This is a genomic window from Inquilinus limosus (assembly GCF_051487185.1).
In the GTDB taxonomy this organism is placed as follows: Bacteria; Pseudomonadota; Alphaproteobacteria; order DSM-16000; family Inquilinaceae; genus Inquilinus; species Inquilinus limosus_F.
The window spans coordinates 1-55,798 of record NZ_JAHVDK010000021.1; the positions used below are offsets into that span (position 1 = coordinate 1).

Below are 55,798 nucleotides of genomic sequence, written 5' to 3' on the forward strand. Positions count from 1 at the left end.
GCCGAGCTGACCGAGCGGCTGGAACGGCCGGAGGTGGTGGAGCTGGTGGAAGCCAGCCGGGCGGAGGTCGCGGTGGCGGCGCTGTGCCGGCGCTGGGGCTATCCGGTGCAGGCGGAGCGCTGGCTGGAGATGGCCGACGAGGCGATGGAAGCGCTCGGCTTCCTGCCGTCGGACGACGATCCGCCCGCGGATCCGCCCGAATCCCGCCCGTCCGGCGCCGGCCGCCGCAAGCCCAAGCCGCCGGACACCGGGTAAGGGCGCGGTTCGCCGATGAGGTCCCCTTGAGTCCCGGAGAACCGAGCGTTTTGCCTCTCCCGCCCTGCGGGAGAGGTCGGAGGCGCTTGCGCCTCCGGGTGAGGGGGCGAGGCCGGGACCAGCCCTCACCCGGTCTCGGTGCGCGAGCCCGACCTCTCCTCCCCGGACTTGATCCGGGGACCCGCGGGAGAGGTAACGTGAAGATGCTCGCCGGCGTGTTCCCCCAACGCCCCGCCGGGTCACACGTCCAGGTTCGTCACCTTCAGCGCGTTCTCCTGGATGAAGTCGCGGCGCGGCTCGACCACGTCGCCCATCAGGGTCGAGAACACGTCCTCGGCGTCGTCGGCGTGCTTGACCTCGACCCGCAGCAGCACCCGGGCGTTCGGGTCCAGCGTGGTCTCCCACAGCTGGTCCGGGTTCATCTCGCCCAGGCCCTTGTAGCGCTGCACCGCCAGGCCCTTGCGGCCCTGCTCCAGCACCCGGTCGATCAGGTCCATCGGGCCGGCGATCGGCCATTCCTGGGCGGCGCCCTTCGGGTTCATCCAGGTCAGCACGCCCGGCCGGCGGTACAGCGCCTGCAGGTCGCCGGCCATGCGGTCCAGCCGGTGCGCCTCGACCGAGCGGATGATGTCGGCGTCGATCAGGCGGCTCTCGGTCACGCCGCGCAGGGTGCGGCGGAACACCAGCCCGCCGGGCTGGTTGCCCTGCGGCGGCAGCGCCTCGCCCTGCCAGCCGCGCTCGAACTCCGCCGCCAGGGCGTTGAGGCGCTGCGAGACGTAGCTCGCGGCCTCGGCCGCCTGGGTCGGGTTGTGCACCACCTGCGCCGACAGCGCGCCGGCGATCGCCACCTGCTCCACCACCACCCGGTCGCCGACCTTGCGGATCAGCGGCGCCAGCTGGTGCTTCGCGTCCAGCGCCTGCTCGACCCGCGCCCGCAGGTCGAGGCCACCGATCTGGGCCCCGTCGAAGGGGGTGAACACCAGGTCGCGCAGGCCGATGTCGATCAGATGGGCCTCGAGCGCGGCATCGTCCTTCAGATACACCGCCTCCTTGCCGCGGGCGGCGCGGTACAGCGGCGGCTGGGCGATGTAGAGATAGCCGCGCTCGATCAACTCCGGCATCTGCCGGTAGAAGAAGGTCAGCAGCAGGGTGCGGATATGGCTGCCGTCCACATCCGCGTCGGTCATGATGATGATGCGGTGGTAGCGCGCCTTGTCGGCGTCGAACTCGTCGCGGATGCCGGTGCCCAGCGCCGTGATCAGCGTGCCGATCTCGGCCGAGGACAGCATCTTGTCCAGCCGCGCCCGCTCCACGTTCAGGATCTTGCCGCGCAGCGGCAGGATCGCCTGGAACTTGCGGTCGCGGCCCTGCTTGGCCGAGCCGCCGGCGCTGTCGCCCTCGACGATGAACAGCTCGGAGTCCGCCGGGTCGCGGTTCTGGCAGTCGGCCAGCTTGCCGGGCAGGGAGGCGAGGTCGAGCGCGCCCTTGCGCCGGGTCAGCTCGCGCGCCTTGCGCGCCGCCTCGCGGGCCGAGGCGGCCTCGACCGCCTTCTGGATCACCCGCTTGGCGTCGTTCGGATGCTCCTCGAACCAGGTGGCCAGCATCTCGTTGACCACCGCCTCGACCACCGGCCGGACCTCGGAGGAGACCAGCTTGTCCTTGGTCTGGCTGGAGAATTTCGGGTCCGGCACCTTCACCGACAGGACGCAGGTCAGCCCCTCGCGGGCGTCGTCGCCGGTCAGCGCCACCTTCTCCTTCTTCAGGATGCCGCTCTCGGTGGCGTAGGCGTTCACCTGCCGCGTCAGCGCACCGCGGAACCCGGCCAGATGGGTGCCGCCGTCACGCTGCGGGATGTTGTTGGTGAAGCACAGCATGGTCTCGTGGTAGCTGTCGTTCCACTGCATCGCCACTTCGACCGTGATGCCGTCGCGCTCCGCCGTGATCGTGATCGGCGCGCCGTGCAGCGTCTGCTTGGCCTTGTCGAGATAGCTGACGAAGGCCTTCAGCCCGCCCTCGTAATGCATCTCGACGACCTTCGGCTCCGGCCCGCGCGCGTCGGTCAGCGTCAGCTTGACGCCGGAGTTGAGGAAGGCCAGCTCGCGCAGCCGGTGCTCCAGCGTGCCGAAATCGAACTCGGTCTTGGAGAAGGTCTGCTTCGACGGCAGGAAGGTGATGTGCGTGCCGCGCTGGCCGTTCTGCGGCCCGACCGCGGCCAGCGGCGCCTCGCTCTCGCCGTCGCGGAAGCGCATGAACCATTCCTGGCCGTCGCGGAAGATGCGCAGCTCCAGCGTCTCCGACAGCGCGTTGACCACCGAGACGCCGACGCCGTGCAGGCCGCCCGAGACCTTGTAGGAGTTCTGGTTGAACTTGCCGCCGGCATGCAGCTGGGTCATCACCACCTCGGCGGCGCTGATGCCCTCCTCCTCATGGATCGCGACCGGGATGCCGCGGCCGTTGTCGGTCACCGAGACCGAGCCGTCGGCGTTCAGCGCCACCGTGACGGTGTCGCAATAGCCGGCCAGCGCCTCGTCGATGGCGTTGTCGACGACCTCGTACACCATGTGGTGCAGGCCGGACCCGTCATCGGTGTCGCCGATATACATGCCCGGCCGCTTGCGCACGGCCTCCAGGCCGCGCAGCACGGTGATGGAGCCGGCATCATAGGCGGCTTCTTCATTCGGGATCGCAGAGTCCGACATACTTCTTCATCCGTTTCGTTCCGTCACCCGGGCGTCGTCGACGCCGAAGTGACGTGCCCGGTCGCCGAGCGGCGCGAACAGCGCCGGATCGGTGCCGGTCATCCAGGCCTGGGCGCCGAGCGCCAGGATCTCCTCATACAGCGCGGCCCGGCGGGTGCCGTCGAGATGCGCCGCCACCTCGTCGAGGAGGAGGAGGGGTGGGGCGCCGCGTTCCCCGGCAAGCAGGCGGGCATTGGCGAGGACGATGCCGATCAGGAGCGCCTTCTGCTCGCCGGTCGAGCACTGCGCCGCCGGCATCGCCTTGGACCGGTGATGGACGGACAGGTCGCTGCGGTGCGGTCCTTCCGTCGCGGCGCCGGCCGCGGCGTCGATGCGGCGATTATCGCACAGAAGGCGACGAAATTCCTCCTCCGCATCCACGGCCGGCCGATCCTCAAGCCACGCCTCGATCCGGCCGTCCACGGCCAGGTCGGCGCGGGGGAACGGCCCCTCCGCCATCAGCGACTCGGCGCCGCGCAGCCGCGCCACCAGCTCGCGCCGGGCGGCGGCGACGGCGGTGCCGGATGTGGCCATCGTGTCCTCCAGCGCCGCCAGCCAGGCCGGGTCGGCGCGGGCTTCCTTCAGCAGCCGGTTGCGCTCGCGCATCGCCCGCTCATAGGCGCCGAGCTGCCCGGCATGATCGGGGTGGAAGCCGAACACCAGCCGGTCGAGGAAGCGCCGGCGCTGGCTCGCGGCATCGCCGAACAGCCGGTCCATCTGCGGCGTCAGCCAGACCATCGGCGCCCGGGCGCCGAGCGCGGTCTGGCTCGGCGCCGCACGGCCGTCGATCTGAACGGCGCGGCGGCCCTCGCCGGGCTCCAGCTGCGTGCCCAACTGGATCTCGCCGGTCGGGGTCAGCAGCCGCGCCGCCACCGCCCAGCCGGTGCCTTCGGGGGCTTGGCGTCGCGTCACCTCGGGCAGTGGCGCCCGGCGCAGGCCGCGCCCGGGCGACAGGAAGGACACCGCCTCCAGCAGGTTGGTCTTGCCGGCTCCGTTCGGCCCGGTCAGCACCACCGGGCGCGGATCCAGCTCGATCCGCAGCTGGGCGTAGCAGCGGAACTCGGTCAGCGTCAGGCGCGTCACCGCGATCCGGGCGGCCCCCGCTCCCGAGGTGCGCCCGGAGGAGGCGGCCGCCTGCTCCGGCATGGGGTCCTGGGACATGTGGCTCAAGGCATCCGAAGCGGATGCTTCGCCCCCCTGGTCATGCAGAAGGGCATGGCCGGCACGATCGGTTCAACCGTCACACCCGCATCGGCATCAGCACGTAGAGCGCGCTGGAATCGGCGGTGTCGCGGACGATGGTCGGCGACCCGGCATCCGCCATGGCGAAGCGGGCGCCGTCGCCCTCGATCTGCTGCGTGATATCAAGGAGATAGCGGCTGTTGAAGCCGATTTCCAGCCGCGGCGCCTCGTAGCTGACCTCGATCTCCTCGGTGGCGCTGCCCTGCTCGGCCGAATTGGCCGACAGCGTCAGCGAGCCGTTCTCGAGCGTCAGCTTCACCGCCCGGCTCTTCTCGGTCGAGATGGTGGAGACGCGGTCGACGGCCTTGGCGAACTCCTTGGCGTCGACCTCGAGGATCTTGTCGTTGCCGCTCGGGATCACCCGTTCGTATTCCGGGAAGGTGCCGTCGATCAGCTTCGAGGTCAGCACCACGCCGTCGCCCGCGCTTCCCGGCAGGGTGAAGCGGGTCTTGGTTTCGGACAGCTGCACCTCGACCGTCTCGCCGGTCTCGTCCAGGAGCTTGCGCAGCTCCATCACCGTCTTGCGCGGCACGATCACGCCGGGGATGCCGTCGGCGCCGTCCGGCAGCGGCATCTCGACCCGGGCCAGGCGGTGGCCGTCGGTGGCGACGGCGCGCAGCACCGGCACGGTTTCGGCCTTGGCGGCATGCAGATAGATGCCGTTCAGGTAGTACCGCGTCTCCTCGGTCGAGATCGCGAACTTGGTCCGGTCGATCATCACCCGCAGGTCGCCGGCGGCGATGGTGAAGCGGTGGCTCAGGTCGCCGCCCGCCATGCTCGGGAAATCCTCGACCGGCAGGCAGCCGAGCCGGAAGTTCGACCGGCCGGCGCGCAGCGTCAGCGAGCCGCCGTCGGGATTGGTCTCGATCTCGACCTGGCTGCCGTCCGGCAGCTTGCGGACGATGTCGTAGAGGGTGTGGGCCGGGGCCGTGGTGCCGCCCGGGGCCTGGATCTCCGCCGGCACGGATTCGACGATCTCGAGATCCATGTCGGTGGCGGTCAGGCGCAGCGTGCCGCCATCGGCGCGCAGCAGGATGTTGGACAGGATCGGGATGGTGTTGCGCCGCTCCACGACGCTCTGCACATGGCTCAGGCCCTTCAGAAGGGCGGCACGCTCGATGATCAGCTTCATCCCGATTCCACTTCGACGATGCCGGCCGCCGGGAAAGTTCATCGGGGCGGGCAGGGGCCCGGCCGACGCGGCGGGCGCGCACTATAACCGAAAGGCGGCGGCGGTGGCGAGTGCCGCGCATAGTCTGTCCAGCGCGGTTTTCCCGGTCTTTGCGAGGGGACGAGACGGGCGCGGCAACCTGAGGCGGCGCTGCAAGCCGCCCCGACCCGCACCGCTGCCTTAACAACGCCCTCTAATGATTTGATAATGCTGAGTCTATCAGACCTGCAGCATGCGCCGCAGCAGCTCGACATCCTCGGCGAAGGAGCGGTCCTCGCTGCACAGCTCCTCGACCTTGCGCACGGCGTGCATCACGGTGGTGTGGTCACGGCCGCCGAACTTCCGACCGATCTCCGGCAGCGAGCGCGGGGTCAGCTGCTTCGACAGGTACATCGCCACCTGGCGCGGCCGGGCCACGGTGCGGGCGCGGCGGGCCGAATGCATGTCGGCGACCTTGATGTTGTAGTGCTCGGCCACCCGCTTCTGGATCTCGTCGATCGTCACCCGGCGGTCGGAGGCGCGCAGCAGGTCGTGCAGCAGCTCCTGGGTCGATTCCAGCGTGATCGGCCGGTGCACCAGCTCGGCATGGGCGGTGATGCGGTTCAGCGCCCCCTCCAGCTCACGCACATTGGAGGTGATCTTGTGGGCCAGGAACTCCATCACCTTGGCCGGGATCTCGACCCGCGCCGTCTCCGCCTTGGCCTGCAGGATGCCCAGCCGCAGCTCGTAGGTGGTGGGGTGGATGTCGGCGACCAGGCCCCAACCGAGGCGGGAGCGCAGCCGCTCCTCCATCCCCTCGAGGTCGGAGGGCGACTTGTCGGCCGAGATCACGACCTGGCGATTCTGGTCCACCAGGGCGTTGAAGGTGTGGAAGAACTCCTCCTGGGTGGAGTCCTTGCCGGAGATGAACTGCACGTCGTCGATCATCAGCACGTCGACCGACCGGAACATCTCCTTGAACGTCATCGTGTCCTTGAAGCGCAGGGCACGGATGAACTGGTACATGAACTTCTCGGCGGACATGTAGAGCACGCGCCGCTCCGGGTGCTTCTGCCGGATGTGCCAGGCGATGGCGTGCATCAGATGGGTCTTGCCGAGGCCCACCCCGCCATAGAGGAACAGCGGGTTGAAGGTGACGCTGTTGGCCTCGGCCACCCGGCGGGCGGCGGCATGGGCCAACTCGTTCGGCTTGCCGACAACGAAATTGTCGAAGGTGAAGCGCTGGTCGAGAACGGCGCCGAACTCGGCCACCGACTCGGCTGGGCGCTCCGGTGCCGGCGACTCGGCGCGCGAGGCCGGCGCGGTCGCGGCCGGTGCGGCTGCGGCGGCCGGCTTCGCGGCCAGCCGGTCCGGCACCACGATCACGTCGACGCTGTGGATGTCCGGATTCTCGGAATGCCAGAGATTGCGGATGCGGTCGGCGTAATGCGCCGCCACCCAGTCGCGCATGAACCGGGTGGGGGCGGCGATGCGGACCTCGCCGCCGTCGAGATCGACCACGACCACCGGGCGCAGCCAGCTCTTGAAGGCGCCCTCGCCGACTTCCTCGCGCAACCGGCCGCAGACCCGGGCCCATTGCTGCTCGATCGATGCGATGACTCCCCCCATCGACGACATGCTGCTTCCGACCCCTCCGGCTTCGGCGTCCGCGTTGCCCCGTCCGCCCACGATTCGAATTCTACCCACTACCGTCGGCAACGGCACTGGTTGCCCGGTGCGCGGCTGCCATGCTTGCAGAATTCAAACTGTAACAATCATAATATCATGCCCAGCGCGCAGGAACAATTCCTCGCGTTACTTGCGCAGCCGGGAAGTATGTCAGTAAAAATTGAACGAGTATTGCTCAGGGACGCTCACGGACTTCTGCCAATCTTCATGATGAAGGCTGGTAGCCGGGCAAGTTGTATCCTGAGGCCGTCTTCACCTGCAGACGCGCAAGTGAACGTAGATCATAGGCAGGGGAGGCATTGGCTGGCAACGGAACAAAACCGGACCCTGCGAAAACGCAAAAAACGGTCCGGGCGGCGGTCACCTGTGCTCCGCTCGAGCCTCTCTCCGGCAAACAAAAAACCGTTCCGCGACCGCCGCCGCGGAACGGCTGTTCGGTGATCCGGGCTTAGAGGGCCTTGATGCGGCCGGACAGGCGCGACAGCTTGCGCGCGACCGTGTTCTTGTGCAGCACGCCCTTGGTGACTCCGCGCTGCAGCTCCGGCTGCGCCGCCTTGAACGCCTCGGCCGCGGCGGTCTTGTCGCCGGACTCGATCGCCACCTCGACCTTCTTGACGAAGGTGCGGATGCGGCTGACGCGGTTGCGGTTCACGAGCGTGCGGCGCTCGGTCTGGCGGATGCGCTTCTCGGCGGACTTGTGGTTGGCCATTGTCGGTCCCGGTTCGGCCCAACGCGGGCCCAGAAAAAACGAGCGCGCTTCATAGTCCCTTCGGGTCCGGGCGTCAAGCCGAGTCTGGTCCCCGCGCGCCCCGATCGGGGCGCATCCGGGTAGGGGATTGGCAAGTCGATGTGCGTGTTCTATATTTGTTCTCATGCCGATCAAGCCGCCCGACATCGACGAGCTGGAGGACCGGCCGCGCAAGGGGCGCGGGGCGGTCAGCAACCGGACCGGCCGCTTCGAGGCGGCGACCCGGCACCGGGTCGACGACGGCTGGGCGGGGACGGCGGAGGAGGACGAGCCGCCGCTGCGCACGCAGCTCCATGTCGACACCGCTCGCACCATCATCACCCGCAACGACTCGCCGGACATCATGTTCGACCGGTCGATCAACCCCTATCGCGGGTGCGAGCACGGCTGCATCTACTGCTTCGCGCGGCCGACCCATGCCTGGCTCGGCCTGTCGCCCGGCCTCGATTTCGAGACCCAGCTCTTCTACAAGCCGGACGCGCCGGAGCTGCTGGAGGCGGAGCTGCGGCGCCCCGGCTACGTCCCGGCGGTGATGGCGATGGGCACCAACACCGATCCCTACCAGCCGGTCGAGCGCGAGCTGAAGCTGACCCGCCGGGTGATCGAGGTGCTGTCGCGCTTCAACCACCCGCTCGGCATCGTCACCAAATCGGCGCTGATCACGCGCGACATCGACCTGCTGGCGCCGATGGCGGCGAAGGGGCTGGCGGCGGTCTGCATCTCACTCTCGACCCTCGACCGCGAGCTGGCGCGGACGCTGGAGCCACGGGCGGCGACGCCGCCACGGCGGCTGGAGACGATGCGGCAGCTGACCCAGGCCGGCATCCCGGTGATCGTGCTGACCTCGCCGATGATCCCGGGCCTCAACGACCATATGCTGGAGCAGGTGCTGGAGGCGGCGGCCAAGGCCGGAGCGACGGCGGCGGGCTGGACCCTGCTGCGGCTGCCGCTGGAGATCGCCGGCCTGTTCCAGGAATGGCTCGAGGCGCATGCGCCGGACCGGGCCAAGCGGGTGATGTCGCTGATCCGCCAGACCCGCGGCGGTAAACTCTATAAGTCGGGCTTCGGCGAACGGATGAGGGGCGAGGGGCCGGTGGCCGATCTGATCCGCGCCCGCTTCAACCACGCCGTCCGCAGGCTCGGCCTCGACCGCAAGCGCTGGGTCCTCGACACCAGCCAGTTCTCCCCGCCACCGCGGCCGGGCGACCAGTTGAGGCTGTTCTAAAGGCCTGCCTGGCCTTCCTCGATCCTCCGGTCTTGGCTCTTCGCCCCATCGGCGCTATGCCCTGGGGGCAGGAGGGGCGGCATGCCGGATTGGAGCCTTGAGATCGAATGCGGCGCCCCGGTGCGGAGGGTCGCCGGGCTGGACGAGGTCGGCCGCGGCCCGCTGGCCGGCCCGGTCCTGGCCGCGGCCGTGGTGCTGACCCGGCCGCTCGACCCCAAGCTCGCATCGCTGATCGACGACAGCAAGGTGCTGACACCGCAGCGGCGCGAGGCGCTGGTGCCGCGCATCAAGGCGGTGGCCCAGGTCGGGATCGGCTGGGCCACGGTCGAGGAGATCGACCGAATCAACATCCTGCAGGCCAGCCTGTTGGCGATGCGACGGGCGGTCGAGGCGCTGCCGGAACGGCCGGAGATGGCCCTCGTTGACGGCAACAAGCTGCCCGACGGGCTGCCCTGCGACGGGCGGGCGGTGGTCGGCGGCGACGCCCTGTCGCTGTCGATCGCGGCCGCCTCGATCCTCGCAAAAGTTGTGCGCGACCACGAGATGTTGCGTCTCTCCGCCCACCATCCCGGCTATGGGTGGGAACGCAACGTCGGCTACGCCACCCCGGAGCATCTCGCGGCGATCGCCCGCCTCGGGGTTTGCGAGCATCATCGGCGGTCGTTTGCCCCGGTGTCGCAGCGACTCGCCATAACCGGCTGATTCAAGCGGGGTATTGACGGCGACTCCGCGGCGAATCATCGTCGCCGCATGAGCGAATCACCCACCATCACCGAGCGCCTGCCGCCGGGCTGCCGAATCGTCCTCGACGACTGCATCTCGGCGATGCGGTCGTTGCCCGCCGGCTCGGTGGACTGCGTGTTCGCCGACCCGCCCTACAATTTGCAGTTGGGGGGAGAGCTGCGCCGGCCGGACGAGAGCCGGGTCGACGGCGTTGATGCGGAATGGGACAAGTTCAGCGACCTCGCCACCTATGACCGGTTCACGCGGGACTGGCTGGCGGCGGCGCGCCATGCGCTGAAGGAGGACGGGACGCTGTGGGTGATCGGCACCTACCACAACATCTTCCGGGTCGGCGCCATCCTGCAGGATCTCGGCTTCTGGATCCTGAACGACATCGTCTGGCGCAAGTCGAACCCGATGCCGAACTTCCGCGGCACCCGCTTCACCAACGCGCATGAGACGCTGATCTGGGCCGCCAAGTCGCCGGACAGCCGCTACACCTTCAACTACGACGCCATGAAGGCGCTGAACGAGGAACTGCAGATGCGCAGCGACTGGACGCTGCCGATCTGCAGCGGTGGCGAGCGGCTGAAGATCGACGGCCGCAAGGCGCATCCGACGCAGAAGCCCGAGGCGCTGCTGTGGCGCGTCCTCCTGTCCTCGACCCGGGCGGGGGAGACGATCCTCGACCCGTTCTTCGGCAGCGGCACCACCGGTGCCGTGGCCAAGCGCCTCGGCCGGAAATTCATCGGCGTCGAGCGCGAGGAGGTCTATGCCCGCGTCGCCGCCCAGCGCATCGCCGCGATCGAGGCGCCGGCCGACCCGGCCCTGCTCGACACCCTGTCGAAGCGGCAGGCGCCGCGCGTGCCCTTCGGCTGGGTGGTGGAACGCGGCATGCTGCGGCCGGGCGACCGGCTGTTCGACACCCAGCGCCGCTACGTCGCCAAGGTGCGGGCCGACGGCACCCTGATCGCCAGCAACGGCCAGGGCGACCATGCCGGGTCGATCCACCGGGTCGGCGCGGCGCTGCAGGGCGCGCCGTCCTGCAACGGCTGGACCTTCTGGCACTACGAGGCGCAGCGCGACCGGCTGGCGCCGATCGACCTGCTGCGCCAGAAGATCAGGGCCGAGATGGCGGTGCACTGAATCGTAGGTTGGGTTCGCCCCGGGCGAACCCAACCTGGCCCCGATTGCGCGATGTTGGGTTCGCTTCCGCGAACCCAACCTACATTTGATCCGCCAACCGGTTGTATTTCCTCAGAATCTCCTGCAGCCGGTCATGCGGGATCGCATGCAGCGTGTTGCCGTCGCGGCCGGTCATGATCTCGGCCGCGACCAGGGCGTTGACGATCGCCTCCTCGGTCGCCTGGGCCGTGGCCTCGATCAGCCCGTCCATGGCGTCGTTCGGCAGGACGTCGACCGACCGTGTCTCCTTGCGGCTGAAGGCGCCGGGATTGGCGGTGGAGAAGGCCAGGAAGATGTCGCCGCTGCCATTGGCGCCATAGCCGCCGGTGCGGGCGATGCCGATCGGCGCCCGCCGCGCCAGCCGCTTCAGCTGGTGCGGCAGCAGCGGTGCATCGGTCGCGATCACGACGATGATCGATCCCGTGTCGCGGTCCCAGGCCAGGTCGGGCAGCAGGTCCGGGATCTCCCGACCGACCGGGACGCCGGCGATCGTCAGGTTTCGGCGGCGGCCGAAATTGCCCTGCACCAGCACGCCGACGACATGGCCGCCGTCTTCAGGTGAGAGCTGACGCGAGGCCGTGCCGGTACCGCCCTTGAATCCGAACAGGGACATGCCGGTGCCGCCGCCGACATTGCCCTCCGCCACCGGGCCAAGCCGGGCGCCGTTCAGGGCCTCAACCGTATGCTGCGCCGTGACGTGGAAGCCATTGATGTCGTTCAGGATGCCGTCCCAGGTCTCGGCCACCACCGGCAGGCACCAATAGAGGTCGTGCGACAGTGGCGCGACCAGCCCGTGGCGGCCCTGCCAGCCGATCACCGCGTCACGCACGATGCCGACGCTGTGGCTGTTGGTGATCATCACCGGCCCTTCGAGAAAGCCCGATTCCTCGATCCAGAGGGTTCCGGTCATCTCGCCATTGCCGTTCAGGGCGGCGGTACCGGCGAAGACCGGGTCGAAGACTCGCCCGCGCGGCAGGATGGCTGTGACGCCGGTGCGCGCCGGCCCGCGCCCGACCTCCAGCTTGCCGTCGCCTGCGATGACGGTGGCGGCGCCGACCTCGACCCCGGCGACATCTGTGATGGCATTGAGCGGCCCGGGCTCGCCATCGAAGGGGATGCCCAGGTCGCGGGCTCTTGGCTTCTGAGTCATCGGCGGCTCCTCGGCTGCGTCGCCCTCCGGGCTAGCGCGGCGGCGGCGCACTGTCCATGCCGGTCAGCCTGGCCGCTGCCGGGCGAGCCGCTTCGGCGCCACCTCCCGCCAGGCCTCCGCCACCAGCGACTCGATCTGCTCGTCGTCGACCTGCGGCAGCGCGACGAAGGTCCAGACCAGCCGGCCCCAGCGTGCCGGCGAGAAGGCCTCGGGGCGGGCCGCGAACAGCATCTCCTGGTGGTCGTGCGGCAGCTTCAGCACCGCCCGCCGCTCCGCCGGGCGCAGCACGGCGAAGATCCTGCCGCCGACCCGGAAGGACGGGCGGTCCCAATGCGCCTCCTCCGTCACCTCCGGCAGGGCCAGCGCGGCGCGCCGGACCGTCTCCTCATCCGCCATCTCGGGCCTCCCTCCCGTCCCTCCACAAGGATGCGCGCGTGCGCCCTGGTTTGCCTGGAGATATTTTGCGGCTATGCTCCCGGCCTCACAACGCAGGAGAGGCCCTGATGGATCGCAGGACGGAACGGCACTTCACCCGCCCCGTCACGCTGCATCCGTCGAGCCGCCATGCCTCTCCTCGCCGCCGAGTCGCTGTCCCACCACACCCCTGACCACCGCCCGCTCTTCGAGGATCTGACGCTCGCCTTCGGGGCGGAGCGGACCGGCTTGGTCGGCCGCAACGGCGTCGGGAAATCCACGCTGCTGCGCCTGCTGCTGGGCGAGATCCCGCCGCAATCCGGCCGCATCCGTCGGCGGGGCCGCATCGGTCATCTGCCGCAGACCATCCGGGTGGTGCCGGGCATGACCGCCGCCGATGCCCTCGGCATCGCCCCGGCCCTGGCCCGACTCGACCGCCTGCTGGCGGGGCAGGGCAGCGAGGAGGATCTGGCCGCCGCCGACTGGACGGTGGAGGAGCGGGCCGCCGCGGCGCTGCCCCGGCTCGGCCTGCCGGCCGCTCTCAACCTGCGCCGGCCGCTCGGTACCCTGAGCGGCGGCGAGGCGACCCGGCTGGTCCTCGCCGGGCTGCTGGTCGACCCGCCGGAGATGCTGGTGCTGGACGAACCGACCAACAATCTCGACGCCGACGGCCGCGACGCGATCTGCGCGCTGCTGGAGGAGTGGCGCGGCGGGGCGTTGGTGGTCAGCCACGACCGCGAGGTGCTGCGCCGGATGGACCGGATCGTCGAGCTGTCCAGCCTGGGCGCGCGAAGCTATGGCGGCAACTGGGACGACTATCGGGCCCGGCGCGAGGCCGAAGCCGAGGCGGTGCAGCGCAACCTGGCCCATGCCGAGCAGGAGGTGGTGCGGCTGGCGCGGGACCGGCAGGCAGTGCTGGAGCGCAAGGCCCGCAGCGACGCCCGCGGCCGGAGATCCCGCGCCGGCGGCGGCCAGTCCAAGCTCCTGCTCGATGCCGCCAAGGAGCGGGCCGGCCAGACCCAGGCGCGCCAGAGCGGCCTGCAGGAGCGCCGGCAGGAGTCCGCCGAGGCGGCGCTGGCCGAGGCGCGCGCCGCGGTCGAGCGGGTGGAGAGGCTGGCGGTCTCGCTGCCTTCCACGGGGCTCGCCGCCGGCACCCTTGTCCTCGCCTTCGAGCAGGTCTCCTGGACGCCGCCGGGCGCGGCCTGGCCGGTGCTGCGAGACCTGTCCTTCACCCTGGTCGGGCCGGAGCGGGTGGCGGTCACCGGGCCGAACGGCGCCGGCAAGTCGACGCTGCTGCGCCTGGCGGCCGGCGAGTTGGAGCCGCACAAAGGGAAGATCCGGCGCTTCGGCGGCGGCATCGCCATGCTCGACCAGCGGGCCGGTGGACTGCGGCCGGAGCGTACGATCCTGGAGAATTTCCGGGCGATGCATCCGGACGCGACCGACAATGCCTGCCGGGCGGCGCTGGCGCGCTTCCTGTTCCGGGCCGATGCCGCGCTGCACATGGTCGGCAGCCTCAGCGGCGGCGAGACGCTGCGGGCGGCCCTGGCCTGCGTGCTGGGCGGGCCGCGGCCGCCCAGGCTCCTGATCCTGGACGAGCCGACCAACCATCTCGACCTCGACTCGATCGCGGCGATCGAGCGTGCTGTGGCCGCCTATGACGGCGCGCTGCTGGTCGCCAGCCACGACCCCGACTTCCTTGCCGCCGTCGGCATCGGCCGGTTCATCGAGTTGTCGTCGGCCAAATGAAAAGCGGGCCCGAAGGCCCGCTTCCCCCGCACGCACTGAAGAGGGAGGACGTCAGTCCAGCCCTTCGAACAGCGCGGTCGACAGGTAGCGCTCGGCGATCGAGGGGACGATCACAACGATCTTCTTGCCCTCGTTCTCCGGCCGGGCGCCGACCTCGAGCGCCGCGGCCAGGGCGGCGCCGGAAGAGATGCCGGCCGGCAGCCCCTCCAGCTTCGCGACCTGGCGGGCGACCTGGAAGGCCCGCTCGTTTGAGATCCGCACGACCTCGTCGATGACCTTGGTGTTCAGCACCGCCGGGACGAAGCCGGCGCCGATGCCCTGGATCTTGTGCGGGCCCGGGTTGCCGCCGGACAGCACCGGGCTGTCCTCCGGCTCCACCGCGATCGCCTTGAAGCTGGGCTTGCGCGGCTTGATCACCTCGGAGACGCCGGTGATGGTGCCGCCGGTGCCGACGCCGGAGATCAGGATGTCGACGCCGCCCTGGGTGTCGTTCCAGATCTCCTCGGCCGTGGTGCGGCGATGGATCTCCGGGTTGGCCGGGTTCTCGAATTGCTGCGGAATGATCGCGTTCGGGATGCTGTTGACCAGCTCCTCGGCCTTGGCGATGGCGCCCTTCATGCCCTTCGGACCCTCGGTCAGGTGCAGCTCGGCGCCCAAGAGCTTCAGCATCTTGCGCCGCTCGACCGACATCGTCTCGGGCATGGTCAGGATCAGGCGATAGCCCTTGGCCGCGGCGACGAAGGCGAGCGCAATGCCGGTGTTGCCCGAGGTCGGCTCGATCAGGGTGCTGACGCCCGGCTTGATCCTGCCCGACGCCTCCAGCGCTTCGATCATCGCCAGGCCGATGCGGTCCTTCACGCTCGACAGCGGGTTGAAAAACTCCAGCTTCGCCAGGATGTCGGCCCGGGCATCATGGGCCTCGGCCAGCTTCTTCACCCGAACCAGCGGGGTCGCCCCGATGGTGTCGAGGATCGAATCGTAGATCTTGCCTCGGAACTCGGTCTTCCCGGCGGCGGAAGAGGACATATTACTCTCCAGGGGCGTTAAATAGACTGATCAACATTTATACGCGCCGATTCTGGGGAAGGCCAGCCGCTCGGACCGGCTCAGATCGAGAAGTCCACGGGGGCGGCCCGTTCGCGCGGGATGCCCCTGTCGCGCGCCTGGTTCGCCAGATCCTCGATGGTCAGGGAATCAAGCTTGCGCACCGCCTCCTCCTGCAGCTCGTGCCACAGCGGCCGTACGATCTCCTGGCCCAGGCGGGAGCCCGGCGGCAGCGATTCCTCGTCGTCGGTCGCGGTCTCCAGCGCCCGGATGGCGCGCACGATCTCGCCGACGGTGATGCGCCGACGCTCGCGCGCCAGGCGATAGCCGCCGCGCGGCCCGCGCACCCCGGTCAGGATGTCGACCCGGACCAGCTGCTGCAGCACCTGCTCCAGGTACCGGCGCGGGATCCCCTGGCGCTTGGTGATCTCGGCGCTCTGCACCGGCGTGTCGACCGCGTTGTAGGCGATATCGAGAACCGCCTCGATCGCGAACAGCATCTTCTTCGGCAGTCGGAACATCCGTCAGGCTCCCGTTCCGGTGGACCCGTAGCCGCCCGTGCCGCGGGCGGTGGTGTCGAGGCTCGGCCGTTCCTCCCAGGCGACGCTCGCGTGGCGGGCCACGACCATCTGGGCGATCCGCATGCCCCGGGTGATGGCGACGGGCTCGTCGCCATGGTTGATCAGCACCACGCCGATCTCGCCGCGATAGTCCGAATCGATCGTGCCCGGCGCGTTGACGATGGTGATGCCGTGCTTGAGGGCGAGGCCGGAGCGCGGGCGCACCTGCGCCTCCCAGCCGCGCGGCAGGGCGATGGCGATGCCGGTCGGGATCAGCACCCGGCGCCCGGGCGCCACCGTCACCGGCTCCGCCACCGCGGCCAGCAGGTCCAGCCCGGCCGAATCGGCCGTGGCTGCGGCGGGCAGGGGCAGGCCCAAGCCATGCGGCAGGCGGGTGACGGCGATGGAGACGGCTTCGGTCATCGGATCGGGGTCAGCCTTTCTCGAAATGGCGGGCGATCGCGCCGGCCAGGCGGGTGCCGATATCGGCCTTGCTCAGCCGCGGCCAAGTCTCGGCGCCTTCGGCGGTGATCAGATGCAGGATGTTCGAATCGCCGCCGAAGGCCTGGGTCCCCGGCGACACGTCGTTGGCCAGGATCCAGTCGCAGCCCTTGCGGGTGCGCTTGGCCTGGGCGTGCGCCACCACGTCCTGGGTCTCGGCGGCGAAGCCGATTACCAGCGCCGGCCGGTCGGGCCCCGGGGCGCTCAGCGTCGCCAGGATGTCCGGGTTCTCGGCCAGGGTCAAAGCCGGAGGTCCACCGGCGCCCTTCTTGATCTTCTGCCCGGAGGGCGCGGCGACCCGCCAGTCGGCCACCGCCGCGGCGCAGACCGCGACATCGGCCGGCAGGGCGGCGCTGCAGGCGGCCATCATCTCCTCCGCCGTCTCGATCGGTACCACGGTGACGCCGGGCGGTGGCGGCTCGTGGGTCGGGCCGGTCACCAGCGTCACCCGCGCCCCGGCCTGATGCAGCGCCGCGGCGATGGCGTGGCCCTGCTTGCCGGAGGAGCGGTTGGCGATGTAGCGCACCGGGTCGATCGGCTCATGGGTCGGGCCGCTGGTGACGATGGCGTGGCGGCCCTTCAGCGGCCCGCCGGTGCCGGAGCGGTCGACCTCGGCGAAATAGGCCTCGACGGCGGCGACGATCTCCAGCGGCTCCGCCATCCGGCCGAAGCCGTATTCGCCGCAGGCCATCTCGCCCTGGCTCGGCCCGATTGTGCGCACCCCGCGCCGCTGCAGCAGCGCCAGGTTGTCCCGCGTCGCCGGGTGGTCCCACATGCGGACATTCATCGCCGGCGCCACCAGCACCGGCTTGTCGGTGGCGAGGAGAGCGGTGGTGGCCAGGTCGTCAGCCAGCCCGGCCGCCATCCGCGCCAGGATATTGGCGGTGGCCGGGGCCACCACCAGCAGGTCGGCGTCGCGCGACAGCCGGATGTGGCCCATCTCCGATTCGTCGGTCAGCGAGAACAGCTCACCATAGACCTTGTCCTCGGTCAGGGCGGCGACGGCGAGGGGGGTGACGAATTCGGTCGCGGATCTCGTCAGAATGCAGCGCACCCGGGCGCCGCGCTCGCGCAGCCGCCGGATCAGGTCCAGCGACTTGTAGGCGGCAATGCCGCCGGCGATGACCAGCAGGATGCGGCGGTCGCGCAGCGTCAGCGTCACGACAGGTCCCCAGGGACGGCGGAGGGCGAACTACATCGCATGAATGTTCTTTAGGGCCCTCAGCCGGATTCGGCAAGCACTACGATCGCCGGTTGCGACGAAATGCGCGACAGGGGCCGTGAAATCGGCTTTCTCAATGCGTCATCGCGAGGAGCGAAGCGACGTGGCGATCCAGGGGGCAGTGCCGCTGGATTGCCACGCCCCTTCGGGGCTCGCAATGACGGGTTTAGCCTTTCCCGCCGTGCACGGGGTATCGGCCGATCAGATCTCGCAATACTCGTCGGCAGGCGTGCCGAACCGAGCCTCGTGTTCGTTCCAAAACGCCATCAAGACCTTGGTCTCCTCCTCGATCCGCCGACGCTCCGTTTCGTGAGGCCTGTCGTTCGAAGCGCTTTCTCGTTCGCGGTCAGGCATGCCGACTCCGTCGTTTCCGGACGACTCAAATCCGCCAGCCGGTATGGATCGCCGCGATGCCGCCGGACAGGTTGGTCCAGCGCACCCGTTCCAGCCCCGCCGCCTCGATCCGCTCGGCCAGGCTCGGCTGGTCGGGGAAGCGACGGATGCTCTCGACCAGGTAGCGGTAGCTGTCCTCGTCCTTGGCTACCACCCGGCCCATCGCCGGGATCACGGCGCGGGAATAGAGGTCGTAGGCGCGGTCCAGGCCAGGCAGCACGACCTTGCTGAACTCCAGGCAGAAGAAGCGGCCGCCCGGTTTCAGCACCCGCCGCGCCTCACGCAGCGCGTCGTCGATCCGGGTCACGTTCCTGAGGCCGAAGGAGATGGTGTAGACGTCGACCGACCGGTCGGCGACCGGCAGTGATTCGGCGTTGCCGACCATGTGCAGGATCGGGCCGACCCAGCCGCGGTCGATCGCCCGGTCGCGGCCGACCGCGACCATGCCCTCGGTCAGGTCGCAGATGATCGCCCGGGCGGTCGGGCCGGCGCGGTCGAGGAAGCGGAAGGCGATGTCGCCGGTGCCGCCGGCCACGTCCAGCAGGACCTCGCCGGGGCGGGGCCGGATCGCCGCGATGAGCTGGGCCTTCCACAGCCGGTGGACGCCGCCGCTCATCAGGTCGTTCATCAGGTCGTAGCGGCGGGCGACGCTGGTGAAGACGCCGTGGACGCGCTCGGTCTTCTCCGTCGGATCGACTTCGGTGTCGCCGAACCAGCGGGACTCGGGATTGCGTTGGGCGTCGCTCATGGCCGGGACCATAGCGTCCGGCGCCGGGTCGTGCCAGTGTGCCGGCCATGCCCGAGCTACCCGAAGTCGAAACCGTCCGCCGCGGCCTGGTGCCCGTCCTGGAAGGCCAGCGCCTGGCCCGCGTCGAACAGCGCCGCCCCGACCTGCGTTTCCCCTTGCCCGACCGCATGGCCGAGCGGCTGATCGGCCGCCGAATCACGCGGCTCGACCGCCGCGCCAAATACCTGCTGCTGCATCTCGACGACGGCATGGTGCTGCTGATCCATCTCGGCATGTCCGGCCGGATGATGGTCAGCCGGGGGCGGCCGGGCATCGTCAGCCCGCACGACCATGTGGTGTTCGAGACCGAATCCGGATCGGTCGTCACCTTCAACGACACCCGCCGCTTCGGCATGATGGACCTGGTCAGCCAGAACGCGCTGCATGCCCACAAGGCGCTGGAGGCGCTGGGGCCGGAGCCGCTGTCGGAGGAGTTCGACGCCGCCTATCTGGACCAGGCGCTGGCCCGCAAGATCACGCCGATCAAGGCGGCCCTCCTGGACCAGCGCGTCGTCGCCGGGCTCGGCAACATCTATGTCTGCGAGGCACTATGGGCCGCGCATATCTCGCCGCGCCGGGTCGCCGCCTCGGTGGCCGGCGTGCGGGCGGCGCGGCTGGTGCCGGAGATCAAGGCGGTGCTGCTCCGCGCCATCGAGGCCGGCGGGTCTAGCTTGCGCGACCACATCCAGGTCAATGGCGAGCTCGGCTATTTCCAGCATTCCTGGTCGGTCTACGATCGGGAGGGGGAACCGTGCCGGACCGAAGGCTGCCGGGGCACGATCCGGCGCATCGTTCAGTCCGGCCGCAGCACCTTCTTCTGCCCGGTCTGCCAGCGCTGACCGGGCGTTCGATCAATCGAAGACCCGATGCGGAGGAGCGTTTCATGACCGCGAGCTACGAGACCATCCTGGTCGAGACCCGGGGCCGGGTCGGCCTGATCACCCTGAACCGGCCGCAGGCGCTGAACGCCCTGAATGACGCGGTCTTCAGGGACCTCGGACAGGCCCTCGCGGCCTTCGACGCTGATGACGCCGTCGGCGCCATCGTCCTGACCGGCTCGGAGAAGGCCTTCGCCGCCGGCGCCGACATCAAGGAGATGGCGTCGAAGGACTTCATCGCCGCCTACCGGGGCAACCTGATCGAGAACTGGACCTGCATCACCCGGGTGCGCAAGCCGATCATCGCCGCGGTCGCCGGCTACGCCCTCGGCGGCGGCTGCGAGATCGCGATGATGTGCGACTTCATCATCGCCGCGGACACGGCGCGGTTCGGCCAGCCCGAGATCAAGCTGGGCACCATCCCGGGTTCCGGCGGCACCCAGCGCCTGACCAAGCTGATCGGCCGGTCGAAGGCGATGGACCTGGTGCTGACCGGCCGAATGATGGACGCGGCGGAGGCGGAGCGCTCGGGCCTCGTCGCCCGCGTGGTGCCGGCCGCCGATCTTCTGGCCGAGGCGCTGAAGGCGGCGGAGACCATCGCCGGCTACTCGCTGCCGGTGACGATGATGGCGAAGGAGGCGGTGCACCGTGCCGACGAAACGCCGCTGGCCGAAGGCATCCTGTTCGAGCGGCGGCTGTTCCACGCCACCTTCGCCACCGAGGACCGCAAGGAAGGCATGGCCGCCTTCGTCGAGAAGCGGCCGCCGGCGTTCAAGAACCGCTGAGCCGGACGAAAAAACGGCGGGCCTGGAGCCCGCCGTTTCAGAGGTGCCGGGCGGTGACGGTCAGCGCCGGCCGGGCCCGATCGCCCAGGCGCCAGGGCCGAAGGCGGTGACCATCAGGAGCCCGCCGGCGATGGCGAGATTCTTTATCGCATGGATCTGGTTCGCCATCGCCTCGGCATCCGTCATGGTCCAGAAATGGTGGACGAAGGGGATGGTCAGCAAGGTGAAGCCGGCCAGAACGAAGGCGGCGACGCGCGAGAACAAGCCGAGGATCAGGAGGATGCCGCCGGCCAACTCGACCACGAGGGTCAGGGCCGTGACGATCTGAGGGGCCGGCAGGGTGCTGGCCGTCGCGGTATATTGGACGGCGCCCTCGAAGCCGATCACCTTCTCCCAGCCGGAGGCGACGAACAGCACGGCCAGGAAGATCCGTGCAAAGAAGGCGAAGAAGGAAGAAAAGGCCGACATTTCACCATCCGGGGCGAGTGAATCGATGTGTCACTATGACACCACCCACCTCGCCCGGATGGGGAAATCTTCATTGGCAGTATGCTCACGCCTCAGGTCTTCACCTCGAAGCCGGCGCCGGTCGCGAACTTCCACAGGTTTCGGTAGCCCAGCCGGGCATAGGTGAGGGGATGCGCCTTGGCCGGGTCCTGCTCGGCCTCGACCACCATCCAGCCGCTGTAGCTCTTGGGCAGCGCGTCGAAGATCCGCGGGAAGTCTATCATGCCGTCGCCCGGCACGGTGAAGAGGCCGCCGATCACGCCGTCGAGGAAGCTCCAATCCTCGTCGCGCACCTTCTGCAGCACGTCGCGGCGCACATCCTTGGCGTGGACGTGGTTGATCCGGCTGGCATAGCGCTTGGCCAGCGCCGCGGGATCGCCGCCCGCCACCGTCATGTGCCCGGAATCGAGCAGCAGGCCGACCGACAGCCCGGTGTGCTGCATCAGGAGGTCGACCTCGGCCTCGCTCTGCACCAGCGTGCCCATGTGGTGGTGATAGGCCAGCCGCACGCCGCGCTTCGCCATGTGGTCGCCGATCGCGGTCAGCTTGCGGCCGAACTCCGGCCAGGAATCCTCCGGCAGGGTCGGGCGCTGCGACAGCGGCGTGCCGCGGTCGCCATGCACCGCGCCCGAGGTGTCGCAGAACACCATGACCTTGCAGCCGAGCGCGGCGAGGAGGGCCAGGTGCGGCTCCATCGCCTCGATTTCCTGATCGACCGTTCGGTCAATCAGGTTGGCGCTGTACCAGCCGGAGATCAGCCTGAGGCCGTGCGCCTCCAGGATCGGCCGCAGCACCTCGGCCTGGCGCGGGAACTTGTTGCCCAGCTCGATGCCGGTGAAGCCGGCCTCGCGCGCCTCGAACAGGCAGGTCTCGAGCGGCGTCTCGCCGCCCAGCTCCGGCAGGTCGTCGTTGCTCCAGGCGATCGGGTTGGTGCCGAGGGTGACGGTCATCGCGGCGGTCTCGTGGGCTCGGGTGGCGGGTGGTTGTGGATCAGGCATCACGCCCGGTGACGGGGTGCCCGGCCAGCTGCTCCTCGTAACCGGCGCGGGCCCGGCGCACCTGGTCGCGGTCGGAGACCTCGGGCACGGCCACGTCCCACCAGGCGCCGCCGGCCTCTGTCGTCGTCACCGGGTCGGTGTCGATGACAATGACGCTGGTCTGGTCGGTCGCCTTGGCGCGCAGCAGCGCCGCTTCCAGCTCGGCGATGCCGGCCACCTTCTCCGACGCCGCGCCCATGCTGGCGGCGTGGGCGGCGAAGTCGATCGGCTGCGCGCCCTCGATGTCGCGGAACAGGTTGTTGAAGGAGGCGCCGCCGGTTGCGTTCTGCAGCCGGTTGATGCAGCCGAAGCCGCGGTTGTCGAGCACGACGACGGTCAGCTTGACGCCCTGCTGCACCGCGGTCGCGATCTCGGAGTTCATCATCATGTAGCTGCCGTCGCCGACCAGGACGTAGACCTCGCGATCCGGCCGGGCCAGCTTGACCCCGAGGCCGCCGGCAATCTCGTAGCCCATGCAGGAATAGCCGTATTCCAGGTGGTAGCCGCCCGGCGCATCGGTGCGCCACAGCTTGTGCAGCTCGCCCGGCAGGCCGCCGGCGGCGCAGACCACGATGGCGCCGCGCCCGGCCGCGCGGTTGACCGCGCCCAGCACCTGGGCGTCGGAGGGCAGGGGCGCGTTGCTGGCCGCGGTGGCGCGGTCGACCGCGCCGTTCCACTCCGCGATCAGGCTGCGGGTCCGGTCGGACTGGGCCTTCGGCGCGGTCCAGGACCCCAGCGCCTGTGACAGCGCGTCAAGGCCCCGGCGGGCGTCGGCGACCAGCGGCAGGGCGCCGTGCTTGCCGGCGTCGAAGACGGCGGCGTTGAGCTGGATCAGCGTCCGCCCCGGCGCCCGGAACAGGGCGCGGGAGCCGGTGGTGAAATCCTGCAACCTTGTGCCGACCGCCAGCACCACATCGGCGTCCGCAGCCAGCGCATTGGCGGCGCTCGAGCCGGTGACGCCGATCGAGCCGGTATTGTTCGGGTGATTCCAGGCCAGGCTGCCCTTGCCGGCCTGGGTCTCGGCGACCGGCAGGCCGTGGCGCTCGGCGAAGCCGGCCAGGGCCTTCGCCGCGTCGGAATAGAGCACGCCGCCGCCGGCGATCACCAGCGGCCGCTCGGCCTTCTGCAGCGCCGCGACGGCGCGGGCCAGCTCGGCCTCGTCCGGGCCGGGGCGGCGGATGCGGTGCACCTGCTCCGCGAAGAACCAGGCCGGGTAGTCATAGGCCTCGGCCTGCACGTCCTGGCACAGGGCCAGCGTCACCGGCCCGCAATCGGCCGGGTCGGTCAGCACGGAGAGGGCGCGGGGCAGGGCGGTCAGGATCTGCTCCGGCCGGGTGATCCGGTCGAAATAGCGCGACACCGGGCGGAAGCAGTCATTGGCGCTGGCCGTGCCGTCGCCGAAATCCTCGATCTGCTGCAGCACCGGGTCGGGCCGGCGGGTGGCGTAGACGTCGCCTGGCAGCAGCAGCACCGGCAGCCGGTCGACATGGGCCAGCGCGGCGGCGGTCACCAGGTTGGTGGCGCCGGGGCCGATCGAGGTGGTGCAGGCCATCATGCGGCGGCGGAACTTCGCCTTGGCATAGGCGATCGCGGCCAGGGCCATCGCCTGCTCGTTATGGGCGCGCAGCGTCGGCAGCTCCTCGCGGTGGGCGTAGAGGGCCTCGCCCATGCCGGCGACGTTGCCGTGGCCGAAGATCGCCCAGACGCCGGCGAACAGGCGCTCGCGGCTTCCGTCCTCCTCCTCGATCCATTGCGCGGCGAGGTGGCGCACCAGGGCCTGCGCCACGGTCAAACGCACGGTTCCCATCCCTATCGCTCCTTCAAGCCGCGGCTTGAGCCGCGGCGCGGGCATTCTGCCAGGCGGTGATCAGGCTGCCATAGCTGGCGGCCATCCGTCTCACCGCTTCGTCGTCATCGATACGGCCGGCGATCCAGTCCTCGGCCGCACGGCCGAAGATGGTGCGGCCGACCGCGAAGCCGCGGCACCAGGGCTGGCGCGCGGCCGTGGCGAAGGCCTCGGTCAGCTCCTCCTCCGGCGCCTCCAGGCCCAGCAGCAGCACGCCGCGGCAATGCGGGTCGCGCCGCGCGATCACCTCCTGGATCGCCGCCCAGGCGGCCTCGGAGGGCGGCGGCTGCAGCTTCCACCAGTCCGGATGGATGCCGATGCCGTAGAGATGGTCCAGCGCCCGGGCCACGGTGCGGTCGTCGGCCGGCATGGACTTCGGCGGGATCACCTCGACCAGCAGCTCATGCCGGGTCGCGCGGCTGGCGTCGAACAGGGCCAGCAGCTGCCGGTCCTGCTCGTCCCGGATCTCCGGCGGGTCGTCCGGGTGGTACTGCACCAGGCACTTCACCACATGCTCCAGCGGCCACTCGCGCAGGGTGACGCCGACATCGGGCCCGCCCTCAAAGCGCAGGGGGCGTGACCCCGGCAGCTCGATCGGCCGTCCGATCCAGGCGCCGCTGCCGGCGGCGGCGAACAGCGCCTCGCTGCCCAGCCGGCCGTCGATCAGCACGCCGAAGCCAGGCCCGCCATGGGCCTGCTTCGCTGCCTGCCAGGCCAGCAGCTTGAAGGCGCCGATCTTCTCCGCATCGGCGCCGTGGCGCGCCGCCATCTCCTCGAACTGGGAGCGGTGGTCGAAGGCCAGGGCATGGACCTCGGGCCAGTCGCGGATCCGGGTCGTCGCCCAATGCACCTGGTTCAGCGCCGGGTCCTCGCGCAGCCGGTGATGAGCGCTGCCCCGTGCCAGGAACTGCGACAGCTCGGTCCAGCTGGGGTAGGAGGGGGCGCAGCCGTGCCGCGACACGGCGAAGGCGCCACAGGCATTGGCGTAGCGGCAGGCGGCCTCGACCGGCTCGTCGCGCAGCCAGCCGCGCAGGAAGCCGGCCATGAAGCCGTCGCCGGCGCCGAGCACGTTGTAGACCTCGACCGGGAAGCCCGGGCCCTTCACCCCCTGCTCGATGTCGTCCGGGATCGCGCCCGGGAAGACGACGCAGCCCATCGGCCCGCGCTTGACCACGAGGGTGGCGGCGCTGAGCTCGCGGATCCGGCGCAGCGCCGCCAGCGTGTCGGTGGCGCCGCCGGCGATATGGATCTCCTCCTCGGTGCCGACGATCAGGTCGCACTCCGGCAGGATCGCCTGCAGATGGGTGCTGACGGCTGAGCTCTCGACGAAGCGCTCCTCGCCGAGGCCATGGCCGGTCAGGTTCCACAGGACCGGGCGGTAATCGATGTCCAGCACCACCCTGCGGCCATGGGCATGGGCCAACCGCATCGCCTTCCGGCTCATCGCCGCGACCGAGGGGGTGGAGAAATGGGTGCCGGTCACGACCACGGCGCGGGCCGAGGCGATAAAGGCCTCGTCGACGTCGTCTTCGGATAGCGCCATGTCGGCGCAGTTCTCGCGGTAGAAGATCAGCGGGAAGGTGTGGCGGTCCCGGATGCCGAGGATGACGAGGGCGGTCAGCCGCTGCGGATCGGTGATGACGTGGCTGGTGTCCACCCCTTCCGCCGCCAGCTGCTCGCGGATGAAGCGGCCCATATGCTCGTCCCCGACCCGGGTGAGCAGGGCGGAGCGCAGGCCCAGCCGGGCCGCGCCGACCGAGATGTTGGTCGGGCAGCCGCCGACATATTTGGCGAAGGAGGCCATGTCCTCCAGCCGGCCGCCGACCTGCTCGCCATAGAGGTCGACCGAGGAGCGGCCGATGCAGATCACATCCAGGACGGGATCAGCCATGGCGCGACACTCCCTCCGGGCGCCAGAACTCGGCCTTCGCATCCATGGTCCAGCGGTGCTCCTCGGTGAAGTCCGGCACGGTGTAGGGGTTGCCCGGCAGGTGGCGGATCACCCATGCGTAATACATGCCGTAGCCGGGCGCGGCGCATTGCGCGTGGTCGAAGCCGTCGAAGATCTTGATGGTGTCGTATGCCCGCACCTTCAGCACGGTCTCGCCCAGCTCGGCATGGCCGTAGCCGCGCGGATCTGTGAAGCGGTAGTGGTAGATCTCCGGCTGGGGGTGGTGGTGCGGCGGATAGCTCGACCAGCGGCCGGGGAAGGTGACGACCTCGCCCAGCACCAGCTCGGCATTCGGGTCGCTGTTGCGCAGGTCGAAGATGGTGCGGACGTAACGGTAGCAGGCGTCGTCGACCTGGCCCTTACCGCGATGCTCGTTCGGCACGTCCTCGGGCAGGAACACGCGCGAGGGGAAAGGCTTGGTGTTCTTCGTCTCGTAGACCGTGAACTCGGCCTCGTCCTCGGCCGCGAGCCGCACCCGGGCGCCGGCCGCGACATGCACGGCGCTGGCCGACTCGTCGAACAGCGAGCGGCGGGAGAAGCGCACCGACCGATTGTCGATCGTCACCTCGGCGGTGCCGGACATCAGCAGCCAGGCGGTCTCGTTCGTCGTCTCGACCTCGTGGCTTTCGCCCGGCGCCAGCTTCAGCACGGCGACCGCGATGCCGGTGTCGTCCTCGGGCTCATCGAAGCGGGTGATCTGCGTCAGCCCCGGGCCGAAGCCGCCGCGGTGGCCGGTCAGATGGCGGGTCATGGCTGGTCCTCCCCAAGGCGTGATTGCATCAAATAGAACAAATATTCCATTTGACTGCAACCTCGGAATTCTGATTTTTCTGTCGCGACCGGCCGCCGCCGGGCCGATGATTCCGGCGCGACGAAAGGGCCACAGCCGGGCCCCGCGGCCCGGCGCACCGCGAAAGGGAGAAGCATGCTCAAGATCTGCCAGTTCGGCGCCGGACGGATCGGGAAGATCCATGCCGACAACATCGCCCGCAACGCGCGCACCCAGCTCGTCACTGTGGTCGACGTCCACCGCGAATCCGCCGAGGCGCTGGCGAAGCAGCACGGTGCTGCGGTCGGCGATGGCCTGGCGGCGCTGGACGGTGCGGACGCGGTGGTGATCGCGAGCTCGACCGACACCCATGCCGACCTGATCGAGGCCGCGGCCAAGGCCGGCAAGGCGATCTTCTGCGAGAAGCCGATCGACCTCGACAGCGCCCGGGTCGAGGGCTGCCTCGACATCGTCGCCCAGGCCGGGGTGCCGCTGGCGCTCGGCTTCAACCGGCGCTTCGACCCCAGCTTCGAGGCGGTCCATGCCGGCATCGCCGAAGGCCGCATCGGCAAGGTCGAGCTGGTGGCGATCACCAGCCGCGACCCCGGGCCGCCGCCGGCCAGCTACATCCGCGTCTCCGGCGGGCTGTTCCGGGACATGATGATCCACGATTTCGACATGGCTCGCTGGCTTCTGGGCGAGGAGCCGGTGGAGCTCTACGCTACGGCGAGCAACCTGGTCGACCCGGCGATCGGCGCCGAGGGCGACGTCGACACCGCAGTGGTGACGCTGAAGACCGCCGGCGGCGCCATCGCCCAGATCTCGAACAGCCGCCGCGCTGCCTATGGCTACGACCAGCGGGTCGAGGCCTTCGGCTCGCTCGGCATGCTGCGGGCCGAGAACCGCACCGCGACCACGATGGAATATGCCGGCGCCGAGGGGGTGGTGCGGGACAAGCCGCTGCATTTCTTCCTGGAGCGTTACGCCGAGGCCTATCGCCGTGAGCTCGACGACTTCATCGACGCCGTGCTCGGGGCCCGGGCGCCCCGGGCCGGCGGCGAGGACGGCCGGCGCGCCCTGCTGCTCGCCGACGCCGCCTGGGAATCGGTGAAGACCGGCGCCCCGGTGCGGCTGCCACAATAAACTCATCCCGCTGAACGAGTCTTCTGGCCTGCGAAAGATTCTCTCTCGCTGCGGTGCGACGCCTATGGTCAAGGCGCGCGGCCTGGGGTTATAGTTCCTGCGGGTGTCTTCTGTAGGCTCGGCTGAGGGGTAGAGAGACGATCGTCACCCGCGGGTGGTCTTCACGCGCGGTCTGGTTGTCTCGGGTAACGAATGGTCGTCTCGACAAAAACGTTCAGACCGTCCAGCGCCGGCGTACCGCCGGTCGCGAGCGGACAGATCCTGGTTTCCGCTCGCGGAAGCCGCACCCTTGGTCCTGGTGCAGCACTTTCTCTTGGAGTTTCAGTTCAATGATGAACCGACGTCATCCGCCGCGCGTCGGAGGCGGCGAATATCGCCGTGACGTGACGGCTGTGGTCAAGTGGTTCAACCCGACGAAGGGCTTCGGCTTCGTCCAGGTGACGGACGGTTCGCCGGACGCGTTCCTGCACGCCTCGGTCGTGGAACAGTCCGGACATCGCGAGATGTATGAGGGCACGAAGATCGTCTGCGACATCGCGGAAGGTCAGAAGGGCCCGCAGGTCGCGGTGATCCATCGTGTCGAGGAGCTCGGCACCCCGCCGGCCGGCGGCGGCTTTCGCCCGAGCCGCTTCGGCGGCGGCGACCGCGGCGGCTTCGGCGGCGGCGGCGGCTTCGGTGGCGGCGGCTTCAGCGGCCCGGCGACCGAGGTCGAAGGCACGGTGAAGTTCTTCAACGCCGAGAAGGGCTTCGGCTTCGTCACCCCGGACGATGGCGGCAAGGACGTCTACGTCGCCTCGCGCGCCCTGCAAAAGGCCGGCCTGCCGGGCCTGAACAGCGAGCAGCGGGTCCGCCTGACGGTCCGCATGGGCCAGAAGGGCCCAATGGCGGAAGCCGTCCAGCTCCTGTGATGTCGGACGCGGCCCGGGGGCGACCCCGGGCCGTCACCTTGCGTGGCCGAGCCCCGCTCCGCCCCACCCGATCACGTGCCCGAGGATAAGCCAGGGCCGCGCGCGAAGTTCACGCGCGAATTGCCGGCGGTGCGACGCCGGGCGCTGATCGAAGCCACCGCCCGATGCCTGGCCGAACGCGGCCATGCCGCCACCTCGGTGCGCGAGGTCTGCGCCCGCGCCGGCGTCTCTCCCGGGCTGGTGCGCCATTATTTCGGCGGCATCGACACCCTGATCGCCGAGACCTATCGATTCATCGGCAGCCATGTCGCAGAGACCCTGGCTGTCGCGCTGGCCGCAGCGGAAGCGACGCCCGAAGCGCGGCTGCGCGCCTTCATCGATGCCAGCTTCCGGCCGCCGGTGCTGGACCCCGACTTGCTGTCGATCTGGCTGTCCTTCTGGGCGCTGGTGCGCCGCGACGAGGCGATCCGGCAGATCCACCGCGACGTCTACGCCGCGTATCGCCGGCGGCTCGAAGGGCTGATCGCCGCTGCGGCCGAAGCCCGGTCGCGCCGGATCGACGCGCCGCTTGCGGCGCTGGCCTTCACCGCCATGCTCGACGGGCTGTGGCTCGAGCTCTGCCTCGATCCGACCGTGTTCACGCCGGAAGACGCCGTGCGCATAGCCAATGGCTGGGTCGACGGCCTCCTGTCCGGTAACGGCATGGGGCTGACGGCGGGTGCTTAGACAATTGGCTGGGCCGCCTTCCCCCTCACCCTCCCGTCGCTGACGCGACGGGCCCCCTCTCCCCGAGGCGAGGGGAATATGAGCCGTCGCCTCTACACCTCTCCTTGGGGAGAGGTCGAAATCGCGTCAGCGATTTCGGGTGAGGGGGCGGCCCTGGCCTCGCCACCCGCTCCAGTACCGACAGAAGGCATCCCGTCGCCCTCGCCGCGGAACAGCGCCCGGTTCTCCCGCATCAGGCGGACGATGCGCTCGATCACGGCGCGCACCGCGGGGTGGCGGCGCTCATCCTGGTGCAGCACCAGCCATTGCTGGTGGCGCAGCTCCTCGACCTCCTGCAGCCGCTCCAGCTCGGGATCGGCGTCGCCGACGAAGCAGGGCAGCACCGCCCGGCCGACGCCGCGGCGCAGCAGGTCCAGGATCAGCCGCGGATCGTTGCCGCGGGCGACGATCGCAGCGGCGTGCCGCTCCGCCACCCAGCGGGCCGAGGGTGTGACGGCGCCGTCCCCGGTCACGCCGATCCAGCGCTCCTCCGGCGCGGCGCCGCGCCGGCTGTAGACGGCGAAGGCGACGTCGCCGGTCCGCCGCCCGGCCAGCCAGGGCTCCTCGGGCCGCCGGTTGCGCACGCCGATATCGGCCTGGCCGCGGGCGATGTCGAGCCGGGCGTTGGCGGCGACGAAGTCGATTGTCCACGGCTCGCCGGGCGACCACAGCGCGTCGATGTGCCGGGCCAGGAACCAGGAGGTCCAGGTCCCGGCCGAGATCCGCACGGTGCGGCGGGGCGACAGGCCGTCGCGCCAGCGCTCGATACCGGTGGCGGCGGCCTCCATCTCCTCGGCCTGGACCAGGAACTGGCGCCCCGCCTCGGTCAGGCGATAGCCCAGCCGCTCGCGCAGGAACAGGCGCTGGCCCAGGCTTCGCTCCAGCGCCGTCATCCGGCGCCCCAGCGTGGCCGGGCTCGACCCCGCCTGGCGGGCCGCGGCACTCAGCCCCTCGCCGCGGGCCACGGCCAGGAACAGGCGGATGTCTTCCCAGTCGATCGGCCTTTTCATGCCTGAAACGGTCTTTTCAGTGCTGCGTGTTTCGGGGCCGGATCCTAACGGATAGCTTGCCTTCGACGGATCCATTTTCTTTTCGATCATGAAAAGGATAGCGCCATGAACGATCAAGCCGGGCTTCCTTCCGCCACCCTGATCCGCCTATGGGACGGGCGCGAGGTGCCTCGCCTTGGCCTGGGCTGCTGGGCGATCGGCGGCCCGTTCTTCGCCGGCGACACGCCGCTCGGCTACGGCACGGTCGACGATGCGGAGTCGATCGCCGCGATCCGCTGCGCCGTCGATCTCGGCATCCGCTTCTTCGACACCGCCGACGTCTACGGCGCCGGCCATTCCGAGGCGGTGCTGGGCCGGGCCCTGGAGGGCCGGGACGACGTCGTGATCGCGACCAAGCTGGGCAACCGCTTCGACCCGGCGACGAAGCAGCTCACCGGCAGCATCGCGGATGGCGACCTGCGGCGCGAGGCCCGCAGCGCTGTGGAGGGGTCGCTGCGCCGGCTGCGCCGCGACCGCATCGATCTGCTGCAGCTCCACCTCAACAATCTGCCGATCGACCGGGCCGGCGAGGTGTTCGAGGTGCTGGACGATCTGCGCGCAGCCGGCACCATCGGCGCCTATGGCTGGAGCACTGATTTCCCGGAGCGGGCGGCCGCTTATGCCGGGCGCGAGGGCTTCGTTGCCGTCCAGCACGGGATGAACCTGTTCTTCGACGCGCCGACCATGGGCGGCGTGATCGAAGAGCACGGGCTGATCTCGATCAACCGCTCGCCGCTGGCCATGGGGCTGCTGACCGGCAAGTTCGCGCCCGGGCAGGCGCTGCCGGCGGACGATGTCCGGGCCAACACCTTCGGCTGGATGGATTATTTCAAGGACGGCCGCGTCGTGCCGGGCTTCGCCGATCGGCTGGAGCGGATCCGGCACCTGCTGACCGCCGACGGCCGCACCCTGGCCCAGGGCGCGCTCGCCTGGCTGTGGGCGAAGTCGCCGCGCACCCTGCCGATCCCCGGCTTCCGGTCGGTGACGCAGGTGCGGGAGAATGTCGGCGCGCTGGAGAAGGGGCCGCTGCCGGCCGAGGCGATGGCCGAGATCGAGCGGCTGATCGACCGCCCGCCGGAGGGCGCGGCGCGGGAGCGGTGAGGGGTTCATACCCACGGCGGAAAAGTCCAACCCGTCATTGCGAGGAGGCGAGGCCGACGAAGCAATCCATCGGCCCACACGAGCTGTACCCTGGATTTTTTCGCTGCGCTCGCAACGGTGGGTTGGAAATTCCGGAAAGCCTCGCTTGTCGGAGAGGTCGGGACGCCGTCAGTGGTTCCAGGTGACGTCGAGACCGATCATCACCCGCCAGCGCTGTAAGCCGGCCTCGCTTCGGCTAAGGCCTCGTCCCGCGTCATCGTAGGCAGGCGGTCGCGCGGCACGGACGAAGGCGAACGCCATGCCGCTTCTCCAAGATCTCGGAAGCGCTGGATCGCCTGTTCGACCACCTCGCGGTCGACACGTTTTGCATCGATCACGATATCCAAGCCGATGCCATAGGCATAACTGTCGTCGGTCCTGAACTCCTCATAGATCACCGGCGGCTCGTTGCGGATGATGTCCGCGGCGAGCCGGTCGGCATATTCCCGCTCTGTCAGGCCGCCCAGCTGATCGAACCGAGGCGGCTCCTTCATATGGTAAGCCTTCACTTTGCCGGTCGGAGACCATTCGCAGGGCTCGAACATTCCCTTGATAGCGAAGGAGCGCTCCGGCAACAGCTCGCGGGTCCGCTCGAACGCCAGATTCTCGACCTCGTCCCAGAAAACCGCGCTGGCTGTCAGGATCGTCGCATTCCAGAAGGTAAATTTGTCCAACCCCGGAAACACGAAATCGAGCCACTGATTGTACGCATCCGGCCGGCCGGGTTCATTGAGTACCTGACCACTGGTGAAAAGGCCGCCGTAGTCGGCCCGTGTCCGGGCGATCTCACTGCGAAGCTGGGTCACCGCTTCCCGCCGACGGTGGCGTGGGAGCGTCAGAAACGGGCGATGTTTCCTTCTTCGAAATCGTCTCGTTCCTGACATTCCTCCCCTCCCGTTGCCTCGTGAGCAGGCCTGCGGACGTTCGTGCCGGCGGCTGGGTATCCAATATGAGCATTTTCGAGGTTATGCGCACGCCGGGAAGGTGAAGGTGTTGCCGCATGAGCGGAGCCGGGGCCGGAGAGCCCAGCCCTCCGGGACGGAACCGATCGACCCGCCATCCCCATTGTTGCTGGATGAAGCCGGCGATCCGGGCCGGCCGCCGCTATTCGCGATCCGTGGCCCTGGGCAAGGGCAGCAAGGCGGAGCGTTCACGTCTTCTGGCTTGTGGAGAACGAGGATGGAATCGAGACCCGCCGATCCTGGACGCCGGCTCGTCGTCGGAAACCTCCTGGGCGGCAGGGGTGGCCCATGAACCGGCCGGGCCCGGCGCCATGGTTCGGCAGCGCCCTGCCGGGCTGGCGGCCGCGCTGTCGGTCGGGGCGGTGTTGGCCGCCGCCATCCTTGCGGATCGGTGGCGATCGCTGAGGCGGACGCCCGCCGTGACCGAGGAGGCCCGGCGTGCCGGGATCGAAGGCCGGGTCACCGCCGCCGGGCCGTACCGGATGTTCTCGCGCGTGACGACGTCTCCGCCGGCGGCGAGTGGATGCCTGCCCGTCATCCTGGTCCACGGCCTCGTCATCTCGAGCCGCTATATGGAGCCGCTGGCCCAGGCACTCGCCCCTGCCTTTCCGGTGCTGGCGCCCGACCTCCCCGGCTCCGGAGAGAGCGACAAGCCGCCCCGTCCCCTCGATCTCGCCGGTCTGGCGGACGCCCTGCACAGCTGGCTTGACGCCTCCGGCATCGCGCGCGCGGCCTTTATCGGCAACTCCTTCGGCTGCCAGGTCCTGGCGGTGCTGGCGGTCCGCCACGCCGAGGTCGTCGACCGCCTGGTGCTGCAGGCCCCGACCACCGATCCTGAAGCCCGCAGCCTGCCGGTCCAGATCTGGCGCGCCCTGGTCAACGGCCGGCGCGAGCCCGGAGGGATCCGGCGCGTCGCCCGGATCGACTACGCCAAGGCCGGGCTGCCGCGCGCCTTCGCCTCGATGCGCATCCTGATCCGGGACCGGATCGAGGACCGGCTGCCGCTGATCACGGCTCCCACCCTGGTCGTCCGCGGCTCGCGCGATCCGGTCGTGCCCCAGGCCTGGGCCGAACGGGCCGCCGCGCTGCTGCCGAATGGTCGGCTGGTGGTCGTCGAAGGTGGTACCCACACGATGAACTACGCCTATCCGGACGAGATGGCCCGGGCGATCCTGCCGTTCCTGCTGGCCGAGCGCGCGGCCCTGTTGCACGGGCGGTCGGGATGAGCGGCGCCCCTCCCGGCATTGCCCGCTTCGACTCCGCCGCGGCCATGGCCCAGGCGATCGCGGCCTTCCTGCACGGGCGCGACGTGGCCAGCCTCAGCGGATCGCCGCTGCTCGACCGGACGATGCCTGCCGTGAACCTGCTGCCCCGGCGGGCCCGCGAGCTGGCCTATTCGATCGGTGGCATGACAGAGGCGGTCGGCGCCGGCCGCATCGGCCGCCTCTCCTTCGACGCGATCTCGGAATGGCTCGCCGGGTTGTTCCCTCGGCGGGACTATCCCGCCGCCTTCATCGGCTCCTCGAACGGTGCCTTGGCGCATCTCGCTGCGGCGCTGGGCGCACCGTGGCTGCCGCAGACATTCCTGTGCCCCGTGCGCTGCCCGTGGAGCGACCCCGACGATGTGCGGACCGCATTCGCCCGAGGGCGCCGCCTCACCGAGGCGTTCCTGAAGGCGTTGCCGACCATGACGGTGCACCACATGCACGATCCGAATCAGGACAGGCTGATGCTGAAGACGATGGGCTACTTCCGGCTGAAGCATCGGGCGCTGCCCGCCGCCTATCGCGATTTCCTGGTCCGGCGCCTGCCGCCCGGGGCGACGCTCTATGTCGACGAATGCACCCGCGCCTGGCCGGTCACCCGGACCAGCGAACGCTCAGTGTTCCAGTTCGGGGCGGTGGGCGGCATGGAGGCGGAGGAGTATGTCCGCGGCGGCGACCGGGTACGCGCCTATCTCGCGCGCTATCGGGTGCGACGCACCGGCTGGGACCCGCCCGAGCCGAACGATGTCGCGCCGGAGGCGGAATGGGGCTTCGACCCGGGCCTGCTGGCCGAGCTCTCGTCCCTGGCGGCGACGCGCGGCTGGCGCCTGGTGCTGCTGCGCTTCGAGGACCCGGAGGCACTCAGCCTGCTGACGGCGGCGATTCATCGCGCCTGGTACCGTGATCTCGGCTACGAGCCGACGCGCCTGATCGTGGAAAGCTTCGTCCTGCTCGACCCCTATCGCGTGCTGCGGCTCCGGGCGCTGCCGCTGTGGCTCCTGTTCTGCGTCGAACGGTCCGCCCGCGTGCTCCAGCGGTTCCTGGACGAGGGGCCGCCCTTCGACGAGATCGGCCTGATGCTGTTCTCGCACGGCACCGAGGGGGTGGGCGTGGTCGGCATCGAGGAGTGGCGTCGGCTTCTCGGCCGCGCCCGCCGGGGCCGCTTCCTTGGTGTCGACGAGGCGCGCTACCCGCGCGACTTCGCCACTTTCATCCGCTTCCACGAGGCGCTCGCCGAACTGGGAACACCGTTCGACCTGCCGCCGCCGCTCCCGCCGGAGCGGTTCGAGGCGCTGACGCGGCGGCGGGGCCCGGCGCTGGGCATCGAGATCGCCGGGCCGGCCGGAGGCAGCGCATCCCCCGCGGCCGCATGTGGTCCGCCGTCATAGCCGTGGTGGCCGTCGCGGCCGCGATCTACGGTCTGGCCGTCCTGCTGCTCTACGGTCTGCAGGGGCGGCTGGTCTTCCCGGTGGACCTGCTGCGGATCGAGCCGGCCGAGGTGGGCCTCGGCGAAATGGAGGTCGTCACCGCCCGGACCCGCGACGGGCTCGACCTCGTCAGCTGGTACCGGGCGCCGCGCGATCCGGGCAAGCCGACGCTGCTGCTGTTCCACGGCAATGGCGAGAGCCTGTCGCACCGGGCGCATGTCGCCCGCGACCTGCTCGATGCCGGCTATGGCGTCTACCAGGTGGAGTACCGGGGCTATGGCGGCAATCCCGGGCGTCCGTCGGAACGGGGCCTCTATGAGGACGGGCGCGCCGCCCTCGATTTCCTGCAGGGACGGGCCACGGCCGTCGTCGTCCATGGCTATTCGCTCGGAACCGGCGTGGCCGTGCAGATGGCGGTCGAAGGTCGTGTCGAGGCGCTGATCCTGGAGGCGCCCTACACCAGCATCGCCGCGATCGCGGCGCGGCGGTTCCCGTTCCTGCCGGTCCGCCGCCTGGTCCGCAACCGCTTCGAGAATCTGAGGAAGATCGGAACCGTGGCGGTCCCCATCGTGATCTATGCGGGCCAGGACGACCTGGTCATCCCCTGCGAGCACGCGCGGATGCTGTTCGATACCGCCCGGGATCCCAAGCGCATCCTGGTGGTCGACGGGGCCGGGCATGTAGACGCCTGGGCCGGCGGCGGCGGCGCCTTCGTGCTGGACTTCCTGGCGCAGCTCGGGTCGGCCATCTCCCGGCGCGGATCGTGAGCGGCGTCGATCAGCCGGCCTTCCGGCCTTCCTCCGCCGCCCGCTGCAGATCCTCGTCGGACAGTAGCTGCCGGTCCGGATCGGCCGTCGATCCCAACGGCGGTGGGAAGCGCAGCCGCTCCATATAGGGCGTCGGCTTCTTGCGGCGGTAATCCGCGAACTCCTTGGCGTAGTAGGCCCGCGCCTCGTCCACGCTCTTCGCGCCGGTGACGATGTCGTGCATCAGGTTGATCGCCAGGAAATTCGCCTGCTCGTCATGGCAGCGGGCGGAGACCTCGCCGGCCGTCCGCTCGACCACGACGCTGCCGTCGAAGGCGGCCAGGTCCGACACCTTGTCGGCTGGCACCCGATAGTCGATCACCGATTCTACGGAATCGAGATGCGGTGCCGGAAAGTTGTGCTCGAAGAAGGTCCTGGTGGCGACGATGCGCTTCCAGGGGCCCGGCCGGTGCCAGATGAGCTGCGTGTCGCTCGCCTCGTCCGGTTCCCCATATTGCTGGATGACCAGCCGCGCCGCCTCCCGCGACTCGTTCGGCCACTGCTTGATGCGTTCGGATCCGGGGCCCGACGCCATGTTCGCCTCCCGGTGATGGTTCTCGGCCGCGGCGCGCCGGACGGGACGGCCCGGCGGCCCGCCGATTGCTGCGTCGGCAACGGGTTGGCGCCGCGGCGAGTTCCACCCGCCGGCGCGGCAGAGGGCTTCCGCTCGGGTGCCGAGACGTGACGGATTGACCGCCTCTCCGAAGCTGTTATACGGTCGTATAACAAGGCGGCCGGAAGGCCGCGGGAGGCCAGCCATGATCGAACCGATGCACCGGCGCGCCGAGGCGCCGCCGACCGAGGCGCGGCTGCCGGAGGACGATGTCAGCCTGCCGGCCTGGATCTATCACGATCCCGAATTCTTCACGGTCGAGCGGGAGGCCGTCTTCCGCTCCTCCTGGCAGGTGGTCTGTCACCTCAACGACATCCCGCAGCCGGGCGATTTCCACACCTTCGACTTCCTGGGCGAGAGCATCGTGGTGCTGCGCGGCCGCGATGGCGTTGTCCGGGCCTTCCACAATGTCTGCCGGCACCGCGCCGCGCGCCTGCTGGACGGGCCGAAGGGCCAGTGTGGCAGCCGCATCGTCTGCCCCTACCACGCCTGGACCTACGAGCATGACGGCCGGCTGGTCGGCATGCCGCAGCGCGCCAGCTACGGCGATCTCGACCTCTCCGGCCACGGGCTGGTGCCGGTCGAGCACGAGCTGTTCTGCGGCTTCGTCTTCATCCGCCTCGCCCCCGGCACGCCGAGCGTGGCCGAGATGATGGGCGCTTACGCCGAGGAGATGGCCGCCTACCGGATCGAGGAGATGGTGCCGCTCGGCCGGGTGACGCTGCGGCCGCGTTCGGTGAACTGGAAGAACGTCGCCGACAACTATTCCGACGGGCTGCACATCACCGTTGCCCATCCCGGCCTGACCCGGTTGTTCGGCCGCGGCTACGGCGTCGAGGCCAGGCCCTGGGTCGACAAGATGTGGGGCCATCTGCAGGAGCGGCCCTCGGCCGTGCTGTCGGAGCGGGCGTACCAGCACTTCCTGCCGCCGGTGGCGCATCTGCCGCCGGAGCGGCAGCGGCTGTGGACCTATTTCAAGCTCTGGCCCAATGTCGCCTTCGACATCTATCCGGACCAGATCGACTTCATGCAGTTCGTCCCGGTCTCGCCGACCGAGACGATGATCCGGGAGATCGCCTATGTCCATCCGGACCACCGGCCCGAGATGCGGGCCGCGCGCTATCTCAACTGGCGGATCAACCGCCGGGTCAGCCTCGAGGACAAGGCGCTGATCGAGCGGGTGCAGGCCGGCATGGGCTCGTCCAGCTACACCGTCGGGCCGCTCGGCCAGACCGAGGTGTGCCTGCGCAGCTTCGCCCGCGCCATGCGCCGGCTGATCCCGGAAAGCCGGCTCGACCGGCCGCCGCCCGCGGGCTGGAGCCTGCGCCGCGCGGCGCCGGAGACGCCGGCCTTCGCGGCGGAGTGAGATACCCCTTGCCGTCGGAACGGCGGCAAGGGCTCAAATAGGCCCGCACAGCGGGACGGAAACAGGGCCGGGCGAGGCTTCATGGCGAATTCACAGGTGTTCGACGTCGCGGTGATCGGCGGGGGCCACAACGGCCTGGTCTGCGCCGCCTATCTGGCCGCCTCGGGGCTGAAGGTGGTGGTGCTGGAGCGTCGCAAGGTCGTCGGCGGCGCCGCGGTGACCGAGGAATTCCATCCCGGCTTCCGCAACTCCGTCGCCTCCTACACGGTCAGCCTGCTGAACCCGAAGGTGATCCGCGACCTCGACCTGCCGGGGCACGGGCTGAAGGTGATCGAGCGGCGGCTGGCCAATTTCCTGCCGGTCGATGACCACCGCTATCTGATCGCCGCCCCGGGCGGCCGGACCAAGCAGGAGATCGCCAAGTTCTCGGCCCGCGACGCCGAGCGCTACGACGCCTACAGCGACCGGCTCGACGCCATCGCCGACGTGCTGCGCGACATCGTGCTGCGCACCCCGCCGAATGTGATCGACGGCGGCTGGTCGGCGGCGCTGCCGCAGCTGGTCCGGGCTGGATCGCTCGGCAACCGCCTGCGCCGGCTCGACATGGTGATGCGGCGCGACCTCTTGGACCTGTTCACCAAATCCGCTGCCGATTTCCTCGACGGCTGGTTCGAGACGCCGGCGGTCAAGGCGCTGTTCGGCTTCGACAGCATCGTCGGCAACTACGCCAGCCCGTACCATCCCGGCACCGCCTATGTGCTGCTGCACCATGTCTTCGGCGAGGTGAACGGCAAGAAGGGCGTCTGGGGCCACGCCTTCGGCGGCATGGGCGCGATCACCCAGGCCATGGCGAAATCGGCGGCGGCGCGCGGCGCGGTGATCCGTACCGATGCCGCGGTGCGCGAGGTGATCGTCGAGAACGGCCGCGCCGCCGGGGTGGTGACCGAGGCGGGCGAGACCATCCGCGCCGGCTGCGTCGTCTCCAACCTCAACCCGAAGCTGCTGTTCGGCAGGCTGGTCGACCCGGCGGTCCTGCCGCAGGACTTCCGCGAGCGGATGGTTCGGTTCAAATGCGGCTCCGCCACCTTCCGCATGAACGTGGCGCTGTCGGATCTGCCGGACTTCACCTGCCTGCCCGGCAAGGACCTGGCCGACCACCACACCAGCGGCATCATCATCGGCCCCAGCCTTGACTACATGGACCGGGCCTATCTCGACGCCAAGGCCGGCGGCTGGTCGAAGGCGCCGGTGATCGAGATGCTGATCCCGTCCACCCTCGACGACTCGCTGGCGCCGCCGGGCCAGCACGTCGCCAGCCTGTTCTGCCAGCATTTCGACCCGCAGCTACCGGACGGGGCGAGCTGGGACGACCATCGCGAGGCGGTGGCCGACCTGATCATCGACGCGGTCAACGCTTGGGCGCCGAACTTCAAGGCGTCGGTGCTGGGCCGGCAGATCAACAGCCCGCTCGACCTCGAACGCACCTTCGGCCTCGTCGGCGGCGACATCTTCCACGGCGCCCTGTCGCTGGACCAGATCTTCTCGGCCCGGCCGGTGCTGGGCCATGGCGACTACCGGGCGCCGGTGCCCGGCCTCTACATGTGCGGATCGGGCACCCATCCGGGCGGCGGCGTCACCGGCGCGCCCGGCCACAATGCGGCGCGCGAGATCCTGGCCGATTTCAAGCGACGGCGGCTGAGGCGCGCGGCATGATCATGCCCCCATCCGAACAGGGAGCAGGAAGGGCATGGACCGATCCTGGGAAGTGATTCCCGGCGATATGCCGGGCGCCGAATGGCGCATCCCGGTGCTGCGCTTCAGGGGCCGCGGCGACGGCCCGCCCGCCTATCTCCAGGCCGCGCTGCATGCCGACGAGCTGCCGGGCGTGGTCGCCCTCGACGCCCTGTGCTCGAGGCTTCGCCGGGCCGAGGCCGCGGGCGACATCCGCGGTGACATCACGATCGTTCCCTGGGCCAACCCGATCGGGCTGCAGCAGCAGCTGCATGGCGCCTGGCAGGGGCGCTACGATCTCGACACCCGGGTCAATTTCAACCGCGACTTCCCGCTGCTCGACCGGCCCGACCCGGCGCTGCTGCCGGGCGAGGATGCGGTGCTGCCGGCCAGCACCCGGCTGAAGACGCGGCTTCTGGGTCTGGCGCTGCAGTCGGACATCATCCTCGACCTGCATTGCGACGAGAACTCGCTGCTCTACCTCTACATCCCGGCCTCGCTCTGGCCGCTGATGTCCGACCTGGCCGATGCCATGGATCCGGGGGCGGTGCTGGCCTGGGACGGCGACGGCGGCGGCGCCTTCGACGAGGCCTGCGTCGTGTCCTGGCTGCGCGGCGGCGTCGAGCTGGCCGGGAAGGCGGTGTCGACGGTGGAGCTGCGCGGCCGGGCCGACATCGACGCCGAGCTGGCGGAGCGTGACGCCGAGGGCTTGTTCCGCTTCCTCTCCGGGCGCGGCGTGATCGCCGGCGACCCGCCGCAGCATCGCTGGTCCGGCCCCGTCACCGCGCTCGACCATATCGAGATGATCCGGGCCCCGGTGGGCGGCGCCGTCTGCTTCATGCGGGCGCCGGGCGACCGGGTCGAGGCCGGCGACCTGCTGGCCACCATCCTGGTGCGGCCGGGGGAGGAGGGCGGGACGGTGCCCGTCCGCGCCCCTCAGGCCGGTCTGGTGCTGAGCCGGCGCGACCACGGCCGCACCAAGCCGGGCGAGGACATGATGAAGCTGGTCTGCGGCGCGCCGAGCGCGACCGCCCGGCCGGGTCCCCTGGAATCCTGAGAGGCCCGGCCACCCTTCAAGCAAGACGCAGGGAGCGCAGCAGATGAACCGACCGATCCTGTCCGCCTGTCTGGCGATCGCCGCCCTCGCCGGTCTCGCAGTCCCCGCCGCGGCGCAGGAGGTGGTGCGCATCGGGACCACGCCGGAATCCTACCCGCCCTTCTCCTGGGTCGATGCCCAGGGCAGGCTGAACGGCTTCGAGATCGAGCTCGGCGAGGCGCTCTGCGCCCAGATGCAGGTCAAATGCGAATGGGTGCTGCAGAGCTGGGACGGCATCATCCCGGCGCTGCAGGAGAAGAAGTTCGACGCGATCATCGCCTCGATGTCGATCACCGACGAGCGCAAGCAGGTCGTCGACTTCAGCGACAAATACTACAACTCGCCCGCCGTCTTCATCGGCCGCAAGGACGAAGCGATCGAGATCTCGCCCGAGGGGCTCGACGGCAAGACCGTCGGCGTCCAGGTCTCGACCATCCACGCCAACTACGTCGAGGCGAAGTACAAGGGCATCGTCACGATCAAGACCTATGACACGCAGGAGAACGCCAATCTCGACCTGATCGCGGGGCGGGTCGACCTGCTGCTGGCGGACTCCGTGGCGCTGACCGACGGCTTCCTGAAATCGCCCGAAGGCGCGGATTTCGAGGTGAAGGGCCAGCCGATCCGCGACCCGCTGCTGGGGGCTGGCGCCGGTATCGCGGTGCGCAAGGGCGACCCGCTGGCCGCTAGGTTCTCCGCCGCCGTCCAGGCGATCCGCGCCAACGGCCTCTACAAGACGATCAACGACAAGTACTTCTCCTTCGACATCTACGGCGACTGAGCCGCGGCGATGGAGGACCTCGCCGCCCTGCTGGGGTTCGGGGAGAAAGGCTGGGGGGCACAGCTTCTGGCCGGGGCGCTGGTGACGATCGAGATCGCCGTCGCCTCCTACCTCGTCGGTCTGGTCCTCGGCCTGCTCGGGGCCTGGGCCAAGCTGGCCGGGCCGCGGCCGCTGCGGGCCCTCGGCAACGCCTACACCACCATCGTCCGCGGCGTGCCGGACATCCTGATCATCCTGTTCGTCTATTACGGCGGCACCAGCGCCCTGCGCTCGCTGATCGGCCTCGTGGTGCCGGGGGTGACGGTCGAGATCGACGCCTTCGCCGCCGCCGTCGCCTCCCTCGGCTTCGTCTCCGGCGCCTACGCGACCGAGCTGTTCCGCGGCAGCATCCTGGCGGTGCCGCCGGGGCAGGTCGAGGCGGCGAAATCCCTCGCCCTGCCGCCGCGGGTGATGTTCTTCCGCGTGGTGCTGCCCCAGGCGCTGCGCTTCGCCCTGCCGGCCCTGGGCAATCTCTGGGTCGTGGTGCTGAAGGACAGCGCGCTGATCAGCGTGGTCGGCCTGCGCGACCTCCTGGGCACCGCCGCCACCGCGGCCGCGACCACGCGCATGCCCTTCACCTTCTACGCGGTAGTGGCGCTGATCTTCCTCATGATGACCATCGCCTCGGTCGGGCTGTTCCAGCTGGCCGAGCGTGTCTATGGCCGCGGCTTCCGCCGGAGCTGAGCCATGGATCTCGATTTTGTCCAGCGCATCCTCGGCAGTCTCTTCGACGGCGTTCTCGTCACCATCTTCCTGGTCACTGCGTCGATTGCCTGCGGCAATGCCCTGGCGGTGCCGGTGGCGCTGGCGCGGGTGTCGCGGCGCTGGTGGCTGAAGGCGCCGGCCTTCCTGTTCATCCTGTTCATCCGCGGCACGCCGCTGATCGTGCAGATGTTCATGATCTACTACGGCCTGGCCCAGTTCCCGGCGGTGCGGCACAGCGTGCTGTGGCCGATCCTGCGCGAGCCGATGTGGTGCGCCGTGATCTCGCTCAGCATCAGCACCGCAGCCTATTCCGGCGAGGTGCTGCGCGGCGCCATCCAGGCGGTGCCGCGCGGCGAGGTCGAGGCCGCACGCTCGGTCGGCATGCCGCCCGGCCTGATGCTGCGCCGGATCGTGCTGCCGATCGCGCTGCGCCAGAGCCTGCCGACCTTCGCCAACGAGACGGTGCTGCTGCTGAAGGCCAGCGCCATCGTCTTCACCATCACCGTGCGCGACCTGATGGGTGAGGCCAACATAATCCGGGCCCAGACCTTCCGCACCTATGAGCCGCTGATCACCGCCGCGCTGATGTATCTGGTCCTGACCTGGATCATCGTTCGCGGCTTCGGCTGGCTCGAGGCGCGGCTCGGCGCGCATCGGCGGGCGGCGCCATCCACGGCGCCGGGCCGGGTCGCCCCGACCGCGGCGGTGTCGCTCGACGCCCGATAACCCGATTGGGCAGGGTAGCCTCTTGCCGATTGTATGGCGCGGCGGCGCGGGATTAGGCTTTTCGCGACGCAGCGTCCGCAAGAGGCGCCGTCATCGCGTCACTGGGAGATCAGAGATATGCGTCTGCGCAGCATCGTCCTGGCCGTCGCCGCCATCGGCGTCCTGTCCTCCGGCCCGGCCTTCGCCGGGGCCGTGCTGGACCGGATCATGCAGAACAAGAAGATGGTGATGTCGACGGATCCGGAATATCCGCCACAATCCTCGCTTAACGCCAGCAACCAGTTTGAGGGCTTCGACATCGATGTCGGCACCGAGATCGCCAAGCGCCTCGGCGTCTCGATCGAATTCGTCACCCCGGGATGGGAGACCATCGTCTCCGGCAAATGGGCCGGGCGCTGGGACGTCTCGGTCGGGTCGATGACCCCGACCAAGGCGCGGGCCGAGGTGCTGGACTTCCCGGCGATCTACTACTACACGCCGGCCGCTCTGGCGGTGCATTCGGCCAACACCACGATCAAGGCCCCGGCCGACGCCTCGGGCAAGAAGATCGGTGTCGGCGCCGCCACCACCTATGAGAGCTATCTGCGCGGCGACCTGGTGATCGACGCGGCCGGCGCGCCGCCGTTCCAGTTCCTGGTCAAGGACGCGCAGATCCAGTCCTACGACACCGACGTGCCGGCGCTGGACGACCTCCGGCTCGGCGACGGCACCCGGCTCGACGCGGTGGCCACGGCGCTGCCGACGATCCAGGGCGCGATCAAGAACGGCTACCCGATCAAGGTGGTCGGCTCGCCCTTGTTCTACGAGCCGCTGTCGGTGGCGATCGAGAAGGGCGATCCGGAGCTGCACGCCAAGATCGCCGAGATCGTCAAGGCGATGCACGAGGACGGCACCCTGACCAAATTCTCGATGAAGTGGTATGGGGCGGATCTGACCAAGCCCTCGGCCTGACAGCGTGATCCGCCTGTTCGAGGCCCTGGCGCAGCCGCCGGTGCTGCGCGGGCTCCTGTTCCTCCTCTCCGCCGTCGCGCTGGCCGGCTTCGACTATGGCGGGCTGGTCGCGCGGCTGGCGGAGATCGTGCCGGCGCTGGCCCTGCCGGCCGGCCAGGCGGCCGGGCCCTGGCTCGTCGTCGCCGGGCTGGCGGCGCTGGTGGTGGCGAATTTCTGGCTGCTGTCCCACCTGCCGTTCCGGGCCCAGGTGACGATCATCTGGATCGAGCTGCTGGCCCTGTTCCTGGCCTTCTGCTGGAGCTTCGGCCTCAGCTATCCCTTCATGCTCGACCGGGCGCCGATCCTGCTCGGGCTCGAGCTGCGCGACGGCTTCATCCAGGGCGCGGCGCTGACCCTGTTCATCTGCGCCGTGTCGATCGCGATCTCGACCGTGATCGCCCTGGCTGCGGCGCTGGCCCGGCTGTCGCAGAGCGGCCCGGCCTTCGGCGTCGCCACCTTCTACATCTCCTTCTTCCGCGGCACGCCGCTGCTGCTGCAGACCATGCTGATCTATCTCGGCCTGCCGCAGCTCGGCCTCGTCATCGACGCCATCCCGGCCGGCATCATCGCCCTGTCGCTGTGCTACGGCGCCTATATGGCCGAGATCTTCCGCGCCGGCATCCTGGCGATCCCGCGGGGCCAGTCGGAGGCCGCGCTGTCGCTCGGCCTGAAGCCGGCGGAGGTCACCTGGCTCGTGGTGCTGCCGCAGGCGATGCGGCTGATCATCCCGCCGACCGGCAACCAGTTCATCGCCATGCTCAAGGATTCGTCACTGGTCTCGGTGATGGGCGTCTGGGAGATCATGTTCCTGGCCCGGACCCATGGCCGGGCCGAGTTCAAATACATGGAGATGCTGATCGTCGCCGCGGTGATCTACTGGGCGATGTCGGCGGTCTTCGAGCTGGCGCAGGCGCGGATCGAGAAGCGCTTCGGCAAGGGCGTGTCGGCCCGCTGAGTCGGACTTGGTTTGCTGCTTCGAGATATATCCAATTGGTTACATCCGGCCGCGTCGCAAGGCAGTGCCTGGCTCAGCCATTCCTGATTTGACATCGCGCGAGGTCGATCAATAATAAGTAACCAAACGGTTATAATGTGGCGGCCGAACGCCGCCTTGTGAGGGGAGGCAACCGATGAAGGCTTTCAACCGCCGTTCGTTCCTGCAGGGGTCGCTCGCCGCCGGGGCGGTGCTGTCGTTCGGCGCCGGCCGGGCCCGGGCCGAGACGACGCGGCTGCGCATGACCTGGTGGGGCTCGCAGGAGCGCGCCAAGCGCACCCAGGATGTGGCCAAGCTTTACGAGCAGAAGGCGCCGGACATCGCCATCGTCGGCGAGCCGCTGAGCGGCGACGCCTACTGGACCAAGCTGTCGACCCAGATGGCCGGGCGCAACGTCTCCGACATCTTCCAGCTCGAGCCCAGCACCGTCTCCGACTATTCGAAGCGCGGCGCCTGCATGGCGCTCGACCAGTTCATCCCGAAGCCGCTCGACGTCGAGGCCTTCGGGCCCAAGATGCTCGATCTGTGCCGGGTTGACGGCAAGATCTACGGCATCGGCCTCGGCCTCAACTCCTTCTCGATGTTCTACGACACCACGGTCTTCGCCAAGGCCGGCATCCCGGTGCCGACGCCGGAGACGACCTGGACCCAGTTCGCCGAGCTGGCGGCGGAGCTGACCAAGGCGGCGGGCAAGGACCAGCTCTGGGGCGCGGCATACGGCGCCCGCTACGCCTATGTGCTGGACGTCTGGCTGCGCCAGCGCGGCAAGGCCCTGTTCTCGCCGGAAGGGTCGATCGGCTTCGGCGTCGAGGACGCCAAGGAGTGGTACGCCTACTGGGAGGATCTGCGGAAGAAGAACATCTGCGTCTCGGCCGACCTCCAGACCCAGGACCAGAACACCATCGAGACCAATCCGCTGACCCGCGGCAACGCGGTGATGGGCTTCACCTATTCCAACCAGCTGATCGGATATCAGGCGATGATGCCGAACAAGCTCGGCATCACCATGGTGCCGGGGCTCGGCGGCGGCGCCCCGTCCGGCCATTATTACCGGCCGGCGCTGATCTGGAGCATCGGCGCGACCTCCAAGCACGGTGAGGCGGCGGCCGCCTTCATCAACTTCTTCGTCAACGACATCGAGGCCGGAAAGATCCTCGGCGTGGAGCGCGGCGTGCCGATGTCGCCGAAGGTGCGCGAGGCGATCCTGCCGATGTTGAACGAGACGGAACGGGCCACGGTCGACTACGTCAACCTGCTGGCGGACAAGGTCAGCGCCTATCCGCCGCCGGCGCCGGTCGGGTCGCAGCAGTTCGACCGGGACGTGGTGCGCAAGACGGCGGACCAGGTCGCCTTCGGCAACCTGTCGATCGACGAGGCGGCGCAGCAGCTGGTCGATCAGGGGAAGGCGATCCTCCGGCCGAAGTGAGCCGAAGTGGGAGAGGGCGGCATGACCGGTCTCCCGGCCGTGCCGCCCGACCGGGAGCGAAGGGGACCGCGATGAAACGCGCCATGATCGTCTGGGGCGGCTGGGACGGGCACGAGCCGGAGCAGGGGGCCGCTTATGTCGCCGCGATGCTGCGGGACGAGGGCTTCGCGGTCCGGGTCGAGGGCGACATCGGCGCCTTCGCCGACCCGGCGCTGCGCGACATGGACCTGATCGTGCCGGTGATCACCCGCGCCGCCATCGCCAAGGAACCGCTGGACAACCTGCTGGCGGCGGTCGAGGGCGGGACGGGGATCGCCGGCTATCACGGCGGCCTCGCCGGGTCGCTCCGCGAGGCGGTGGCCTTCCACTTCATGGCCGGCTGCCAATGGGTGGCGCATCCCGGCGGCATCATCCCGTTCCGGGTCAACGTTATCCGGCCGGACGACCCGATCATGGCCGGCATCGGCGACTTCGACTACCGGTCGGAGCAGTACTATCTGCATGTCGATCCGGCGGTGGAGGTGCTGGCCACCACCACCTTCTCGGGCCAGCACGCGCCCTGGATCGACGGCGTCACCATGCCGGTCGTGTACAAAAAGCGCTATGGCGCCGGGCGGGTGTTCTACACCGCGCTCGGCCATGTGGTGCGCGAGTTCGACCACCCGCAGATGCGCGAGATCCTGCGCCGCGGCCTGCTCTGGGCTTCCCGATGACCGATATCGCCGAACGCGTCCGTGCCAATCCGCTGGCCACCCGGGCCGATGCGCAGCGCCTGCTGCGCGACCTGACCGCGCCGCTCGAATCCGGCTTCAGCCCGGGCCGGGCACAGATCCGGCTCGGGCTCGACTCCGCCCATTTCAACCGCAAGGCGCAGTGGTTCGAGGGCTATGCCCGGCCGCTCTGGGGCTTGGCGCCGCTGCATGCCGGCGGCGGCGGCTTCGGGTTCTGGGACAAGTTCCGCGAGGGCCTGGCCACCGGCACCGACCCGGACCACCCGGAATACTGGGAGGGGGTGACCGATCTCGACCAGCGCTCGGTCGAGATGGCGGCGCTGGGCTTCGCCCTGGCGCTGGCGCCGGACCAGCTGTGGGATCCGCTGCCGCAGGCCGCGAAGCAGCGCGCCGCCGCCTGGTTGGGCGGCATCCAATCGGTCGAGATGGCCGACAACAACTGGCACTTCTTCCCGGTCATGGCCGGGCTGGGGCTGCAGCGGGTGGGCGTCGCCATCGACACCGCCTCGCGCGACCGGCATCTGGCCCGGATCGACGAGTTCATTGGCGCCGAAGGCTGGTACGGCGACGGCGCCGGAGGCTGGATCGACCACTACAACGGCTTCGCGCTGCACTTCTACGGCCTGATCTACGCCGCCCATCGGGCGGAGCAGGATCCGGCGCGAGCCCAGGCCTATCGCGACCGCGCCACCGCCTTCGCCCGGGGCTTCCGCCACTGGTTCGGGGCCGACGGCGCGGCGCTGGCGATCGGCCGGTCGCTGACCTACCGCTTCGCCATGGCCGGGTTCTGGGGCGCGCTCGCCTATGCCGGGGTGGAGGCGCTGCCCTGGGGCCAGATCCGCGGCCTCTGGGCCCGCCAGATCCGCTGGTGGATGCGGCAGCCGATCTTCGACGCCGCCGGGCGCCTGCCGGTCGGTTATCGCTGGCCCAACTACTTCATGAGCGAGGAGTACAACTCTCCCGGCTCGCCCTACTGGGCGTTCAAGGCCTTCCTGCCGCTGGCCCTGCCGAACAGCCACCCCTTCTGGACGGCGCGGGAGGAGGCGCTGGATGCGCCGGACGGCACCACGACGCTGCGCGGCGCTTCCATGGTGGTGCGGCGCAACCAGGGCGACGTGGTGGCGCTGCCGGCTGGGCCGGTGCGCACCGAGATGCGCGGCTCGACCGACAAGTACGGCAAGCTGGCCTACTCCTCGCGCTGGGGCCTGGCGGTCGAAGCGGATCGCTGGCTGCATGTCGGCTTCTGCGGCGACAACATCCTGGCGGTCAGCCGCGACGGGCAGGAGTTCCGCACCCGCGGCGCGCTCACCGCCTCCCGGGTCGGCGACGGCTGGATCGAGACCGTCTGGCAGCCCATGGCCGGGGTGCGGGTGACGACGCTGCAGTCCTTCGCCGGCGACTGGGAGGTGCGGCTGCACCGCATCGCCGCCGACGCGCCGCTGGCGGTGATCGAGACCGGCCACGCCGTGCCGGCGCACAGCCGCACGCGGGGCAAGCTGAAGCAGGCCTTCGAGTCCCGGGAACCGGGGCCGCAAGCCCTGACCCTGACGGTCACGGATGGCCATGCCTGCAGCCTGGCCGATCTCGGCGGGCTGCGCCGCGCGGTCGAGGCGGATGTGGCGCCGAACACCCATCTGGTGTTCCCGCAAGCCTCGGTGCCGGCCCTGGTCGGCCGGATCGGCGCTGGCGAGACGCTGCTGGTCACCTTGGTGCGGCCTTCCTGGGGCGTCGATCCCGAGGCGCTGCCGGCATCGCTGCCCTCGGCCGACGACCTGCGGTCGATCGCCGAGGCCGCGGGCTGGAACGCCGCGATCCTCGACTGGGTCGTCCTGCCCCGCAGCCTGGAGATCCGCCGCCGGCCGGTCGCGGAGTGGGAGTGAGGGCGGGGCGCTTCAGCCCCGTGGCGCGGCCTGCAGCCGGCCGCCGGCCAGGGCGGTCAGGTGCAGCTCGCTCAAAGACCGGGGGTCGAACAGCAGCGCGACCTTCTCGTCGCGGCTGAGGGCGCCGGTGGCGAGCGTGCCGGGGCCGCCGGCGGTCAGCTTGCGGCGTGCCGCCTCGATCACCTTCGGGTCCTCGCGTCCGGCTTCGGGCGATCCGGTCAGCAGCGTCATGTGGATGGCGTTGGCCAGCGGGTCGCGGATCACCGTCGCCAGCCCGTCCTCCACCGGCTTCGTGGTCGCGGCCAGCTGCTCGCCGAGCGCCGCCGCCTCGACCACGATCTGCGGCTTCTGCCGCTCCTCCGGCGTGACCAGCAGGCCAAGCCGTCGGGCCGAGACGCCGGCGGAATGGCGCGAGGTGATCACCGACAGCGGGATCGACAGCAGCAGGCCGATCACCAGCGGCGACAGCCAGGCCAGCATCGAGGGCGAGATCCACAGCGCCACCACGCCCAGCACCACGCCGAAGATGGTGTGGCTGCGATGCATCTGCACCGCGTCGCCCCAGGTCGTGCCGCGGTCGTCGCGCGACTGCGTGCCCCAGCCGGAATCGCGGCCGAGGAAGGCCTGCATCACGAAGGTGGAGTGGAACAGCATCATCACCGGCGCCTGGAAGACCGAGAAGAAGGTCTCGAACAGCAGGCTCACCAGCGCCCGGAAGGCGCCGCCGTAGCCGGCCGCGAGCTTCCGGTCGAACAGCAGCAACAGCCAGCCGAAGATCTTCGGCGCCAGCAGCATGCCGAAGGAGATCACCAAGAGGCGCACCGCCAGCGTCTGGTCCTGCACCGGCCAGACCGGGAACAGCGACTCGGCCGTCGGGAAATAGACCGGGATCTCCAGCTTGTGCTCCAGCGCCGTCAGCATGCCGACGCAGATGAAGACCAGCCACAGGGGGGAGGAGACGTAGCTCATCACCCCCATCGCCATGTGCTGGCGCGACAGCGGGTGCAGGCCGCGCGCCACCAGCACGCGCAGATGCTGCATGTTGCCCTGGCACCAGCGCCGGTCGCGCTTGGCGTGGTCGATCATCGTCGGCGGGCATTCCTCGTAGCTGCCGCCGAGTTCCGGCACCAGCCAGGCGGTCCAGCCGTTGCGCCGGATCAGCGCCGCCTCGACGAAGTCGTGCGACAGGATGTGGCCGCCGAAGGGCGGCCGGCCGGACAGGATCGGCAGGCCGCAGCTCTCGATGAAGGCGCGTGTGCGGATGATCGCGTTGTGGCCCCAGTAGTTGCCGTCGCCGAGCTGCCAGAAGGCCAAGCCGGCGCTGACGATCGGGCCGTAGAGGCGCCCGGCGAACTGCTGCATCCGGGCCCACAGCGTGTTGCGGTTCACCACCAGCGGCGGCGCCTGGATGATGCCGGCGCGCGGGTTGGCCTGCATCAGCCGGGCCATGGTGACCAGCGTGTCGCCGGCCATCAGGCTGTCGGCGTCCAGCACCACCATGAAGTCGTAGCGGGCACCCCAGCGGGTGCAGAAATCGGCGATGTTGCCGGCCTTCTTGGCGACATTGTGCCGGCGCTTGCGGTAGAAGATGCGGCCGCTGCCCTCGGTGCGGCGGCACAGCGCGCTCCAGCCGATCTCCTCCGCCACCCAAACGTCGGGGTTGGTGCTGTCACTCAGGATGAAGATGTCGAAGGCGTCGAGGTGCCCGGTCCGCGCCAGGCTGTCGTGGATCGCCTGCAGGTTGGCGTAGATGCCGGTCGTGTCCTCGTTGTAGACCGGCATCAGCACGGCGGTGCGGCTCTTCAGCGGCGCCACCGCCTCGGCGCCCTGCGGCCAGACCAGGCCGGGCTGGCCCCAGCGCAGCAGCAGCGTCAGGAAGCCGGGCAGGGCGGTCCAGAAGGACAGCGCGATCCAGGAGAAGTTGATGGCGAACATCACCACCAGGGCCAGTTCCAGCCCGGTGACGCCGCCGACCGACAGAAAGCGGTAGAGGGCGAAGGCGGCCGCGATCGTCGAGAGCGCGGTCGCGCCGAAGACCGCAAGGCGGCGCCAACGAGCCGCGGAGGCGTAGGACGCCGCTTCGAGTCCGGTCATCGGTTAGGTCGGACGCCTTTCTTCCGTCAGGCCGGGCGCCGTTCGGCCGCCTCGGGCGACCACCAGCCGGCCCAGATCGGGTCGAGCGGCTGGTCCAGCATCGGCGTCGGCTTGGAGCGCGGCACCGGCACCGGCGACACCCGGCGCAGCGCCTGCTCCATGGCCTTGGGCAGCGGATCCTCGGACAGGAAGTGCTCGGGCCAGCGGCGGGCGGCGTCGGTCAGGAGATAGGCGGCCCGGCCGATGGTCAGGATGGCATCGTCGCTCTTCTCGTTGCGGTTCAGCACCACGGCGAACCAGTCGGCGGTGCGCCGGCGCGCATGCTCCAGCAGCGCCTGGGCCGACATTGTCGACGGGTCGACGTCGCAGAATGCCGTCTCGATTGCACCGGAGAGCGCAGCCGGGTCGGTGAAGCCGAGACCCTGGAAGAAGGCGATGACGTTGTCGGGCATGTTGATGTTGACCGGGGTTTGCAACCCGACCTGGGACATGGGATGATTCCGATGCGTCGTCAAGGCGTCCATTGGAAACTCCATGTTTCGGTCAGGGCATCGCTGCCCTGCCGTAAGAAGCACCGAAGCTCGGCCGGGTCGCCCCCGGCGGGCTTCAGGTCGAAGAAGGCCCGCCAGCCGCCGATCTCCGGATTCCGCTGCGCGACGGGAAACTGGATCTCCCCCGCGGAAGCCGTGACCACGGCTTCCAATGACGCGTCCTGCGGCAAAGAGTCAAGCGCGCCGCCCCGGAAGTCGATGACGAACTTGCGGGTATCGCTCGACTTGCTGTCGCCGCCGGATATGCCGCCGGCGCCGGTGCGCGTCGACACCACGACCCCGCGGTCGCTGCTGACCGGCGGGTTCATGCCCCAGTGCAGCCGGTAGGACAGCTTCCATTCCTGGCCGGCGTCGACCGGCTGCTTCGGCACCCAGAAGGCGACGATGTTGTCGTGGATCTCGCTGTCGGTCGGGATCTCGACCAGCTGCACCACGCCCGGGCCCCAGCCGCTCAGCGGCTCCACCCACAGGCTCGGCCGGCGCTCATACATCGCCTCCAGGTCCTGGTAGCTGCTGTAGGAGCGCTGGCGCTGCATCAGCCCGAAGCCGCGCGGGTTCTCGTCCATGAAGGAGCTGATCAGCAGGCGCGACGGGTTGCGCAGCGGCCGCCAGATCCACTCGCCGGCCCCGGTCCACATCGACAGACCGTCGCTGTCGTGCACCTCCGGCCGGAAGTCGTCGAAGATCCGGTGGTCCTGCGGCCCGAACAGGAACATGCTGGTCAGGGGCGCGATGCCGAACTTCTCGATCTTGTGGCGGGGATACAGCGTCGCCTCGATGTCGACCGTGGTGATCTCGCCCGGCTTGATCAGGAAGCTGTAGGCACCGGTCACGCCCGGGCTGTCCAGCAGGGCGTAAAGCCGGATCTGCTTCGCGTCCGGCGCCGGCGTCTCGACCCAGAACTGGCGGAAATACGGGAATTCCTCGCCGCGGGTCGATCCGGTGTCGATCGCGAGGCCGCGGGCCGACAGGCCGTAGATGTTCTTACGGCCGAGGCAGCGGAAATAGCTGGCGCCCAGGAACACCGCGATCTCGTCCAGGAACTCCGGCCGGTTGATCGCGTAGTGGATCCGGAAGCCGGCGTAGCCGAGATGGTCGGGCGGCGTTTCCGGGAACTTGGTGCCGCCCAGGTCGAACAGGTCCTGGCGGTACAGCACCTCCCGCGCCTGGTAGCCGTCGACCTGGAAGATGTGGACCGGCTTGTCGTAATAGGCGCCCAGATGGAAGAACTGCATCTGGAACGGCAGGTTCTCGGGCTTCCACAGCGCTTGCTCCGGCAGGAAGCGGATGGCGCGGAGCTGGTCGTAGCTGAGCTGGGTGATCTCCGCCGGCAGGTTCTCGTCCATCGGCACGAACGGGGCCTGCGACACGGTCTTGGCCCGGTCGATCAGCCAGGTCATGCTGAACGGCGTGGCTTCGCCCAGGCTGGGGGCAGCAAGAACGGGCCGCGCGGCTCCGAACAACGAAGACGCCGCGAGCGCGGTCGTTCCCATCAAGATCTGGCGTCTGGTCAGCCCCACGTTACCACCACCGGATTTTTGCACCGCAACATACCGGTACCATTGATCGTGATTGTGGCGGTTCGTGGACAGAGACTCCCGCTCGCGGCACCGGCTGTGCCGTGAGCGGCCCAAGCCCCCACAACCCGGTCCCGGCCCGCGGCGTTGCTGCCGCCTCGGGCCGAAACCGACCGATCAACGTAACCTTCGTTAATTTGTTCCGATCGTAGCCTAGCCGCTCCGCGAACCGCGCAGAAGCGGCCGAATCCAGGCGCGGCGGCCGGTGCAGCCCTGCATTTTCACAGATTGACATGCGAGATTGACTCGCTTTTACGGAGAGAAGGACCGGGCGAACGCATCCCGGAAGCTCGCCATTGGCGCCACCGGCCCGGCGGCCGGGGGCGCCAGCCCGTTGGCGAAGCCCCAGTCGCGGAACCGGGCGACCAGGTCCGGGTCGCGGCTGAAGACGTGCACGGGCACGTCGCGCGGCGTGCCCGGGCCGGTCACGATCGGCGCCGGCTGGTGGTCGCCCAGCACGATCATCAGCGTGTGGTCGTCCAGCAGCCGGCCGGCGTAGTCCAGCACGGCGCGCAGCGAATAGGCCACCGACAGCCCGTATTGGGTGCGGATCCGGTCGGGATCGCGCCACACCTCCTCGGGCGTGCCGCCGGCCGCCGGCAGGGTCCGATACAGGCTGCCGTCGCCGATGCTGCCCCAGTCCTCGACCAGGGCCGGCACCGGGGTCCAGGGCGCGTGACTCGACACCAGCACGACCTCGCTGAACAGCGGCCGCGGCTGGCGTTGCCGCCAGCGCTCATAGGCGGCGAGCGTGTACTGGTCCGGCATCGTCACCCAGCCGAAGGGCGGGCCGGCATAGCCGAGATCGTCGGCGAACAGCGTGTGGTCGAAGCCGTAGAAGCGGGTCGCCTCCGGCAAGGGGCGGGTGATCGCCGGGGCGATCAGCGCGGTGTGGTAGCCGGCATCGGCGAACAGCCGGACCAGCGTCATGCGCCGGCCGGTGACCAGCAGGTCGTAGCGCAGCTGGTTGTCGACCTCGAGGCCGCTCGCCAGCGTCGCATGCGCCAGCCAGGACTGGCCGCCGCGGGTCGGCGAGGCCAGCCAGCCGGAGGCGGTGTGGATCCCGGCAGCGGCCAGCTTCGGCGCCGCCTCGGCCAGCGCCGCCATGGGCGCCGTGTCGAAGCGCGGATCCTCCAGGGCGCTGCGGCCGTAGGATTCGACGAAGACGACGGTGACGTCGGCGCCGCCCAGCCCGGCCAGCGGCGTCGCCGGCAGGGCACCGCGCAGCGGGTCCGCAGCCTCTTCCGTCCGGAACTGCCCCGCCATCGCCAGGGTCGGGATCAGGCGGCCGACCTGGTCGGCGACCATGCGGCTGGCGATGTCGTCGACCGGCCGGGCCGCGCCATAGGCGTCGGGCACGGCCTGGCCGACGGCGAAGGCCAGGATCGCCAGCGCCGCCAGCCCGCCGGCGGCGGCCCGGCGGGGGGCGGAGGCCGCCAGGGCGCGCTGCAGCGTGCGGACCGATCGCGCGGTCGCCCACCAGACGCCCCAGCCGGCGATCAGCGCCGCCAGGGTCAGGCCGATCAGGCCGAAGGCGCCGATCACCCCGGACGCGAGATGCATGCCGTTCACCAGCAGCAGCCGGTCGACATAGAGGTTCACCGGCCGGCCGAAGGAGAGCTGGGTGGCGAGGTCTGCCAGCTTGAGCAGGACGAACAGCAGGCCGAGGCCGCCCAGCCCGGCGGCGACGGCTTGTGACCGGCGCAGCGGCGCCGCAAGGGCCAGGAGCAGGGTCAGAATCGCCAACTCGACCGGGACCGAGATCAGGCTGTAGGTCTGCCAGCTGTTCGGGTCCGACGGCATGCCGAGCAGCAGCGTCAGCCAGACCAGCGCCGCGGCCACGCGCAGCCCGCCGAGCAGCGGCGCGAGCCGGAAGCGGGGCAGGGCGGTGTCGGTCGGGGTCATAGTGCGAGACGATGGCACAGCTGCCCATGGCCGGTGGATGAAATCTCCGTCAGTTTCGGAATCGACCCTGGTGCCGGACCCGTATCGGCGCGATAACCAGATCGAGATTCGACCGCGCGATGCCCGACGACAGATCCGCCGCCCCGATCGCCGAGACCATTCGGCTCGCCACGCCCGACGACGTGCCGCGGCTGCTGGAGATCGAATCTCGCGCCTTCGACCATGACCGCCTCAGCCGGCGCAGCTTCCTGCACCTGCTGACCAAGGGCCACGCGGTCTGCCTGGCGGCGGAGGCGGGGGGGCGGCTGCTCGGTTACGCCCTGGTGCTGCTGCGCCGGACCACGGCGCTGGCGCGGCTCTATTCCCTCGCGATCGACCCGGAGGCGCGCGGCCGCGGCCTCGGCGCCCGGCTGCTGGACGCGGCGGAGCGGGCGGCCCACGACCAGGGGGCGCTGTTCCTGCGGCTGGAGGTGCGGCCGGACAACAACCCGGCGATCGCGCTCTACGTGTCGCGCGGCTACCGCCATTTCGGGCGCTATCTCGACTTTTACGAGGACCACGCCGATGCGCTGCGCTTCGA

51 protein-coding genes (1 of these 51 cut by a window edge) are annotated in these 55,798 nt (G+C 69.8%); 26 read left to right on the forward strand and 25 right to left on the reverse strand.

Features of this window, described 5'->3' with window-relative positions; all coding sequences use genetic code 11:
• A partial coding sequence (locus KXR53_RS22555; RefSeq protein WP_437377521.1) for a hypothetical protein occupies positions 1–255 on the forward strand: 255 nt, incomplete at its 5' end.
• Positions 256–494: 239 nt separating this feature from the next.
• On the opposite strand, the gene gyrB is transcribed toward KXR53_RS22555, so the two are convergent.
• The 5 genes from gyrB to rpsT form a co-directional block, all read right to left on the reverse strand.
• Positions 495–2,954, reverse strand: a complete 2,460-nt coding sequence (gene gyrB / locus KXR53_RS22560; protein ID WP_437377522.1) for a DNA topoisomerase (ATP-hydrolyzing) subunit B — start codon at positions 2,952–2,954, stop codon at positions 495–497.
• 6 nt (positions 2,955–2,960) lie between these two features.
• Positions 2,961–4,154, reverse strand: coding sequence for a DNA replication/repair protein RecF (recF, locus tag KXR53_RS22565; RefSeq protein ID WP_437377523.1), 1,194 nt, complete (start codon positions 4,152–4,154; stop codon positions 2,961–2,963).
• A 79-nt stretch (positions 4,155–4,233) separates the two neighbouring features.
• Entirely contained in the window at positions 4,234–5,367 is a 1,134-nt protein-coding gene (gene dnaN / locus KXR53_RS22570) for a DNA polymerase III subunit beta (protein ID WP_437377524.1), read from the reverse strand.
• A gap of 258 nt (positions 5,368–5,625) precedes the next feature.
• Positions 5,626–7,014: a chromosomal replication initiator protein DnaA gene (gene dnaA / locus KXR53_RS22575; RefSeq protein WP_437377525.1), complete on the reverse strand. Its 1,389-nt coding sequence runs from the start codon at positions 7,012–7,014 to the stop codon at positions 5,626–5,628.
• Positions 7,015–7,522: 508 nt separating this feature from the next.
• Positions 7,523–7,783 carry a 30S ribosomal protein S20 gene (gene rpsT / locus KXR53_RS22580; protein WP_437377526.1) on the reverse strand — a complete coding sequence of 87 codons (261 nt, stop codon included), beginning with the start codon at positions 7,781–7,783 and terminating at the stop codon, positions 7,523–7,525.
• Positions 7,784–7,946: 163 nt separating this feature from the next.
• Between rpsT and KXR53_RS22585 the strand changes: the two genes are divergently transcribed.
• From KXR53_RS22585 to KXR53_RS22595, 3 genes are all read left to right on the forward strand, one after another.
• A complete protein-coding gene (locus KXR53_RS22585) occupies positions 7,947–9,047 on the forward strand; it encodes a PA0069 family radical SAM protein (RefSeq protein WP_437377527.1) in 1,101 nt (366 codons plus the stop codon).
• 81 nt (positions 9,048–9,128) lie between these two features.
• Positions 9,129–9,749: a ribonuclease HII gene (locus KXR53_RS22590; protein ID WP_437377528.1), complete on the forward strand. Its 621-nt coding sequence runs from the start codon at positions 9,129–9,131 to the stop codon at positions 9,747–9,749.
• A gap of 48 nt (positions 9,750–9,797) precedes the next feature.
• Positions 9,798–10,916, forward strand: a complete 1,119-nt coding sequence (locus KXR53_RS22595) for a site-specific DNA-methyltransferase (RefSeq protein ID WP_437377529.1) — start codon at positions 9,798–9,800, stop codon at positions 10,914–10,916.
• 79 nt (positions 10,917–10,995) lie between these two features.
• On the opposite strand, the gene KXR53_RS22600 is transcribed toward KXR53_RS22595, so the two are convergent.
• Complete coding sequence (locus KXR53_RS22600; RefSeq protein WP_437377530.1) at positions 10,996–12,105, reverse strand: P1 family peptidase; 1,110 nt, start codon at positions 12,103–12,105, stop codon at positions 10,996–10,998.
• A gap of 63 nt (positions 12,106–12,168) precedes the next feature.
• Positions 12,169–12,501: an MmcQ/YjbR family DNA-binding protein gene (locus tag KXR53_RS22605; RefSeq protein ID WP_437377531.1), complete on the reverse strand. Its 333-nt coding sequence runs from the start codon at positions 12,499–12,501 to the stop codon at positions 12,169–12,171.
• Positions 12,502–12,669: 168 nt separating this feature from the next.
• Between KXR53_RS22605 and KXR53_RS22610 the strand changes: the two genes are divergently transcribed.
• Positions 12,670–14,268, forward strand: coding sequence for an ABC-F family ATP-binding cassette domain-containing protein (locus KXR53_RS22610; RefSeq protein WP_437377532.1), 1,599 nt, complete (start codon positions 12,670–12,672; stop codon positions 14,266–14,268).
• Between the two features lie 51 nt (positions 14,269–14,319).
• Here the strand turns inward: KXR53_RS22610 and cysK are convergent, their stop codons facing one another.
• The 6 genes from cysK to KXR53_RS22640 all read right to left on the reverse strand — a co-directional run bounded on the left by cysK (position 14,320) and on the right by KXR53_RS22640 (position 18,736).
• On the reverse strand, positions 14,320–15,294 hold the full coding sequence (cysK, locus tag KXR53_RS22615) for a cysteine synthase A (protein ID WP_437377533.1): 975 nt from the start codon (positions 15,292–15,294) through the stop codon (positions 14,320–14,322).
• 80 nt (positions 15,295–15,374) lie between these two features.
• Positions 15,375–15,833 (reverse strand): RrF2 family transcriptional regulator, encoded by a 459-nt coding sequence (locus KXR53_RS22620; protein WP_437377534.1) that lies wholly within the window; start codon positions 15,831–15,833, stop codon positions 15,375–15,377.
• A gap of 3 nt (positions 15,834–15,836) precedes the next feature.
• A complete protein-coding gene (dut, locus tag KXR53_RS22625; protein ID WP_437377535.1) occupies positions 15,837–16,295 on the reverse strand; it encodes a dUTP diphosphatase in 459 nt (152 codons plus the stop codon).
• Positions 16,296–16,305: 10 nt separating this feature from the next.
• The gene (gene coaBC, locus KXR53_RS22630) at positions 16,306–17,535 is read right to left on the reverse strand and encodes a bifunctional phosphopantothenoylcysteine decarboxylase/phosphopantothenate--cysteine ligase CoaBC (protein ID WP_437377536.1); all 1,230 of its coding nucleotides are present in this window, start codon (positions 17,533–17,535) and stop codon (positions 16,306–16,308) included.
• Positions 17,536–17,796: 261 nt separating this feature from the next.
• A complete protein-coding gene (locus tag KXR53_RS22635) occupies positions 17,797–17,949 on the reverse strand; it encodes a hypothetical protein (protein WP_437377537.1) in 153 nt (50 codons plus the stop codon).
• Between the two features lie 25 nt (positions 17,950–17,974).
• On the reverse strand, positions 17,975–18,736 hold the full coding sequence (locus tag KXR53_RS22640; RefSeq protein WP_437377538.1) for a class I SAM-dependent methyltransferase: 762 nt from the start codon (positions 18,734–18,736) through the stop codon (positions 17,975–17,977).
• 47 nt (positions 18,737–18,783) lie between these two features.
• Here KXR53_RS22640 and mutM point away from each other — a divergent pair, with 47 nt between their 5' ends.
• Positions 18,784–19,614 carry a bifunctional DNA-formamidopyrimidine glycosylase/DNA-(apurinic or apyrimidinic site) lyase gene (gene mutM, locus KXR53_RS22645; RefSeq protein WP_437377539.1) on the forward strand — a complete coding sequence of 277 codons (831 nt, stop codon included), beginning with the start codon at positions 18,784–18,786 and terminating at the stop codon, positions 19,612–19,614.
• A gap of 44 nt (positions 19,615–19,658) precedes the next feature.
• A complete protein-coding gene (locus KXR53_RS22650; protein WP_437377540.1) occupies positions 19,659–20,438 on the forward strand; it encodes an enoyl-CoA hydratase in 780 nt (259 codons plus the stop codon).
• A gap of 60 nt (positions 20,439–20,498) precedes the next feature.
• Here KXR53_RS22650 and KXR53_RS22655 read toward each other — a convergent pair whose 3' ends face one another.
• From KXR53_RS22655 to KXR53_RS22675, 5 genes are all read right to left on the reverse strand, one after another.
• Positions 20,499–20,906, reverse strand: coding sequence for a DoxX family protein (locus tag KXR53_RS22655; RefSeq protein ID WP_437377541.1), 408 nt, complete (start codon positions 20,904–20,906; stop codon positions 20,499–20,501).
• A gap of 92 nt (positions 20,907–20,998) precedes the next feature.
• Complete coding sequence (gene iolE, locus KXR53_RS22660) at positions 20,999–21,895, reverse strand: myo-inosose-2 dehydratase (RefSeq protein ID WP_437377542.1); 897 nt, start codon at positions 21,893–21,895, stop codon at positions 20,999–21,001.
• Positions 21,896–21,935: 40 nt separating this feature from the next.
• Positions 21,936–23,789: a 3D-(3,5/4)-trihydroxycyclohexane-1,2-dione acylhydrolase (decyclizing) gene (gene iolD / locus KXR53_RS22665; RefSeq protein WP_437377543.1), complete on the reverse strand. Its 1,854-nt coding sequence runs from the start codon at positions 23,787–23,789 to the stop codon at positions 21,936–21,938.
• Between the two features lie 13 nt (positions 23,790–23,802).
• Positions 23,803–25,719 carry a bifunctional 5-dehydro-2-deoxygluconokinase/5-dehydro-2-deoxyphosphogluconate aldolase gene (locus tag KXR53_RS22670; protein ID WP_437377544.1) on the reverse strand — a complete coding sequence of 639 codons (1,917 nt, stop codon included), beginning with the start codon at positions 25,717–25,719 and terminating at the stop codon, positions 23,803–23,805.
• Positions 25,712–26,530 carry a 5-deoxy-glucuronate isomerase gene (locus KXR53_RS22675; RefSeq protein WP_437377545.1) on the reverse strand — a complete coding sequence of 273 codons (819 nt, stop codon included), beginning with the start codon at positions 26,528–26,530 and terminating at the stop codon, positions 25,712–25,714. The genes KXR53_RS22670 and KXR53_RS22675 overlap by 8 nt, the downstream gene beginning before the upstream one ends.
• A gap of 174 nt (positions 26,531–26,704) precedes the next feature.
• On the opposite strand from KXR53_RS22675, the gene iolG reads away from it, so the two are divergent.
• The 3 genes from iolG to betI all read left to right on the forward strand — a co-directional run bounded on the left by iolG (position 26,705) and on the right by betI (position 29,325).
• The gene (gene iolG / locus KXR53_RS22680; RefSeq protein ID WP_437377546.1) at positions 26,705–27,691 is read left to right on the forward strand and encodes an inositol 2-dehydrogenase; all 987 of its coding nucleotides are present in this window, start codon (positions 26,705–26,707) and stop codon (positions 27,689–27,691) included.
• Between the two features lie 383 nt (positions 27,692–28,074).
• Entirely contained in the window at positions 28,075–28,599 is a 525-nt protein-coding gene (locus KXR53_RS22685) for a cold-shock protein (RefSeq protein ID WP_437377547.1), read from the forward strand.
• A gap of 129 nt (positions 28,600–28,728) precedes the next feature.
• On the forward strand, positions 28,729–29,325 hold the full coding sequence (gene betI / locus KXR53_RS22690) for a transcriptional regulator BetI (RefSeq protein WP_437377548.1): 597 nt from the start codon (positions 28,729–28,731) through the stop codon (positions 29,323–29,325).
• Positions 29,326–29,417: 92 nt separating this feature from the next.
• On the opposite strand, the gene KXR53_RS22695 is transcribed toward betI, so the two are convergent.
• Positions 29,418–30,374 carry a LysR family transcriptional regulator gene (locus KXR53_RS22695; RefSeq protein WP_437377549.1) on the reverse strand — a complete coding sequence of 319 codons (957 nt, stop codon included), beginning with the start codon at positions 30,372–30,374 and terminating at the stop codon, positions 29,418–29,420.
• Positions 30,375–30,479: 105 nt separating this feature from the next.
• Between KXR53_RS22695 and KXR53_RS22700 the strand changes: the two genes are divergently transcribed.
• The gene (locus KXR53_RS22700) at positions 30,480–31,514 is read left to right on the forward strand and encodes an aldo/keto reductase (protein ID WP_437377550.1); all 1,035 of its coding nucleotides are present in this window, start codon (positions 30,480–30,482) and stop codon (positions 31,512–31,514) included.
• 200 nt (positions 31,515–31,714) lie between these two features.
• Here KXR53_RS22700 and KXR53_RS22705 read toward each other — a convergent pair whose 3' ends face one another.
• Positions 31,715–32,359, reverse strand: coding sequence for a hypothetical protein (locus KXR53_RS22705; RefSeq protein ID WP_437377551.1), 645 nt, complete (start codon positions 32,357–32,359; stop codon positions 31,715–31,717).
• A gap of 437 nt (positions 32,360–32,796) precedes the next feature.
• On the opposite strand from KXR53_RS22705, the gene KXR53_RS22710 reads away from it, so the two are divergent.
• The 3 genes from KXR53_RS22710 to KXR53_RS22720 are packed head-to-tail and all read left to right on the forward strand — an operon-like array spanning position 32,797 to position 35,974.
• Positions 32,797–33,741 carry an alpha/beta fold hydrolase gene (locus tag KXR53_RS22710; RefSeq protein WP_437377552.1) on the forward strand — a complete coding sequence of 315 codons (945 nt, stop codon included), beginning with the start codon at positions 32,797–32,799 and terminating at the stop codon, positions 33,739–33,741.
• The gene (locus KXR53_RS22715; RefSeq protein ID WP_437377553.1) at positions 33,738–35,168 is read left to right on the forward strand and encodes a hypothetical protein; all 1,431 of its coding nucleotides are present in this window, start codon (positions 33,738–33,740) and stop codon (positions 35,166–35,168) included. Before KXR53_RS22710 ends, KXR53_RS22715 begins: the two co-directional genes overlap by 4 nt.
• Complete coding sequence (locus KXR53_RS22720) at positions 35,150–35,974, forward strand: alpha/beta hydrolase (protein ID WP_437377554.1); 825 nt, start codon at positions 35,150–35,152, stop codon at positions 35,972–35,974. Before KXR53_RS22715 ends, KXR53_RS22720 begins: the two co-directional genes overlap by 19 nt.
• A 10-nt stretch (positions 35,975–35,984) precedes the next feature.
• On the opposite strand, the gene KXR53_RS22725 is transcribed toward KXR53_RS22720, so the two are convergent.
• Positions 35,985–36,548: a hypothetical protein gene (locus KXR53_RS22725; RefSeq protein WP_437377555.1), complete on the reverse strand. Its 564-nt coding sequence runs from the start codon at positions 36,546–36,548 to the stop codon at positions 35,985–35,987.
• A 223-nt stretch (positions 36,549–36,771) separates the two neighbouring features.
• On the opposite strand from KXR53_RS22725, the gene KXR53_RS22730 reads away from it, so the two are divergent.
• The 11 genes from KXR53_RS22730 (at position 36,772) to KXR53_RS22780 (ending at position 49,091) form a co-directional block, all read left to right on the forward strand.
• On the forward strand, positions 36,772–37,992 hold the full coding sequence (locus KXR53_RS22730; RefSeq protein WP_437377556.1) for an aromatic ring-hydroxylating oxygenase subunit alpha: 1,221 nt from the start codon (positions 36,772–36,774) through the stop codon (positions 37,990–37,992).
• 81 nt (positions 37,993–38,073) lie between these two features.
• A complete protein-coding gene (locus KXR53_RS22735) occupies positions 38,074–39,705 on the forward strand; it encodes a phytoene desaturase family protein (RefSeq protein WP_437377557.1) in 1,632 nt (543 codons plus the stop codon).
• A 34-nt stretch (positions 39,706–39,739) separates the two neighbouring features.
• A complete protein-coding gene (locus KXR53_RS22740) occupies positions 39,740–40,780 on the forward strand; it encodes a hypothetical protein (protein WP_437377558.1) in 1,041 nt (346 codons plus the stop codon).
• Positions 40,781–40,823: 43 nt separating this feature from the next.
• Positions 40,824–41,600, forward strand: coding sequence for an ABC transporter substrate-binding protein (locus KXR53_RS22745; RefSeq protein WP_437377559.1), 777 nt, complete (start codon positions 40,824–40,826; stop codon positions 41,598–41,600).
• A gap of 9 nt (positions 41,601–41,609) precedes the next feature.
• The gene (locus tag KXR53_RS22750; RefSeq protein ID WP_437377560.1) at positions 41,610–42,323 is read left to right on the forward strand and encodes an ABC transporter permease; all 714 of its coding nucleotides are present in this window, start codon (positions 41,610–41,612) and stop codon (positions 42,321–42,323) included.
• A gap of 3 nt (positions 42,324–42,326) precedes the next feature.
• Positions 42,327–43,070 (forward strand): ABC transporter permease, encoded by a 744-nt coding sequence (locus tag KXR53_RS22755; protein ID WP_437377561.1) that lies wholly within the window; start codon positions 42,327–42,329, stop codon positions 43,068–43,070.
• A 117-nt stretch (positions 43,071–43,187) separates the two neighbouring features.
• Positions 43,188–44,021 carry a transporter substrate-binding domain-containing protein gene (locus KXR53_RS22760; RefSeq protein WP_437377562.1) on the forward strand — a complete coding sequence of 278 codons (834 nt, stop codon included), beginning with the start codon at positions 43,188–43,190 and terminating at the stop codon, positions 44,019–44,021.
• Positions 44,022–44,025: 4 nt separating this feature from the next.
• On the forward strand, positions 44,026–45,015 hold the full coding sequence (locus tag KXR53_RS22765) for an amino acid ABC transporter permease (RefSeq protein ID WP_437377563.1): 990 nt from the start codon (positions 44,026–44,028) through the stop codon (positions 45,013–45,015).
• A gap of 175 nt (positions 45,016–45,190) precedes the next feature.
• Positions 45,191–46,480 (forward strand): ABC transporter substrate-binding protein, encoded by a 1,290-nt coding sequence (locus KXR53_RS22770; RefSeq protein ID WP_437377564.1) that lies wholly within the window; start codon positions 45,191–45,193, stop codon positions 46,478–46,480.
• 71 nt (positions 46,481–46,551) lie between these two features.
• Positions 46,552–47,193, forward strand: coding sequence for a ThuA domain-containing protein (locus tag KXR53_RS22775; protein WP_437377565.1), 642 nt, complete (start codon positions 46,552–46,554; stop codon positions 47,191–47,193).
• On the forward strand, positions 47,190–49,091 hold the full coding sequence (locus KXR53_RS22780; RefSeq protein WP_437377567.1) for a DUF2264 domain-containing protein: 1,902 nt from the start codon (positions 47,190–47,192) through the stop codon (positions 49,089–49,091). The genes KXR53_RS22775 and KXR53_RS22780 overlap by 4 nt, the downstream gene beginning before the upstream one ends.
• Before the next feature lie 12 nt (positions 49,092–49,103).
• Here KXR53_RS22780 and mdoH read toward each other — a convergent pair whose 3' ends face one another.
• The 4 genes from mdoH to KXR53_RS22800 all read right to left on the reverse strand — a co-directional run bounded on the left by mdoH (position 49,104) and on the right by KXR53_RS22800 (position 55,218).
• Entirely contained in the window at positions 49,104–51,185 is a 2,082-nt protein-coding gene (mdoH, locus tag KXR53_RS22785; protein WP_437377568.1) for a glucans biosynthesis glucosyltransferase MdoH, read from the reverse strand.
• Positions 51,186–51,211: 26 nt separating this feature from the next.
• Positions 51,212–51,676, reverse strand: a complete 465-nt coding sequence (locus KXR53_RS22790; RefSeq protein WP_437377569.1) for a hypothetical protein — start codon at positions 51,674–51,676, stop codon at positions 51,212–51,214.
• Positions 51,677–51,696: 20 nt separating this feature from the next.
• A complete protein-coding gene (locus KXR53_RS22795; protein WP_437377570.1) occupies positions 51,697–53,136 on the reverse strand; it encodes a glucan biosynthesis protein in 1,440 nt (479 codons plus the stop codon).
• A 429-nt stretch (positions 53,137–53,565) separates the two neighbouring features.
• Entirely contained in the window at positions 53,566–55,218 is a 1,653-nt protein-coding gene (locus tag KXR53_RS22800) for a sulfatase-like hydrolase/transferase (RefSeq protein ID WP_437377571.1), read from the reverse strand.
• A gap of 119 nt (positions 55,219–55,337) precedes the next feature.
• On the opposite strand from KXR53_RS22800, the gene KXR53_RS22805 reads away from it, so the two are divergent.
• On the forward strand, positions 55,338–55,798 hold the beginning of the coding sequence (locus KXR53_RS22805; protein WP_437377572.1) for a peptidase C39 family protein. Its footprint extends 676 nt past the window's final position; only the first 461 of its 1,137 coding nucleotides appear in the window; the start codon lies at positions 55,338–55,340; its stop codon lies beyond the right edge, outside the window.

What these genes read in the sequence shown, in the direction of transcription:
- gyrB (WP_437377522.1), bottom strand. Translation starts at nt 2,954, where the DNA reads ATGTCGGACTCTGCGATCCCGAATGAAGAAGCCGCCTATGATGCCGGC.
- recF (WP_437377523.1), bottom strand. Translation starts at nt 4,154, where the DNA reads ATGTCCCAGGACCCCATGCCGGAGCAGGCGGCCGCCTCCTCCGGGCGC.
- dnaN (WP_437377524.1), bottom strand. Translation starts at nt 5,367, where the DNA reads ATGAAGCTGATCATCGAGCGTGCCGCCCTTCTGAAGGGCCTGAGCCAT.
- dnaA (WP_437377525.1), bottom strand. Translation starts at nt 7,014, where the DNA reads ATGGGGGGAGTCATCGCATCGATCGAGCAGCAATGGGCCCGGGTCTGC.
- rpsT (WP_437377526.1), bottom strand. Translation starts at nt 7,783, where the DNA reads ATGGCCAACCACAAGTCCGCCGAGAAGCGCATCCGCCAGACCGAGCGC.
- KXR53_RS22585 (WP_437377527.1), top strand. Translation starts at nt 7,947, where the DNA reads ATGCCGATCAAGCCGCCCGACATCGACGAGCTGGAGGACCGGCCGCGC.
- KXR53_RS22590 (WP_437377528.1), top strand. Translation starts at nt 9,129, where the DNA reads ATGCCGGATTGGAGCCTTGAGATCGAATGCGGCGCCCCGGTGCGGAGG.
- KXR53_RS22595 (WP_437377529.1), top strand. Translation starts at nt 9,798, where the DNA reads ATGAGCGAATCACCCACCATCACCGAGCGCCTGCCGCCGGGCTGCCGA.
- KXR53_RS22600 (WP_437377530.1), bottom strand. Translation starts at nt 12,105, where the DNA reads ATGACTCAGAAGCCAAGAGCCCGCGACCTGGGCATCCCCTTCGATGGC.
- KXR53_RS22605 (WP_437377531.1), bottom strand. Translation starts at nt 12,501, where the DNA reads ATGGCGGATGAGGAGACGGTCCGGCGCGCCGCGCTGGCCCTGCCGGAG.
- KXR53_RS22610 (WP_437377532.1), top strand. Translation starts at nt 12,670, where the DNA reads ATGCCTCTCCTCGCCGCCGAGTCGCTGTCCCACCACACCCCTGACCAC.
- cysK (WP_437377533.1), bottom strand. Translation starts at nt 15,294, where the DNA reads ATGTCCTCTTCCGCCGCCGGGAAGACCGAGTTCCGAGGCAAGATCTAC.
- KXR53_RS22620 (WP_437377534.1), bottom strand. Translation starts at nt 15,833, where the DNA reads ATGTTCCGACTGCCGAAGAAGATGCTGTTCGCGATCGAGGCGGTTCTC.
- dut (WP_437377535.1), bottom strand. Translation starts at nt 16,295, where the DNA reads ATGACCGAAGCCGTCTCCATCGCCGTCACCCGCCTGCCGCATGGCTTG.
- KXR53_RS22635 (WP_437377537.1), bottom strand. Translation starts at nt 17,949, where the DNA reads ATGCCTGACCGCGAACGAGAAAGCGCTTCGAACGACAGGCCTCACGAA.
- KXR53_RS22640 (WP_437377538.1), bottom strand. Translation starts at nt 18,736, where the DNA reads ATGAGCGACGCCCAACGCAATCCCGAGTCCCGCTGGTTCGGCGACACC.
- mutM (WP_437377539.1), top strand. Translation starts at nt 18,784, where the DNA reads ATGCCCGAGCTACCCGAAGTCGAAACCGTCCGCCGCGGCCTGGTGCCC.
- KXR53_RS22650 (WP_437377540.1), top strand. Translation starts at nt 19,659, where the DNA reads ATGACCGCGAGCTACGAGACCATCCTGGTCGAGACCCGGGGCCGGGTC.
- KXR53_RS22655 (WP_437377541.1), bottom strand. Translation starts at nt 20,906, where the DNA reads ATGTCGGCCTTTTCTTCCTTCTTCGCCTTCTTTGCACGGATCTTCCTG.
- iolE (WP_437377542.1), bottom strand. Translation starts at nt 21,895, where the DNA reads ATGACCGTCACCCTCGGCACCAACCCGATCGCCTGGAGCAACGACGAC.
- iolD (WP_437377543.1), bottom strand. Translation starts at nt 23,789, where the DNA reads ATGGGAACCGTGCGTTTGACCGTGGCGCAGGCCCTGGTGCGCCACCTC.
- KXR53_RS22670 (WP_437377544.1), bottom strand. Translation starts at nt 25,719, where the DNA reads ATGGCTGATCCCGTCCTGGATGTGATCTGCATCGGCCGCTCCTCGGTC.
- KXR53_RS22675 (WP_437377545.1), bottom strand. Translation starts at nt 26,530, where the DNA reads ATGACCCGCCATCTGACCGGCCACCGCGGCGGCTTCGGCCCGGGGCTG.
- iolG (WP_437377546.1), top strand. Translation starts at nt 26,705, where the DNA reads ATGCTCAAGATCTGCCAGTTCGGCGCCGGACGGATCGGGAAGATCCAT.
- KXR53_RS22695 (WP_437377549.1), bottom strand. Translation starts at nt 30,374, where the DNA reads ATGAAAAGGCCGATCGACTGGGAAGACATCCGCCTGTTCCTGGCCGTG.
- KXR53_RS22700 (WP_437377550.1), top strand. Translation starts at nt 30,480, where the DNA reads ATGAACGATCAAGCCGGGCTTCCTTCCGCCACCCTGATCCGCCTATGG.
- KXR53_RS22715 (WP_437377553.1), top strand. Translation starts at nt 33,738, where the DNA reads ATGAGCGGCGCCCCTCCCGGCATTGCCCGCTTCGACTCCGCCGCGGCC.
- KXR53_RS22720 (WP_437377554.1), top strand. Translation starts at nt 35,150, where the DNA reads ATGTGGTCCGCCGTCATAGCCGTGGTGGCCGTCGCGGCCGCGATCTAC.
- KXR53_RS22725 (WP_437377555.1), bottom strand. Translation starts at nt 36,548, where the DNA reads ATGGCGTCGGGCCCCGGATCCGAACGCATCAAGCAGTGGCCGAACGAG.
- KXR53_RS22730 (WP_437377556.1), top strand. Translation starts at nt 36,772, where the DNA reads ATGATCGAACCGATGCACCGGCGCGCCGAGGCGCCGCCGACCGAGGCG.
- KXR53_RS22735 (WP_437377557.1), top strand. Translation starts at nt 38,074, where the DNA reads ATGGCGAATTCACAGGTGTTCGACGTCGCGGTGATCGGCGGGGGCCAC.
- KXR53_RS22740 (WP_437377558.1), top strand. Translation starts at nt 39,740, where the DNA reads ATGGACCGATCCTGGGAAGTGATTCCCGGCGATATGCCGGGCGCCGAA.
- KXR53_RS22745 (WP_437377559.1), top strand. Translation starts at nt 40,824, where the DNA reads ATGAACCGACCGATCCTGTCCGCCTGTCTGGCGATCGCCGCCCTCGCC.
- KXR53_RS22750 (WP_437377560.1), top strand. Translation starts at nt 41,610, where the DNA reads ATGGAGGACCTCGCCGCCCTGCTGGGGTTCGGGGAGAAAGGCTGGGGG.
- KXR53_RS22755 (WP_437377561.1), top strand. Translation starts at nt 42,327, where the DNA reads ATGGATCTCGATTTTGTCCAGCGCATCCTCGGCAGTCTCTTCGACGGC.
- KXR53_RS22760 (WP_437377562.1), top strand. Translation starts at nt 43,188, where the DNA reads ATGCGTCTGCGCAGCATCGTCCTGGCCGTCGCCGCCATCGGCGTCCTG.
- KXR53_RS22770 (WP_437377564.1), top strand. Translation starts at nt 45,191, where the DNA reads ATGAAGGCTTTCAACCGCCGTTCGTTCCTGCAGGGGTCGCTCGCCGCC.
- KXR53_RS22775 (WP_437377565.1), top strand. Translation starts at nt 46,552, where the DNA reads ATGAAACGCGCCATGATCGTCTGGGGCGGCTGGGACGGGCACGAGCCG.
- KXR53_RS22780 (WP_437377567.1), top strand. Translation starts at nt 47,190, where the DNA reads ATGACCGATATCGCCGAACGCGTCCGTGCCAATCCGCTGGCCACCCGG.
- mdoH (WP_437377568.1), bottom strand. Translation starts at nt 51,185, where the DNA reads ATGACCGGACTCGAAGCGGCGTCCTACGCCTCCGCGGCTCGTTGGCGC.
- KXR53_RS22790 (WP_437377569.1), bottom strand. Translation starts at nt 51,676, where the DNA reads ATGTCCCAGGTCGGGTTGCAAACCCCGGTCAACATCAACATGCCCGAC.
- KXR53_RS22795 (WP_437377570.1), bottom strand. Translation starts at nt 53,136, where the DNA reads ATGACCTGGCTGATCGACCGGGCCAAGACCGTGTCGCAGGCCCCGTTC.
- KXR53_RS22800 (WP_437377571.1), bottom strand. Translation starts at nt 55,218, where the DNA reads ATGACCCCGACCGACACCGCCCTGCCCCGCTTCCGGCTCGCGCCGCTG.